This window comes from Nonomuraea sp. NPDC004354 (assembly GCF_053602555.1).
Genome location: NZ_JBSGDV010000008.1, coordinates 1 through 55,927 on the forward strand (window position 1 = coordinate 1; position 55,927 = coordinate 55,927).

Below are 55,927 nucleotides of genomic sequence, written 5' to 3' on the forward strand. Positions count from 1 at the left end.
CGCCACATCATCCCCGAGCCTCGTGATCAACGGGCCAACCGGCGCAGGCGCGGCTCGGCGGGAGGCCGCCCGGTCGGGTTCGACGCCGAGCGGTATAAGAAGCGCAACGTGGTGGAGCGGGCGATCAACCGGCTCAAGAACTTCCGCGCGGTGGCCACCCGCTACGACAAACGCGCCTACATCTTCCTGGGAACCGTCACGGTCGCAGCCTTGGTCATCTGGCTCCGCACGTGATCCAGGAAACAGCTCCTAGGGCATCGCCAAACTCACGGCATTCTCCGGGAAAGCCGACTTGCGAGCATCGCCCGCCCTTCCATGGTGGCGGTGTCGATGCCCTACTCGATGACGTGCAGTCCGATACCGCGCTCGCGCAGCTCGGCACCGAGCGTCACCAGGTGCAGCACGGAGCGGGAGAGCCGGTCGAGCCGGGTGACCTTCAAGGTGTCACCCTCGCGCAGCAGTCGAGCTTCGGGCGGGACGCCTTCGCGCCGCTGGCGACGTCGACATGGATGTTGTCGCGGTCCACGCCGTGGCGGAGAAGCGCGTCCATCTGATGATCGGGGTTCTGGTCGGCCGTCGAGGTGCGGCAGTAGCCGATGAGCATTGTCGGAAACTACCCGAAGGGCCGTTCTCCGACGTTGATGTCCGACGCGAGTTGCCGACAGTGCCCACCTGCGGGTTCACGATGGCCTGCCAGTAGGAGTGGAACGGCCAACCGGGTTTAGTGTCACATCTGTTGACAGTGCTCCATGATGGAGCCGACACCCTCGCTGGGCTCATGGCGTGGCAGGGGAAAGCTGATGTGCGAGGAGGCCATCCATGGCGGTACCGACGTTGACCCCTGAGCAGCGGGCTGTGGCGGTGGTTAAGGCCGCCGAGGCGCGGAGGGCGCGTAGCGAACTGTTGGCTGGGGTCCGGGCCGGGACGGTCACGGTGGCGCAAGTGTTCGCCCGGGCGGAGGAAGAGATCGTTGTCCAGAAGACGAGGGTCGTTCAGGTGCTGCGAGCGGTGCCTGGTTATGGGCCGGCGAAGGTCGCCGCGTTGATGGCGACGTGCGGGGTCGAGGCGAAGCGACGCGTCGGCGGACTTGAGGAGGCGCAGCGCGAGCGGCTGCTCACAGCGTTTGCGGGGTAGTTCCTGATCGTCCGCCTGGGTCGGCCCGATGGGCGGGCTGCAGGACCTGGTCCTGCAGACGCTGTCGAAGCTCGGCTTGTTCGGGCGTGAGCGGATCGTCTGGGCGTCGGATGCGGGTTCGGCGGGGGCGGGGGATGTCGTCGGCGTCCTGGAGGCTGGCGAAGTCGGCGTGCGCCTGGGCGACGGCCTCGGGGTATGCCTCCTGCTTCTCGTGCTCGGCGAGCGCTCGGTAGATGCTCGCGACGCTGGGGGCCAGGCCCTTGCGTTTGCCGGTGGGGATGATCAGGTCGGGCTGGATCTGCTCGACCGATTCCCCGTTCGCCCGGCGGCGGAGCACGGTGTGCAGCATGTCGTCGGTGATGACGGGCGGCCGGCCGCCGTGCTTGCCCTTGCGGGCCGCCGCGTCGAGTCCTTCGAGGGTCGACTCGCGGACGTTCTCCCGTTCGGTCTCGGCCATCGCCGCGAAGAACGCGAACAGCAGGCGGCCGGGCCCGCTGGGGTCGTACATCCCGGGCAGGGGCCCGGCGAGCATCTCCAGGACCAGGCCGTGCGCGGTGAGGTGATCGGCCAGGGCGGTGAGTTCGGCGGCGTCGCGGCCCAGGCGCTTCATCTCGTAGACGGTGAAGATGACCCGGCAGTGCGGGGCGTGGGCCTTGATCTGGCGGGCCAGCGCGAGCGCGGCCTCAAACTGTGGCCTTACGCGCACCCGGGTGCTGATCTTCTCGGAGAAGATCTTCTCGCGGCCGATGCCGTGCGCGGACAGCGCGTCCAGTTGCGATTGCAGCTCCTGAGTGAGCGAGCTGCACCGTGCGTACCCGATGCGGATGTCGGCGGTCGGAGCGTCCGGTGCGAGGGCGAGCGGAACCGGGGTGCCGGGGCGCCACGGCTGGCCGGGTCCGCGGTCGGCGGGGGTCGGCACACGCAGGAGCTTGGCGAGCCGGGGCACCTTGGTGAAGCGGCCGGTGTGGTAGGTGCCTGCGACCGCGCCGGAGCGCGCGCGGCACGGCGAGCCGGGCTCGGCCGTGCAGCGGGGGCAGGGGTGCCGCTCGACCTCGTCGGCATCGCGGTCGGCATCGCTGGGGGATGTCTCTTGAGGGGCCGTCATGCCCATGGATACTTTCACAAACATTTCTCAGAAGTACCCCGAACCCATCTTTGCGTGAGAACGAGTTCTGCGAACCGAACCGGGGCTTCGCGATTTCCGCGCAGCTCTTTTTGATCTTGCTCTGGGAATGGATCGTTTATGAGAACGCCGACAGCAGTCGTCGTCGCCCGCCGTTGCCGAAGGAGTGGCTACGCGCCGTGCCCTGGGCGATGCTCTCCGGTGCGGCACTCAGAGAGATTTGGAACGGAATCCGGCGTTAACACGGATCCCGCTGGTCAGCGGGGTCTCGCTCGCCCACCTGAACGTGGTGAATGCCGGATTCCGTTAGGGCCGGCCGGGTAACAGCCACCCCCGCTTGCGTCACAACGCCGGGCCCCGGCACGCCCGGACCAAAATGCTCACGAACCGCCATTGTCTTGAACAGATCACGGTTCCTTTGATTGGCGTTATGTGCGCCTTTGTCGACGACCGTACCCCGGACGACGATCGGGCACCGGTGGAGATTCGCCGGGACACCGTGAGGCTGGCCGAGGTCAGGGTGCGCCGGGGCAGCCCGCCGCTACAGGTATTGGCCCGCTTCGGCGCTGGCTGTCTTCGACACACGCACCGACACCACGTTGGCGAGGTTGATGACCACGCTGTTCACGTCGGTCTCACGGTCATATCTTGCCCGCATCAGCACGAGGCTGCGCCGCTCGTCCACGGCACGAGCGATCGCCGCTATCGCCTCTGCCTCCTCGCCGAAGTCTCCGCTCATCACGGAGACGTCTTCGCCGCCCATCAGGTGGAATCGTAGGATCAGCGCGATATTCTCAGGCACGGCCGGCTCCTTTCGCCAGGATCCGCAAAGGGATACCTGCCCAGCGTCGAACGCTGTAGGCAACCACCCTCCACCTCCGCCTGCCGTGTCCGGCGGACGCGACGCCCTCCAAGCTGGATACAGGCAGTGACAAACCCGTCATCCACCCCGAACCGGATTTGTGGTCAATGGTCGGCGATGAGGGCGTCCAAGGCGGCGGCCTTGTCTGCCTCGGTCGGCAGGGCGTAACGGCGGGTGGTGTCCAGCGAGCCGTGGCCGAGGAGTTCAGCGACCAGGATGGGGTCTTTGCCGTCGCGGATGAGCTGGGTGGCGAAGGTGTGGCGCAGGACGTGTGGGCTGAAGGGTTCGGTGGGGTCGTCACCCAGGCCGACGGCGTCGCCGAGGCCGGTGATGATGTCGCGGGCGGCGCGGTCGCTCAGGCGGCCGCCACGGTGGTTGAGGAACACCGCGGCGTGGGTGCCGGCCCCCTTCCAATCGGCGCGGGCCTCCAGCCAGTCGGTTAGGGCCTGGCGCAGGTCCGCATGGACGGGCAGCAGGCGGATCTTGCCGCCATCGCGGCCCTTGCCGCGGATGCGCAGTTCGCCCCTGCGGGCCGACAGGCGGACGTCGGCCAGGTCCAGGCCGACGACCTCGGAGATGCGCAGGCCGGCGTAGTAGGGCAGCAGGGCGATGGCCTTGTCGCGCGGGGATGCGGTGAGCTGGACGTGGCGGACGTAGCGGCGGGTGCGCCGGGCGTCCAGGGCGCGGGGGGCGGTGCGGCGCGCGTCGCGTTCGCGGCGGACCTGGGGCTTGCCGAGGCCGCGGCGAGCATAGAAGTCGTCGATGGCCGACAGGTAGGTGTCGATGGTGTTGGGGGCGCGGCGGCCGTTCTTCAGATGCCGGCGGAAGTCGCGTACGGCGCCGGTGGCGGCGATGGGGTCGGTGAGCGGGTCGCCGTCCAGGGCGTCGGCCTCGGCTTGGCCGGCGATCCAGGTCAGGTAGCCGCGCAGCCGGGAGGCGTACTTGGTCTTGGTGGAGTCGGCCAGCGGGGCGCGCGCGAGTGCGGCGGTGTAGCCGGCCAGGACGGCGGCGTGGGGGGCGGGGAGCGGCACGGCCCGCGACCGGCTGGTGTTTCCGGAAGCTGCTCCGGCCGATTGCGTGATCCCTGACAGCGTGTTTCCGGAAGTCACCCGCTCAGTCTACTTCCGGAATTGCGTGATTCCGGAAGTTATGGCGTACACTGAAGGTACCGAGGTCTTTTCGAGCGTTGGCATTCAGGTCTGCGTCGCCCCCGGCGAACCACCACCGGCCTCTTCGGGCCTGGACAGGTCAGGCGACCATGACGCCGACACTTCTTTCTCAACCCGCACCGCTCAGCTCCGCCTCGTCCGCGATCCCTCGGGCCGATTCCGCGCTACGGCTCAGTCTCCGCCCGGTGCCGAATAGGCGAGCGGTGGTGGACGGGGCCTGGTGGCCCTCCTCCCGTGACGCGGCCGCCGAACTGCCCGGCCTCATCGTCGCCGTGGACCGGCTGCTCGATCGGGTCACGCTCCGCGTGGGCCTGCACTGTGATGTGTGGCAGAACATCCCGCGCCGCATCCCGGCGCGCGGGCGTCAGGTGCGCATCGGCTGGTTCCGCCACACCGACCCGCGTGTGATCACTCTTAGCTTCGCCGCCGGCGAGCCGGTCGTCCTGCTGGTCGTCCCTTCGGGTACCGCCGCCGGCGCCGCCGGGGCCACGCTCAAGCTCACCGCCCAGGACATCGCCGGCTTGAGCATCGACGCCATCCTCACCCTCGCGCAGCTGCCACCAGACCCCGCTCCGGGGGCCACGGCCGACGGCTCGGCCCGCTGGGAGGACGAGGGCGGGTCGGTCGTCGGGCAGATGGCGCAGCCAGCCATGGGACGGCCGACAACGTCGCAATGACCCCGTGTGCCGCCTGCCGGCCGGATCGAGCGGTCCTGGCACCGCCCGTACTGGCGGCGGGCCGATCTTCGGCCGGCAGGCATCTCATCACCTTTCAGCTTCTCCCGTGAGGAGACATTCCATGACCGTCATCGACACCGCCCCGCTCGCCGGGGTGAGCGCCTCGGCGCCGACCCTGGTGCATCTGTCGGGGGACATCGACATCTTCACCACAGCCCGGCTGCGCCAGAGGCTGATCAACGCCCTCGACCACAGCACCGACCTGCTCATCGTGGATCTGTCCCAGGTCACCTTCTGCGGGGCAGGCGGGATCGGCGTGCTGGTCGGCGTGCAAGGCCGTGCTCGGACACGGGGCATCACGCTGGCCCTGACCGGCGTTCCCCCGCGCGTGGCCCGGCTGCTGCGCATCACCGGGCTGGACCACCGATTCCCGGTCATGGCGTGACCGGCATGCCGAGCACCACCCGCACCGCCGCCGAGGCGGGCTATGACGGCCATGCGCCGTTCCCCCGCCCCGCTGCGCCCGCGCGGGCCGGCATCGTCCCGGTGACGCTGACCGCGGCGATCGTCATCGCCCCGTTCCTGGCGCTGGGCGCCGGCATCTGGCTGGCGTGGGGAAGCGGGATCACCCTCACCGACCTGCTGCTGGCCGCCGTCTTCTACGTGGTGACCGGGCTGGGGGTGACGGTCGGCTTCCACCGGCTGCTGACCCACCGTTCCTTCACCGCCCGCCCGTGGCTGCGCGTTGTCCTGGCCGTGGCCGGGTCGATGAGCTTTCAGGGCAACCTCATCGACTGGGTGGCCGTCCATCGCCGCCACCACGCCTTCACCGACCGGCCCGGCGACCCGCATTCCCCCTACCGCTACGGCACCGGCCTCGGAGGGCAACTGCGCGGCCTGGCCCACGCCCACCTGGGCTGGCTGCTCTCCGCCGAACCCACCTCGGCCGGGCGGTATGCCCCCGACCTGCTGCGCAACGATCCGGCCATGCTGCGGATCTCGCGCGCCTTCCCCGCCTTGTGCGCCGCCTCCCTGCTGCTGCCGTTCGCGGCGGGCTGGGCGATCAGCGGCGGCCTGTACGGCGCCCTGACCGCGTTCATCTGGGCCGGCCTGGTCCGCATCGCCCTGCTGCAGCACGTCACCTGGAGCGTCAACTCCCTGTGCCACATGATCGGCGAGCGGCCGCACACCACCCGCCGCCACGACCGCTCCACCGACCTGTGGCCGCTGGCCCTGCTGTCCTTCGGCGAAAGCTGGCACAACGGCCACCACAGCCAGCCCAACTGCGCCCGGCACGGCCGCGGCCCTCGCCAGATCGACCCCTCCGCCGCGCTCATCAGCCTGTTCGAACGCCTGCACTGGGCCACCAACGTGCACTGGCAGCCCGCCGACGGCCTCGGCCACCATCGCACGGTGGCCGGCAAACACCCGCTGCGAGGCCTACCGGCTACCCGCCCGGCCGAGGGCCAGGGCGCCGCGGTCCGGCGCAAGCACCCCCGATGATGCCCGTCATCCGCCTCTGACAGGGCCGTTCATCTCCTGCTGGCCGTCAGTCCTCATCGTCGGCGTCGTCGGCGTCAGGTTCACGCAGCGCCCGCCGCCCGCCGCCCAGTTGCGGCCGCTGGAAGGAATACCGGCCGTGCACATTAATGTGTTTCCTGATGAACGGGCTGAGCCGGGCGATGTCGTCATCCAGCACCGGATAGCCCTGCGCGCACAGCTGACGTAAAGCGTCATCGATGTAGACGGTGTTCCACAGCACCAGGCAATTCAGAACAATGCCCAGCGCACCCAATTGGTCCTCCATTCCCTCGTAGTATCGCTGGAACACCTGGCTTTTGCGGCCATGGAAGACCTTCTGCGCCAGATCGTGGCGGCCCTCCTGGAGGTTGCGGATGCCCTTGATGCCGCGCCGCATGCCCTCATCGTCGATCAGCGCCAGCACATGCAAGCTTTTGTAGATGCGGCCGTAGATGTTGATCGCCTCGCCCATCGCGGTCGGCCGGCCGTCGCGTTGCAGCATCCGCACCACGTCGTAGGGGTTGACGGCGCTGGTGTAGATGGAGCCGACCAGACGCAGGATGTCCGGCCACCAGCGGGCGACCTTGCCCAGGTCCAACCGCCCGCGCGCCAGCGCGTTCAACGCCCCGTAGTCGGCGTCGGCCTGCACCCGCCACAGCTTCTGATCGGGCAGATCGGCCAGCGCGGGCCGGTACTCCTTGTCCAGCAGATGCGCGAGCCCGAATACCAGATCGCTGTAAGATCCGGTATCGGTGACAATCACATCGGCCCGGCGGCCCTCGCCCGAGCCGAAAATGACATCCAGCGCGTGCAGGCAATCCCGGTCACGATTTTCGACGCGATCCCGAACGCCTGATCGTTGATCATATTCAACCAGGTTATTCCGCGCTTCGGACCGAAATACTTCTTATTCGGCCGGGCGTACGCCGACGGCACCGGGACGACGAACCGCATGCCGTCAATGGCCGCGACCAGGCCGCCGCCCAGCGCCTGGGCGAAACCGATCCCGGTCTGCTTGGCGATCAGGTGCGGGTTGGCGGCGGCGTAGTTGTCGGCGCGCAGGTAGGTGTGGTCGACGTAGCCGAGCCGGTGCCGTTCCAGCGCGGGCACGCCCTTGACCGCGATCGGCCCGTAGGTGATGTTCAGCGCTTGGGCGGTCAGGCACGCGGCCACCGTGATGTCCAGGTCGTCCAGGTGCGGGCCGGTGCCGGCGATCGAGGTGAAGGCCTCCATGAACTTCGGGCACCAGCCCAGTACCTCCACGACCGCCTCGGAGATGTCCACCCGCGGCATCATCGCCTCCACCCGCTTGCGCAGGTCGATCAGCGACGGCGGCTCATCGATCGCTTTCACGCTGGCCACGTGGATCTTGCCGTCGTCGTCGATGGTGACAGCGGCATTCGCGGCCAGCCCGGCCCGCACCACCCGGTAGGCGCGATCCAGCCGCTCGGCGTGCTCGGCCAGCAGCCCGGTGGGGTCTTCGGGCAGCCCCAGGTCGGTCAGCACGCTGTCCTTGACCGCCGCCCACGCCGAGCCCTTGAGTAGCTGCGCGTCCGGGTCGCGCCATCGGCTGGAGGCGGGCGCGTAGATCTCGCGGCGTTTGAGATGGCGGTGGAACTGCTCGAGCGCGCAGAACACATACGCGTTACGGTCAACCAGCCCGTCCGTGCGGGCCGGATGGCCGAACACCAGCCGCTTCCACGCACCCGTCACCACCAGCGCATCGATCAGCCGCAGCGGCAGCACCGTGACCGGATGGTGGCGCGAGCGGTAGGCCAGCGCCTCCGGCAGGGCCTTCATTGCGGCCAGCACCCGCGCTCCCTCGGCGTTGGCCTCGAACGCGATCACCGCGGTCAGCAGCTTCACGAACCCCGACACGGTCGCGTACTTGCTCGCCATCTCCGCCCGCCAGCCGCCGTCGTCCTCGGCGTCCGGCGGCGGCACCAGCCCGGTCACGGTGGCCACCGCCGAGCGCAGCTGAGCGCGCGGCACCACCGCGTCGATCATCTCCCACACCTCGAACAGCCGCACGTCCTCGCTCCACCCCTCGGCCTCCAGCAGCACCTCCACCGCCTGGGCCAGCCAGGCCGAGGCCCTGGCCAGCCGGGGATGCTTGACGACCTTCTGCTTGTCGGCCTCCCGCTGCGCGCGCCCCAGCAGCTCCGTCACCATGAGCAGGTCCAGCAGCTCCAGCGTGTCGTCGATGGTCTTGGTCTCCAGCCGCTGCGCGGTGGCCAGCAGCGTGGCCAGCCGCCGCGAGGCGGGATGCTTCTTCAACTGGGAGGAGTGGGCGGTCAGGCCGTAGCGGGCCAGCTCGTCCAGCCGCCGCTGCGGCACCGCCGCATCCAGCTCCAGCCGGCCCAGCTCGGTGCCGCCGATCTCGACCACCAGATCCAGCGACTTGACGATCTGCGGCCCCGACGCCTTCGACGGGCCGCTCCGCCAGCGCTCCAGATCCGAGACCTTCTTGCCCGGCGGCACCTCCAGCAGCAGGTCCAGCACCGCCCGCTGCTGCGCGCTGAGCAGCGCGACCAGGGTGTCATGCAGCTCCCGCGTGGCGCGTTCCCGCTCGCGCGCCACCAGCCGGGTCAGCGTGCTGATCCCCGGCAGCAGCACATCGTTCTGCCGCAGCCAGCGCACCGCGTACTGGAACAACGCGGTCGGCCCGTCGCCGGTGTTCCACGCGTGCGCCCGCACCTTACCCGCCAGCTCAGCCTCGGCCGAGGCGAAGTCCTTCAGCCCGAACGCCTTGGCGATCTCCCAGGTGTGCTCCAGCCGCGTCTTGTCCCGCTCGGTGTAACGCTTCACGCAGGACGGATCCTCGATCCCCAACTGCGCGGCGACGACGTCCAGGACCTCGTTCGGCACCTCCAGCGGATCAGCCAGAAAGCACCCCAGATAGCGAACGGTCACGAGCTGAAGAGCGAAGCCGCACCGGATGTGCCGGCCACGATGCCCCTTGATCAGGGCCATGTCCTCATTGTCGAGGAAGAAGATCTTCTCCATCTCGGCCCGGGTGGGCGGGCCGTAGTAACGGCCGTACTTCGCCGCTTCTGAGTCGCTCAGGAAGTCGACAGGCATGTACGCAACGTATGACTCAACAGGCACAGGGTCATCAGGGCGACCCAACCGTTACCAACGGCTACCTACCGTCACGCAATGTAGATCAAAGTCGCGCTGTGAAACCGAACCGAATCCGGCGCTGGCCGCGTTCAGAGGCAGCGAAGGGCTCGACTCGCTGACCAGCGGGAACCTCGTTAACGCCGGATTCCGTTCCAAATCTCTCTGACCCCCGGTGCTTCGGCGGGAGCTCGGTGCACGGCAGGGGCGTGACGGTCGGGGCGGCGTCGTTCGCTTTTGGCTGGCCGTTCTTGCGGCTGCGCCGTGTTCTGGCTCCGGCCCCGGATCTTGCGCGATCTTCACGACGTCGAGCCCGGCGGCACGGGCCTGCGTGGACATCCGCGCCTGGATGGACCAGTGAACGAGGCCCCAAGCCGTTCGCGTGGACCAAGACAGCCGAGGAGATCCTCGAATCCCCCGCTCAATATTGCCGACGAATTTCAGGTGGATGACACTAGCCCCAGCTCAGGGCGGTATCCGACGGTAATCCTGCCAGTGCGGGACCCTGGAGGACCTCGCGGGCGCCGCCGTCTTCCTGGCCTCAGCGGAGTCGGTCTGGGTGACGGGCGGTGATCTGGTCGTGGACGGTGGCGACGCGGTGGTGTGAAAGCAACCGCACCGGCAGGCCGCGCTATCCGGTGGGCGGGTTCCCGGTTACCTGGCGGGCGGTGACCAGGCCTGATTCGTAGGCCGCGATGACCGCCTGGGCGCGGTCGCGCACGGAGAGCTTGTCGAAGATGCTGGTGATGTAGTTCTTGACGGTAGAGAGGCTGAGGCCGAGGGCGCGGGAGATCTCGGTGTTGTCGAGGCCCGTGGCCATCAGCCGCCATACCTCGACCTCGCGGGGTGTGAGTTCGTCCAGGCCCGTGGGTGTCGGCCGGGTGCCGTGAGGCGCCCGTACGTAGGTGGAGATCAGCCGGGTGAGCAGGCGTGGAGCGACGGCGGCGTCGCCGGCGTGGACGGTGCGGATCGCCGCGCTCAGGTCCTCAGGTGAGCTGTCCTTGGGCAGGAACCCGTAGGCTCCGGCGCGCAGGGCGCCCACGAGGTACTCGTCCATGTCGAAGGTGCTGAGGGCCAGGACCCGGCTGCCGGGCACGGTGGAGGCGAGTTCCCTGGTCGCGCCGACTCCGTCGAGGACGGGCATCCTGATGTCCATCACCACGACGTCGGGGCGTAGTTGGCGGGCAAGGGTGACGGCCTGCGCGCCGTTCTCGGCCTCTCCCACGACCTCGAAGGACGGGTCGGGGGAAAGGATCAGCGACAGGCCGCGCCGTACCAGCAACTGGTCGTCCACGATCAGCACTCTGATCGGCGGCGCGGTCATGGGTGCGCCCCTTCGTGCTGGACGGCCTCGTCCGTGGTCAGCGGCAGGTCGGCCACCACGGCGAACCCACCGTCGGCCTGCGGGCCCGCGGTGAGGGTGCCGCCGTGCAGGGCGACGCGTTCGCGCATGCCGATCAGGCCGTATCCGCCGGCGCGCGCCCCCTCCTGTGGCGGGCTGCCCCCGCCGTCGTCGCGTACTTCGATGGTGACTCGATCCTGACGGTAGGTCAGCTTCATGGACGCGCGGGCTGTCCCCGCGTGCTTGCGGGTATTGGTGAGGGCCTCCTGGGCGATCCTGAACACTGTGAGGCCGATGGTCGGCGGCAACGGGCGCCACTGTCCGTGGACGCTGAACTCGGTCGGCACTCCGGCGAGGCGGGATTCGGTCGCCAGGCGGTCGAGGTCGTCGGCGTCCGGCTGGGGCTGGGACGGCGCGGCCGGGGGTTCGTCGCCGTCCCGTAGGACGTCCAGGAGCTGGCGCATCTCGCGCAGCGCGAGCCGCCCGGAGGACTCGAGGGTGACCAGGGCGTCCTTGACCACCTCCGGTTCTGCGAGGTTGGCCCGCGCTCCGCCGGCCATCAGCTGCATGGTGGTGATGTGGTGGGCCACGATGTCGTGCAACTCCCGTGCGATGCGGCGGCGTTCGTCGGCCACCGCACGGTCGGCGAGGAGTCTGCGGTTGGCGTCCACTTCCCGCTGCCAGCGGTTCATCGCCATGGCGGCGCCGACGACGATCAGGGTGGTGAGGGGCGGGGTGATCGCGTCCTGCCAGGGCGGAATGCGGCCGTTGCTCTGGCTCAGCAGCGTCACCGCTACCGTGACGACGGCCGCGAGCGCCGTCACGCGGCCGGGGCAGGCCCTGGCGACCGAGTACAGGGCGACCATCAGCACGGCGCCGAAGTGCCAGGGCAGCGGCACGGTCAGGGTGGCAGTCGCGTCGAGTGCCAGGACGGCGGCGAGCGTCGCCACCGGGTAGCGACGCCGGGCCAGCAGCGGCAGGGCTGTCAGCGCGACGAAGAGGAACCCGGTCACGCTCACGGTGTGCCGGCCGTCGGAGGCGTTGAAGAACACGTAGCTGAGCAGGTTCATCACGCAGGCGCCGCCGATCACGAGCGCGTCGTTACGGCTCCACGGCAGCTCCCGGGCATCGCCGGACCCGACGTATCGGCTCCTGGACATGTCTGACTTCCCCCTGTACCAGGCCTCTTGGCCCCCGAACCAGGGTTGCACAGCAGTCGGAATGCTCTCACCGCGCGGACCCGGACTAGGACCAGGGTCCTGGTCGCGGCCGCGGGGGAGGACTCAGGGCCCCGGTCAGGATCATCCGCTGCCAGGAGGTTCGCTGCTCTTCTGACTGATGGTCTGGATACCGGCCGGGAACCCCGGCACCAGGTGAATCTGCCAGGAGGCAAAAATGAGTGTTGGCCAGCGCCGATTCCATGCGGTCGTGGCGACAGCGGCCGTGGCCGTGTCGGCCGGTGTGCTGGCGGTGAGCCCGGCGCACGCTTCTTCCCCCGGTTACGACCGGGGGGCCCTGCAAGCGGACCTGGACGCGATCCGCGACGCCGGCACGCTGGGAGTGCAGGCTCGGGTGCTCTCGCCCCGCGCCGATCTGGCCGCATCCAGTGGTACGGCGGTGCTGGGCCGTCAGGTGCCGGTCCCGAGCGGCGGGCATTTCCGGATGGGCAGCAACACCAAGACCTTTGTCGCCGCCGTGATCCTGCAGCTCGAGGCGGAAGGGCGGCTCTCCGTCAACGACAGCGTCGAGCGGTGGCTTCCCGGGCTGGTGCGCGGCAACGGCAACGACGGGCGCGCGATCACCGTCAAGCACCTGCTCCAGCACACCAGCGGCCTGCACGACTCCGTAGGCGACATTGAGAAGAAGATGCACACGGAGCGGGGTTACCGCACTTACCGGTTCCTGCGCATGAGCCCGCGGCGGCTGGTGGCGCTCAGCGTCGGCCATCGACCGCTGTTCGCCCCCGGCTCCCGCTGGAGCTATTCCAACATCAACTACACCTTGGCCGGGATGATCATCGAGAAGGCCGTCGGCAACTCCTGGCGCGAGGAGGTGACGCGCCGGATCATCAAGCCGCTGAAGCTGCGGAACACGACCCTGCCCGGCGACTCCCCGCTCCTGCCCAAGCCGCACATGCAGTCCTACACCGAGGACGCCAAAACCGCGCGCCCGTTCCGCTCCACCCTGCTCAGCCTCGGCTGGGCCGGCGCGGCGGGCGAGGCCGTCACCACCACAGAAGACCTGGCCAGGTTCTGGCGTGCACTGCTGGGCGGGCAGGTGCTGTCGCAGCAACAGCTGAAGAAGATGATGACCACGGTCCCCGTCGGCGTGCCCGGCAGGGAGTTCGGGCTGGGTATGGCCAAGCAGCGACTGAGCTGCGGAGTCACGGCCTGGACGCACCCCGGCGGCACCCCCGGGTTCATCACCGACAACGCCGTCACCCAGGACGGCCGTACCAGCGTGATCGTCTCCCGGACCACCTACCCCGGCACGCGAGAGCAGGGCCAGGCTACGGCCCGCCTGATCGACAACGCACTCTGCGCCGCCTCCGTCCGCAGGAGCACGTCGTGATCCGCGCCTTGACCGGATATTCCACCAGACACCCATGGAAGGTCATCGCCCTCTGGGCGGTGCTGGGCGTCGCGTTGAGCGCCCTGACCCCGACCCTGTTCGACCGGGTCACCCAGAACCAGACCGGGGACTTCCTGCCTCGCAGCTACGACTCGGCCGCCGCCCTGAACATCGCCAAGGAGCGGTTCGGGGTGAATCCCGACGCGACCACGGTGACGGTGCTGGTCGCCCGCTCCGACGGCAAGGCCCTCAACGCCGCTGACCAGGAGCGGGTCGAGGCCGAGGCGGCGAAGCTGGCCAAGCGCCGGGTGATCATGCCAAGGGAGGACGACGGTCCGCAGCAGTACCTGGTCCCCGACCGCTCCCAGACCCCCACGATCGCCCCGGCGATGACGGCGCCCGACCGGAGTTTCGAGCTGCTCTCCGTCGAGCTGATCGGCAATCGTGCGGATAGGGGCGTCCAGGGCGTCTACCGGACCTTCAGGGACGCCGCCCGGACGCAGTTCTCAGAGGCGGGGATGCGTACCGGTTTCACCGGGCCTCTCGCCGACGCCGTCGACACCGTCGATTCCCGCAAGATCGCCACGACGGTCGGGGGCGGGCTCATCACGGGGCTCATCATCCTGCTCAACGTGCTGGTGTTTCGCAGCGTGCTGGCGGCCCTGCTGCCGTTGCTCGCGGTCGCCCTGATCGGCTTCGTGGCCGCGGGTGCCGTCGCGGGCGCCGCGATGATCAGCGGGCTCAAGCTCGACGCGAGCACCCCCGGGCTGATCAACGTGGTCTTGTTCGGCATTGGCATCGACTACCTGTTGTTCCTGCTGTTCCGCTTCCGCGAGGCACTGCGGGCCAGGCCCGAGCAGTCAGCCCGCGAGGTGGCCGGGCAGGTCTCCGGCCGGGTGGGCACCGCGATCACCTCGGCGGCGCTGACCATCGTGGCCGCCTTCGCCACGCTGGGACTGGCGACCTTCGGGCAGTTCCGCTCGATGGGCCCCGCGATCGCCGTCGCGATCCTGGTGATGCTGCTCGGCAGCCTCACCCTGCTGCCGGCGCTGCTCGCGGCCACCGGCCGCAAGATGTTCTGGCCCTCCAGCACGGCCTTGCACCGCGAGACGCGCGAGGGCCGTGCCGCCCGCTTGGGTGAGCTGGTCACGCGACGCCCGCTGATGATGCTGACCGCCTCTGTCGCCCTGCTCGCCGCACTGGCCGCCGGGCTGATCGGCATCCGCATGGACTACGGCCAGGGCAGCCCCGGCACCCAGACCCCCGCTGCAGCCACCGCGGCCGAGATCTCCCATGCGCTGCCGGCCGGCGTGTCGGACCCGACGAGCGTCTTTGTTACCTCCAAGGACGACGGCGCCCTCACCGCCGACCGGCTGGACGGTCTATCCCGTGCGCTCACCCAGGTCAAGGGTGTGGGCCGAGTCGCGAAGACCGTCCTGAACAAGGACCACCGCGCCGCCAGGATCGACCTCTATCCGACCGCGGACCCGCAGAGCCAGCAGGCCCGCGACCTGGCCTCCGGACCGATCAGGGCCACGGTCGCCCAGCACACGCCCGCCGGGACGACGGCACACGTGGGCGGGACCCCGGCGATCATCGCCGACATCTCGACGGCCGTCGAGCACGACCTCACGATCGTGTTCCCGGTCGCGGCCGCGCTGATCGCGCTGATCCTCCTGCTGCTCCTGCGCAGCCTGCTCGCGCCGGTGATCCTGATGCTCTCCGTCGGGCTCGGCTTCGCCGCCACCCTCGGCGCCGCCACCCTGCTGTTCCAGCACATACTCGGCAAGCCGGGCGTCAGCTTCACCCTCCCGCTCGTGTTGTTCCTGTTCGTCGTCGCCCTGGGCACCGACTACAACATCCTGATCACCGACCGGATCCGGGAGGAGATGCAGCGACCAGGTCCGGCCCGCGCCGCCGTGGCCCGCGCCGTACGGCACACGACACCGGCCATCACGACGGCCGGCGTGGTGCTAGCCGCTTCCTTCGCCAGCCTCGCCACGTCCTCGGGCAACGAACAGATCGCCTTCGCGATGACGCTGGGCATCATGGTTTCCGCGCTTGTGGTGTCGCTAGTGCTGGTCCCCGCACTCGCCGCACTGCTCGGTCGGGCCGTCTGGTGGCCGGTCCGCCCTCGACCTACCACGAACCCGCAGGACCGTGCGCCCGAACCCGCCCCGGAACCCGACCGGGCCCCAGCCTCTTGGGGCTCGCCATAGCCGCCGCCCCTGACGGCATGGAAGGGGTACGGCCGGAGTACGCCAGAAACACACCGCTTGGTGCAGGTATCTCGCCTGGTGTCAGCAGCCGTGTCGTCGTGCTCGGAGGTGATGCGGGCAGAGGTCTCCCGCCGAGACTGTTCCGACCCGAGGGAAAGCGCGTACGGTACAAACGGTTCCGGTGCAGGTTCACCCCCGATTACCGCTGACCGGGGGTGCGCAGCGGCCGGAAGTTGCCCTCGCGCACAGCCTCGGGCAGGGAGAAGTTGTAGCGGCCCAGGAAGTTGAGCCACTCGAAGCCGAGCGGGGACAGGCGGGCGATATCGGCGGTGGCTATCTTCTTGCCCTCGGCGCGGATCTGTTCCAGCGCGCGGGCCGTATAGACGGTGTTCCACAGAATGCAGACGTTGGTTAGCAGGCCCAACGCCCCTAGTTGATCTTCCTGCCCTTCCTTGTACCTCTGGCGTAGCTCGCCTTTCTGCCCGTGGAAGATCTTGCGGGCCAGGGTGTGGCGGGCTTCTTGCCGGTTCAGCTGGGTGTTGACCCGCCGGCGCAGCAGTTCGTCGTTGAAGTAGGAGGCCAGGTAGACCGAGCGATCCAGCTTGCCCAGCTCCATCAGAGCGCGGCCGATCGGGGTGGGGGTGCCGCCGCCGGTCAGGTAGCGAAACAGCTCGGCCGGGCGGACCGCACCGGTCTGCAGGGAGCCGGCCACGCGCAGCAGGTCGTCCCAGTGGTCGTTGATGAGGCCGATGTTCACCCGGGTTTTGATCATGGTGTTGAGGCGGCCGTAGAAAGCAGCAGGGTCAGCCCGGTACAGGGTTGAGCTGCCGACGTCAGCCAGGCGCGGGGAGAACTGCCAGCCCAGCAGCCGGAAGACGCCGAAGGCCAGCTCCGAGGCGCCGGCGGTGTCGGAGACGATCTCGGTGGGCCGCAGCGAAGTCTCCTGTTCCAGCAGGCCTTCCAGGATGTAGTACCAGTCCTTGGGGGTGCCGGGGATGACGATGCCATGGAAGCCGGTGAACTGATCGGAGGTGAAGTTGTAGTAGGTGACGCCGCGCGCGCCTTTGCCCTTGCCGAAGTACTTCGTGTTCGGCCCAGCGTTGATGGTCTTGACCGGGACGACGAAGCGCAGCCCGTCGGCCGAGGCCAGTTCGCCGCCGCCCCAGGTCTGCACGATCTCCTGGGTGGCGTGGTAGTCGACCAGGGTGGCGTTGGCGGCGGTCAGCGTGGCGGCGCGGATGTAGTTCTGCTCGGCCCAAAACAGCCGGTCCAGAGCGAGCGCCGGTTCGTGGTCGCTGGCCATGGGCCGCATCCCGACATTCATGGCCTGGGCGACCAAGACGGCCGCGATCGACTTGACCATGTCCTCTCGCCGGGAGGGCGCCTCGCCGGACACGTGAGTGAAGGCGTCCAGGCAGCCGGTCCACGAGTGCACTTCCAGCAGCACTTCGGGCAGGTCGACGACGGGCATGCGGGCCTCGACGTCGGCGCGTAGCGCGGTCAGTGAGGCGGGTTCGTCCAGCGCTTCCAGCCCGGTCAGGACGAGGTGATCCTTGCCTTCGGGGGATTTTTCGATGCGCAGCCACTCGTTGCGCACCGCTTCCTCGCCCGACAGGCCCGCGGCCAGCTGCTTGTAGGCGAAGTCCAGGGTGCGCGCCCACCGCTGCGTGTCGGCGCCCGGCTCGGCCGACAGGCCCAGGTCGCGGCAGACCATGGCGCGGGCTTTGTCCCAGGCCGCTCCGGCCAGCAGCCCGGCGGTGGGGTCGCCCCATTTGGGCAGGCCGGGCACGAACACCTCGTGGCGGCGCAGGCACTCGCGTAGCCGCTCGACAGTGGCCACCGTGTAGGCCAGCGTGTTGACCTCGCCAGCCTTCTCCCCTCGCTGGGGAAGACCCGCCGGTGCCAGGCCGAACTCAGGTGCGCCGACGGCACCTCATCCGGGCGCACGGGGCTGCGGCGCCGTTCCAGGCCTTTGAGGAAGTCGATCGCCTCCAGCAGCTCAAAGCCGCGGCGCGCGCCCTGCCCGCCGCCGGAGCGACCGGCTTCGGCCGCGCCGGCGTGGAAGTCGATGACCTTCAGCAGCTTGGTCAAGAACCGGCGGATGGTGGCGTAGCGCTGCAGCAGCTGGTCGTGGAAGTCCTCATCGGGCTCTTGGGCGAGCTCGCCGATGACCTCGGCCGCGGCGTGGATGGCCAGCAGGTCCATGCCGTCCAGCGCGGCCCGCACATCACCGTCCGGGTCGGCGGCCACATCCCGGATCGCCAGCCACACCTCGCGCAACACGATCGCGGCGCTGTCCAGGTCCTTGAGCGTGCGCAGCCGCTCCTTGCCCGCCTTGAACGCCGACGTCCGCACCAGATCACCCATCGCCAAGTCGAACACCTCGATCGCCTCATCAGCTGAGACCGGCTCCATCACCGCGGCGAAGGCGACCAGGGTGGCCAGCTTGCGATCCCCAGCCAGGTCGGCGACCGCCTTGGCCCTGGCGGCCTTGGCGAAACGGGCCAGCGCGGCGACCTTCCCGGCCGGGACCGCCGATAGATCCCACGCTGAGGCGCCCAGGCCGCGTAACTCCACATGCCGCTCCAGCGCCTTGCCCACCCCGGCGCCGGACACGTCGGTCGGGCTCTTGCGCAGCCGGTCCAGGCCCGAGATCCGCCGTCCCTCGGCCACCGTGACCAGCTCTTCCAGCGCGTCCTTCTGGTTCGGGCTGGGCAGCGAGGCCAAGATCTTGTACTGGCGCAGCGCGACCCGCTCACGGATCTCCGACACCAGTCGTTCCACCGTGCTGATGCCGGGTAGCAGAATCTTCGCCTCGACCAGGCGGTGGGTGAGAAGGTCCAGCAGCACGATCGGGCGTTCGTTATTCGACCAGGCCCGCCGGTAGATCCAGCACGCCAGCGCAAACGCGTGCTCCTCGAACACCTCAAAGCCGTAGGCCTCACGGATCTGCTTCTGGTGATCCCAGCGCGCCTCCTTCTCCCCGTACCCCTTCAGCGCGGAGGCGTCCAAGCCGAGTTGCTCGGCGACGTAGTCGACCACCACGGCGGGCACGTCCTCGGGATCGGTCAGGAAGCAGTTCAAGAACCGAGCCGTCCCGAGCTGGACGGCATAGCCGAGCTGGTTGCGGGCCCCGTTGGCGGCCATCGCCCGCCGCCGGTCAGCGGCTTCCAGGTGGAAGAACCCGCCCAGCTGGGTGAAGTCGGGGACCTCGTTGAACCTGCCCCACCGGCCACGCTGGTCCTCGGTGAGGAAGTTGACCGGCATCACGCACTCCCGCTGCTCGTGGGCCAGGCCGGGTCACCGGCCCGCTATCAGCTGAAAGTGTGGCACCTAAATGATCTTCGAGATGTCCGGCCAGAGCTCGCCGAGATATTGATCATGAAATGTAATGTTCGCCGTTCCCCGATCTCGCCATCCCAGCGAGGTTCAGGAGGGCCCCGGAGCGGGCGACAGCTCGGCCAGCATGCGCCGTACCTGCTCGTGTGACATCCCCACCTGCCGGCCGATCCGCCGCAGTCCCCACCCCTCATCCCGCGCATCGGCCATCGCCTGCGCCGAGGCCGCCGCCACCACGCCTTCCAGCATCACCCGCAGCTCCGCCAGCCTGGCCAGCCTGATCGCCGGCGCCACCCCCACCAGCTCCGCGCAGAACCGCTCAACATCCGCCCGGACGAACGCCACGCCCTCAGACTCCGCCATCGGGCAAGACTTGCCTGCTCAAGCCCCACTGTCAACAAATATGACAGTAAGCCCGGTTCGCCGTACCGCTCCTACTCGGGGCCCACGATCACAGACAGAAGTGTCGGCAGACGATCGTTTGCCGACACTGAGGGTTCTCTAGGCCGGTCGTCGTTGCACGGCGTCGGCGATGACCGCTGTCACGAGCTTGTTGACGACTGACGTGGTAGGTGGGCCGGGATCGCGGTCTGCGAACAGGAGATGCCCACCGCCGACCAGGGAGAGGGTGAGTGAGTCGATATCGGCGTCGGCCGCGATGCGGCCCAGTTCACGCTCGTCGGCGAGATAAGCGGAGATCGCGGTCGTGGCCTGGGCGAGGATCGCGATGCCCCCTCCTGGTCTGGCTTGCCGCAGCCGTGTGCGCAGCTCGTCCCGGAAGGTGATGAGCGGGATGATTGCCACCGGAATCGGTCCGAACAGGGTGGTCAGTGCGCTGGTGAGGTTGTCGGCCACCGTGCCAGTTCCAGCGGACTCGCGCAGCGCCCTCGCCTGCGTCTCAAGCTGCGCGGCCCGGTCGAGCACGAGGTCGGTGAGGAAGGCGTCGAAGTCGGTGAAGTGCCGATGCAAGACGCCTTTGGCGCAGCCTGCCTCGTCGGTGACGGCCCGGCTGGTCAGCCCGTTCGGCCCGTCCCGCAGAAGCACACGTTCGGCAGCGTCGAACAGTTGCTGCCGCGCGTCGCGGAGGTGTACCCCAGTTGGCACTCGCAGATCCTCTCGTGCGGTCAGCCCGATGGCATCCGTTGCCTTAGTGGGCATGCGCCCACTAAGGTGGGCGCATGCCCACCTTACCGCGAGAACAACCAGAACCATCCCCAGCGGAGCCGTATAAGGCCCGGCGGACGGCCGAGTCGTTCGGCGTGGATGCTCAGCGCTACGACCAAGCCCGGCCTGGCTACCCCGATGCGCTAGTGGCGCGGATCGTCGCAGGCAGCCCCGGGCCTGACGTGCTCGACATCGGCTGCGGCACCGGCATCGCAGCCCGACAGTTCCAAGCCGTCGGGTGCGCCGTGCTCGGCGTCGAGCCCGATGCGCGGATGGCCGACTTCGCGCGAGCCCGTGGCCTGGAGGTCGAGGTGGCGGCCTTCGAAGCCTGGCAGCCAGCCGGCCGGACGTTCGACACGGTTATCGCCGCCCAGTCGTGGCACTGGGTGGACCCGGTCGCCGGCACCGTGAAGGTCGCACGTGTGCTGCGTCCAGGGGGACGGCTGGCGATCTTCGGGCACGTGTACGAGCCGCCTGCCGAGGTGGCCGAACCGTTCGCCGCTGCCTTCCGGCGGTTGGCGCCCGACTCCCCGCTTAGCAGTCAACCGGCCCGACGCCCGCTCGACCTCTACCAGGAGGGATACGCGAAGTTCGCCGACAAGATCCGGGAGACCGAACAGTTCAACGATCCCGAACAGTGGCGATTCGACTGGGAGCAGTCCTACACGCGCGACCAATGGCTGGACCTGCTACCCACCACCGGCGGCCTCACCCAACTCCGTCCCGATCAACTGGCCGAAATACTGGACGCGGTCGGGAACGCCATCGACTCCCTGGGCGGACGCTTCACGATGAACTACACCACCCTGGCCGCGACCGCCGTGCTCGTCGGCACCTCCTGAGTCCATTCGCCAAGTCGCGGCCGACCTAGGAGTCCGCGCGGCCGTTCGATGCTCCGCCGGGCGCAAGCAGAGTGCGGCCAGGAGTTGACGGCGGGCGGGTTGCCGGTGACGACCGGGATGCCGATGGGGCCGGGATGCTCTTTCGGTGCAGTGCGCGCAGGCGGTCGATAGGCGTGCCGAGGCCGCCTCACGGTGTTGAGCGCAACGACCGTGTCGGGGTGTCGGCCGCTCGGCGGGGTCCGGGCATGGCCAAGGGCAACAGGTCGAGCCGCTTGTCCATGTCGAGGCGAAAGGTGCCGTACGGGTTGACGTTGGACCAGAACAGCGCGGTCAGGCCGCGCCGGTCCTCGGCGGTGAGCTTCTTGGCCCACTTCGGCTCCGCCAGGACCTGCTGGAGCAGCAGCGTGTTGACGTGCACGAGCGCGGACTGGAGCAGGTGCAGCGCGAGCATCGACGTCTCGGCGTGCTCCTTGTCCGGGCCGGTCAGGGCGCCGTCCTTGCCGTAGTGCAGCACAGTGTTCGCGCTGTTCCAGTTCTCCACGACCTGGAGGCCGCCGTGGATCTCGCGGCGCAGGTCGGGGCTGGCGAGGTAGTCGCACGCGAAGATCGTGCGCACGGCGCGGCCTAGCTCTTCGAGGGCCTGGTAGGTGGGGTGTTTGGGGCCGCCGAGGGTGAAGCGCCGCAGCACCTGCTCGGCCTCAGCCGTCCCCAGCCGAAGGGCGGTGGCGTACTTGACCATCTGGTCGTACTGCTGCTCGATCAGGTCCCAGCGGATCGGCCGGGTCAGCGAGCCGCCGAGCGCCGGCCAGCCGGGCGGGGCGTCGTCCGGACGGTACAGGCGGATGCTGCCGATGTTCTTCAGCCGCGGCAGCAGGCGGAAGTTGAGCAGCTCGGTGAAGGCGAATCCGACGACGCTCGCGCCGTGGGTGTCGACGTAGTTGGACTCGATCTCGGCGTCCGTGCAGTGTCGCAGCAGGCCCTCGATCATCGCTGCGACCTCGGACGACGAACAGGACTTCAGCTGGGAGTAGATGCAGACCATTCTTCTTCTCGACGTGCCAGTAGATCATCACGCCGTTGCCGCCGTAGCGGGCGTGGTACTCGGTCATGAAGTTCGAGGACCAGGACCCGAACTTCTTCGAGTCCGACGCGCACGAGGTGCCTTGTCCCCACCAGGCGGCATCCCTGGCGGCGAAGGTGCCGTTCACCAGCCGGGTGACGGCCGAGCGGAGGTTGTCGACGGTGATGAAGTGCCGGCGGACGTGCCGCAGGGCGGCCTCGGTCTCGCCGTGCTCGCCGGTCGCCACGATTGCCCGGATTCCCATGTTCGTGCCCAGGGCGAACAGAGCTAGCAGCAGGCGCCGCTGGAGGGTGGCGCGGTCAATGCGCTCGTACGCGGCGACCGAAGAGAACTCGTCGGTGAAGCCGGTGAGGAAGTCGGCGTTCTTCAGCACGTCCAGCAGGTCGAGCACGCCCCACCGTCGTACGACCTCGTCCTTGAGGGCCTGGAGGCCGGTGGGCTCGTCCAGCGGCTCCAGCTTCGGCACGGTGATCCACGACTCGCCCTTGCGGGTAGTGACCTTCACTCCGCCCGCCGAGCCGTCCGCGAGCGCCGCCGACAGCCGATTTAGGCCGTCCGTCATCCGGCGCTTCAGGCCCGTGACGAACTTCTTGGGGTCCTCGGGCTGGCGGATCGCGGCGTAGTGCACGGTGCGGGCCGACTCGAAGTCACCGGGCAGGTCGTCCTCCGGATCGCCCCACCGCCTCCCGCCCTCGACGTAGATCTCCCGGCGCCGGATCGCGTCCCGCAGCGCCACCAACACGCACAGCTCGTACGGGATGCGCTCGATACGGCCCTTGTCGTCGACAACCGCCTCGCGCCAGTCCTTGCGTACGACGCCGTCCATCGGCACCGCGTCGCCGGCGTCGTAGAAACGGGCCTTGCCGTCGACGTCGGCGTACTTCGCCAGCAGCGCGAGCGCGTCCATCACCGGCCGGTAGGCGGTGTTGTTGCACTTGAAGCCCAGCGTGTTCAGCAGCGGCGGCAGCATCTGCCGGTAATACGAACTGTACGACGAGCGCAGTGTGGTGCGGACCTTGGCCTTGAACGCCTTCTCGTTCGCCTTCGCCTCCGCGACCAGGTCGCGCAGCGTCTTCTCACCCACCACCGGGTACAGCACCGCGCGTACGGTCCCCTCCGGCCGTCCCACCGCCGCATCCGCGAGGCGGAAGAGGATGCCCTCCTTACCCCTCACCTTCTTCAGCTCCGCCGTCAGCTGCCGTTCCACCCGCCGCTCGGCACGAGCGTTGATCTTGTTGACGAGGGCAACAAGCAGTTCCACCAGGGCATCGGTGATCTCCGCCTGACGGGACGCGCACAGCGCGGCCAGCAGCGTGATCCGTACGTCCTCGCCGGCATCCCGCAAGTCCGAGGGGTACATCTTGATCGCCCGTGCCCGCCACGCGGCCACCAGCTTCTCCGAACAGTCCGCGAACAGGCCCTCCGGCAACCCAAATCGCCGTACGGCGGTCAGCTTGGTGATCTCCGTCAGCAGCGAGTCCAGACCCACCGCACCGGGGTCCCGCTTCAGCGAGGCCAGTAGCGCGGTCCCGTCCTCGTTGCTCTCCGCCACCAGCTCCAGCAGGCGCCGGGCGCATACCTCCCCCAGGCGCGCGACGGTCTGCATGCAGAAGACCCGGTCCGCACGTGCCCGCGCGGCGGCCACGATCCGCTCGATACGGCCCGGGGGCTCGATGCGGTCACTGCGGCACTACACGAGCAGGGCCTCGCGCAACCGGTCCTCCACCAGCTCCACCCGGCAGACCTCATCGGCGAGCCAGCCGGTCAGCCGCTCCTCATCGGCCCGGGTCGCCGGGCGGAACCCCAGGGCCTCGCGGATCTGCGTACGGTGGCCCTTCGCCGAGCGGGACGACACGTCGTACTTCGCCAACTCCTCCGCCGGCACCTTGACCACGTCGGCCACGTAGTCGACCGCGGCCTGCGGGAACTCCTCCAGGAACTCGGGGAACCGGCCCTCCAGCTCGAAGAACTTCAGCATCAGCACGAACCCGAGCCGCGTCGGGCCGGACTTGTTCGCGACCAGGTTCCAGTCGCTGCCCACCGGCGTCCAACACGCCACCACATCCTCGGGCGACCACTCCCTGCGCATGAACGGCCCCGCCCCTCCGTCGACTACTCGTTCGGCCTAACGAACAGGCCGGGCACGAAGCAACGGGGCGGGAAGGAGGGCCGGTGGCCACTTTGCACCGTGGGTCAGAGATAGGAGACCGGGGCCGTTTCGTAGAGCATTCGCCACAGCGCCCGCTCACGCAGCGGGATGTCGCGGCGTGACAGCAGCCGGTGGATCGTGGTCTTGGCCACTGCGCGGGTCTCGTCGGCGCTCTCCTTGTGGCGTTCGGCCTCGGCCGGGACCGACGGCGCGGCCCAGTGCTTCTTGCTCTGGCACCAGGACAGCCAGGCGGTGACGGCGGCGCGGTTGCGGTTCCAGGTCGCCGGCGCGCATCGGCCCCACAGCTCGGCGAGCGCGGCGCCGATCTCGGCGTCGGCGACGTCGGCGAGTGGCCGGTCGCGGCCGAGCCGCGCGATGGTGCGGTCGATGGCCGAGGCGTAGGCGCGGTGGGTGTTGGGGTTGGCGGTGCGCGAGGTGGTCAGGAAGGCGTCGGCGGCCGCGGCGAGGCTGACGCCTCCACCGTGCAGGGCGGTGACCTTCGAGGCGGCGCTCATGCCGCCCGCCGGGCGACGTCCGGCGCGATGTACCGGATAACGTGCCAGAGTCGCGCAGCGGCCGCGCGAGTGGATCGCCTGGTCGGCGGACGGCTCTGATCGCTCATGTACGTGATAATGGATCATTATCTGGTACATGCTTCCGGCCTTGGCGTGCTCCTGGCGTACTCCGGCCACCTCCCCGCTCGATGAACGATCTCGTATTGCACCGACTGATGCAAAACAGGTAGCGTGCTCATATGGCGAGGCCGAGATCATTCGATGAGGACCGGGTCCTGGACACTGCGATGCGCACGTTCTGGGCGAAGGGCTATGAGTCGACCTCGACCAGGGACCTGTGCGAGGTGCTCGGTCTCGACCGCAGCAGCGTGTACAACGCCTTCACCAACAAGCGCGAGCTGTTCAAACGCGCGTTGACCCGCTACATGGACATCACCACCGCTGACCAGCTACGCATCCTTGACAATCACGAACTGCCGGCGATCGAACGGATCCGCGCGTTGTTCGCCAAGATCCTCCAGACGGAGGCGGAGAACCGGAGCGACGGCCACGGCCTCGGCTGCCTGACCGTCAACACCACGATGGAGCTCGCCGGCCGCGACCCGGAGATCGCCCTGATGCTCGCCCGCGACACTGAGCGCCGAGTCGCCAGCCTGAGTGCGGCCATCAGGGGCGGGCAGCGCGAGGGCGACATCGGCTCCACCCGCGATCCCGCCGAACTCGCCAGGTTCGTCAACGCCGTGATCGCCGGGATCCGGGTGGCCGCTCAGGGTGGCGCCGACGACGCCACCATCGCGGCCATCGCGGCCACGGCCATGGACGCCCTGGCTTGACCTCTGCTTTTTCGTGCCCGAATTCTACACCGATTGATGCAAAAAGGAGTCCCGTTGCCCAGAGCCGTCTACGTCCTGGCCATAGGCATCTTCGCCATGGTGACCAGCGAGTTCGCCGTCGGAGGCTTGATGCCCGAGATGGCAGGCGGACTCGGCGTGACCATCTCCCAAATCGGCTATCTGATCACCGCCTTCGCGGTGGCCATGTCGGCGGGCGGGCCGCTGATGTCCGTCGCGCTGGTACGGATACGCCCGAGACCCGCACTCATGCTGCTTTTCGCGATCTTCCTGGCGGGCAATGTGCTCGCGGCGGTTGCGCCCTCGTACCCGATCATGATGGTCGCGCGCGTCATCACCGGCGTCGCCTCCCAGGCGTTCTTCGGAGTCGCCATCTCGGTGGCGGTCCAGCTGAGCCGCCCAGAGGTACGTGGCCGGGCTCTTGCCATCGTCCTGAACGGATTGATGCTCGGCACCCTGCTCGGGCTGCCACTGTCCACACTGATCGGCGGGCAGCTCGGCTGGCGCGCCGCCTTCTGGGCCGTCGGTGCCCTGACCGTCACCGCCGCACTTGCCACGATGATGGGCGTTCCCAGGCTCGGGCGTACTGACGGTGCCAACGGCAACTTCCGGCAGGAGATGGCGGTCTTCAGGAACGGCAGGCTGTGGTTGGCGCTGTCGACCAGCACCCTCATCATCGGCGCGACCTTTGCCGCCTTCAGCTATCTCAGCCCGATCCTCACCCAGGTCACCGGGTTCGCCTCGAGGTCTGTACCCCTCCTGCTCGTCGCGTACGGCGCAGCCACCGTGATCGGGAACTACATCGTCGGACGCCTGGCCGACAAGCACACCATCAGCGTCCTGCTGTCCGGGCTGATCCTCAACGCTATCTTCCTGGCCGGTTTCGCGCTGTTCGCTCACCTCAGCGTCCCCGCAGTCATTGCCATGCTGGGCGTCGGGCTGGTCGGAGTGACCATGAACCCGGCGATGGCTGTACGCATCCAGCGCGTCGGCAACCCGGGGCCGCTGGTCAATACCGTCCACGCCTCCTTCATAACCCTCGGGGTGATCATCGGTTCCTCGATCGGCGGGCTGGTCATCGACGGCTTCGACCTGCGAGCCCCCCTCTGGCTGGGCGTTGGGCTGGCCGCACTCGGGATCGCGTCTCTCCTGCCCGAGCTCAGCCGCACCAGGGCCCAGTCATCGACGGAGAGCCTCACAAGGAGCGCGTCGAAGCCGCCACCACCTACTGACGCGCCACACAAACCGCATCCACCACCCACCGAAGCGACGCACGGGCCGAACCGCACAACGGGCGGCCCGTCCGCACGAGAGCGCGGCATGCTGGGGTCTACTTGCCTGACATGGACCCTTCCTCACCACCTCCCTGCTGGAGCAGGCCCGCACCCACCCACCTGCCCTGTCGATGACCTCGACCTGCGCCTGGTCCTGGCACTCAACCACCTCATCGACATCGTCCTGGGTCGCTACCTGTGCAAGGCGCCATCGCCGACCGAGTGCGACCTCGACACCCTCATCGCCCTCGTCGCCCCGCCGTCCAGAACTACCTCACCAGCCCGCTGCCCACCGCCTCCGCCAACCAGCCCGCCAAACGGCTGCGGCCGCGCATAACTCCGTTACCGCCGGCGACTTTCGCCAGCGGAGCGGGAACACTCGGTGCGGGGCCAGTGAACGAGGCCAGCGCAGTGGTGTCATGGCCGGTCTGAAGGGGGACGGGTGATGGAAGCAGCCGCATCAGATGGTGATCCCGCCCCGCTGACGGGCTTCAGCGACGCCCAACGCCGGACGGCGATCGAGCGCTGGCGGCTGCTGCGGCCCCATCTCGAAGAGGGTGTCCCCCTTTCCCAGCTCGCCTCCTCCTGCGGAGTACCCGAGCGGACGCTGCGCCGCTGGCGCGCGGCCTACCAAACCGGCGGCCTGGCCGCTCTGGTGCGCCGTCCGCGCTCGGACCGCGGCCGGACGAAGATGCCCGAACCGTTGCGGCTACTCATCGAGGGCCTGGCGCTGCGGCCGCCCCGCAGAAGTATCGCGGTGATCCACCGGCAGGCCGCCAGCGTCGCCACCGCGCAGGGGTGGCCGATCCCCGGCTACTCCACCGTGCACGAGATCGTCCGCAACCTCGACCCGGCGCTCGTCGCGCTCGGGGTGGAGGGCACCAAACGCTACCGGGAGGTGTATGAGCTGGTGCATCGCAGGGAGGCGTCCAAGCCGAACCAGATCTGGCAGGCCGACCACACCGAGCTGGACCTGTGGGTTGTAGACCCCAAAGGCCAACCGGCCCGGCCGTGGTCCTCCGGCCCCGCCACACGGCGGGGCCGTGCCTTTGCCGGTCAAGGGATCATGTCTGGCCACGTAGCGCCAGAGAATCTCGGCCATTTATCGCCGGAATTTACAGGCTAACGATGCCTCGCAACGATCAATTCATGGCTTTGCGCTTCAGCGGGCGATTCCCGTCAGCTGGAGCGCTAAGTCACATGCGGCGATGTCCGAAGCGCGTCGCCGCGACGCTATGACTTGACGTCGGGCTCTTTGGGCGTCAGCCCCAGCTGGCGAAGCTGTGCTGGCCGCAGGGGCAGCCATCCGCCGGCGTCGAATCCGTCCCGTCTGCCTCAGTCGCCACGCGAAGATCATGATGGACGAAGCGTCAAGCATGTGCGCGAACCGTCAAAGCTCCCTAGGAACCAACCTGTCAAGGATGTCCCGGAACCACACAGTGACAGGCGAAAAAGCGATGACAGCAACAGGGCATAAGCGCCGCTCGCTCCCCGCGCCGTTCACACCCCACTGGCCCGGCAGCTTTGGGCCGGCTCGTCTACCCGGAGGTGGAGCCCGTCGAGCATGACGGTTAGAAGCTGATCACGGTGTGCGGGGGTCCGCTCCGCCGCCCAGGCGACTGAAGCGATCAGGGAGAAAAGGGCGGAGGCGTCGATATCGGGTCGGATCGTCTCTGTGTGCTGAGCTCTGGCCAGTAGTTGCGCCCCAGCGGCCTTGACGGCTTGGCAGGTGGCGTGGAGTTCGGATGTGGGGTCGGCGAGGCTCTCGACGAGAGCGTCGACCAGGCCGCGATAGGTCATGGCGTGCTCGACCGCGGCCGTCAGCCAGGTGGCCAAGGCCTGGTGCGGGGACGGGGAGGTGAGCAGCTCATCTGAGCGGGCTTTCAGGCCGCGCAGGCTTTCGCCCAGCAAGGCCTCCAGCAGTGCCTGGCGGGTCGGGAAGTGCCGGTAGAGGGTCACGTTGCCGACGCCGGCGGTGCGCGCGATGTCGTTCAAGGAGGCGCCAACGCCGTGTTCGGCGAAAGCCGTCCGGGCGGTCGTCAAGAGCCGCTCGTAATTGCGTCGCGCATCTTTGCGCCCTACGGGCCGGGTCTGCGTTGATCGATCCGCCACGGGACCCTCCACACGTTTGCTAAAACGAGGAACCTCCTCATATGTTAGCTCACCGAAAGCGAGGAACTTCCTCGTTTCGTTGCGTACCATCCTGAGGAGTGCCATGACCGAACAGAGAACGCACGTGGCGACAGCGAGATCCGGGCCCGCCGGCGCCTCCCGCCCGCAGCGCCACCCCGGCCTGGTGCTCGCCATCGTGCTGATCTGTCAGACGATGTTCATCCTGGACACCAACGTGGTGAACATCGCCCTCCCCGACATCCAGCACGACCTCGGCTTCTCTGCCGCCGGCCTGTCCTGGGTGCTCAATGCCTACATGCTGGCCTTCGGCGGTCTGCTGCTGCTCGGCGGTCGCGCGGGCGACATCGTCGGCCAACGACGGGCTCTCATCGGCGGGGTGGTCATCTTCACCGTCGCTTCACTGGCCGGAGGGCTGGCCACATCGGCTGGGATGCTGCTGGCGGCCCGTGCCGGTCAGGGGATCGGCGCCGCCATCGCCGCACCGACCGTGCTCGCCCTCATCACCGTAGGCTTCCCGGAGCCTGCACGCAGGGCGCGGGCGCTGGGGGCCTACGCGGCAGTCTCCGGTTCCGGCGCCGCGATCGGCCTCATCGCCGGTGGCATGCTCACCGACTGGATCTCCTGGCGGTGGGTGCTGTTCATCAACGTGCCGATCGGCATCGTCCTGCTGATCCTGGCCCCGCTGTTCATCACCGAGACCGATCGCCACCCGGGCCGCTTCGATCTGGCGGGTTCGCTGACCTCGACGCTTGGTATGACCGCGCTCGTCTACGGCTTCATCCGCGCCGCTGAGCAGGGCTTTGGCGACGTGGTCACGCTCGGCGCACTCGGCGTGGCCGCCGTCCTGCTGGTCCTGTTCGTGGCCGTCGAGTCCCGTGCCCGGCAGCCGATCGTCCCGCTGCGGCTGTTCGCTGACCGCAACCGCGCCGGCGGCTACGTTGTACTGCTGTTTGTCCTGGCCGCGGGCAACGGCATGTTCTTCTTTCTCACCCAGTTCCTGCAGCAGGTCCGCGGGTACAGCCCTCTGCAGGCGGGATTCGCCTTCGTGCCGCTGGCCCTCGCGATCCTGGCGTCTTCCGGCATGGCGGCCCGGCTGCTGCCGCGCCTGGGCGCCAAGACGCTGATTGCCGTCGGCGCCGCGGCGATCAGCCTGGCCCTCCTGTGGATGACGCAGCTGACGCCCCAGGCCGGGTACGCCACGGCGCTGCTCGGCCCCATGATGATCGCCGGTCTCGGCATGGGCATCTTGCTGGTAGGAGCCACCACCGTGTTGTCCTCCGGGATCCGAGCCGAGGATGCCGGCGCCGCCTCGGGCCTGCTCAATGTCATGCAGCAGATCGGCGGTGCGCTGGGGCTGGCCATCCTCGTCACGGTGTTCGGCGCCGCCACACGCGCTTCACGCGGACCGGCCCACCAGGTCCTCACCGAGGGAGTCACCACGGCCTTTACCGTCGCAGCTGCGTTCACCGCCAGCGCAATCCTCCTGGCCCTGACCATGAAGAACAGGCCGGCTCACACAGCCGAATCCGCGGAGGAGCTCACCCGATGACGTAGGGACCAACCTCAATCTGTGTCCCGACTCTCCGGACCTGCCAGGTAGTTGATCTACAGGTCTTCGGGGCTCGCTCGCCCCCAAAGCGGGAGTGCACGCCCTTGCCGGTCAGGAGGTGTGGTTCAGCGGCACAGGGCCGCGTCGACGGCTTTCTCCAGGTGCTCGATGGCTTGTCCGGTTTTCGGTTCGAGGGCCATCGTGACGCTGGCGGCGCGGCTTCGCGTGCAGAGCCATGTACGAATAGACGAGCAGAGCTGATCATCGAGACCCCACTACCGTTCTGTCTCATTCAGCGGAACGGATTCGGGTCCGCTCAGGTAAGGAGTTTCGCTAGCTGGGCCATCTCAGTGGGTGGGTCGATCACCGGCTGGATGAGAAGTTCGTCGATGCCGGCTTGTTGCAGGGTGGCGATGCGGGCGCGGAGGTCGTCGCGGGTGCCGACCAAGGCCAGGGTGTTCATCAGCGAGGGCAGGATCAGGTCGCGGTCCTGCGGTGCGATGCGTCCGAGGTAGTTGGGGTAGAGCTTGGTGTGCCGGTCGGGTGCGGTGGCGCTGGTGCCGCGCCGGTCCAGCAGTCGCCGCACCGTCTCGCGTTCGGCGGGGCCGAGCTGCTCGGCGAAGGCGGGTGTGTCGGCGGCGGTGTCGGCGGCGAAGGCCAGCAGCGACAGGACGAGGTGGCCGGTCGCGTCCCGGGCCGCGTCGCCGTGGGGGTCCTCGTCCTCGTCGAGCATGTGCAGCGCGGTGACCACATAGGAGTCCGCCCGAGGGTCCGTGCGGGAATCGGGGTCCCGGGGTGTCCCGCGGGCGGCGTTACGGCGGGCGTCGTGCAGCGCGTGCCAGGCGGTGGGGTCCAGCAGGCCGAAGGAGATCAGGCCGGTGCCGCGGCGGCCGGCGACGGCGGCGGCCTTCGGCCCCAGCGCGGCCACGACGAACTCGATCGGGTCAGCCGTGTTCACCTGCCCTCCTGCGTGCAGGAAACGGACGTCGCGAACCCGGTCACCTTCGCGGTACTCGATGGTGCGTCCGGCGCACAGGCCCTGCAATGCGGCGGTGAAGGTCTCCACCGTGGCCGCCGTGGTCGGCCGCATGCCCAGCGTGCGCCGGGCGGTGTTTCCAGTCCCGACCCCGCAGATGATCCGGCCCGGTGCCAGCGCGTTGAGGCTGGTGAGTCCACCCGCGGCGGCCGGCGCCGAGCGCAGCGCCGGTGAGGTCACGCCGATGCCGAGCCTGATGTGGCTGGTGGCCTTCGCACACAGGCTCAAGGCGACGAAGGCGTCGCCGTGGACCATCGGGGTGTCGTTGACCCAGAAACTGTGCAGGCCCAACTCCTCGGCCTGTACGGCGAGGTCCTCCACGCCTGGCTGTGCGGTGACCACGACGCCTGCACGCATCGAAACCTCCAGGGACGAGGATCCCAACGTACTCAGCTTGACAGCTCACCGGCTCTGCACTTCCAGGAGTACGCCGACAGCTGGCGCACTGTCGGGGCGATCGCCACGGGCGCGCCGGGACCTGGCCTCACCCCGGCCGCGGCCTGCCCGCCGGTCCGGAGCCGGAGACGGCACATGGATGAGCAGGCGCTCGGCAGCGGCCTCGAGCCCGCCTCCCGCCGCTGGTCCGTAGCTGCCGACGCAGCGCGAGGCCGAGGTGTACGCGCAGATCCCGGCTGTAGCGTGCCTTGGCCTGTGCGGGCCGATCGACTGCACCGGCGACATCGGTATGAGAGCACGGGGGCCGGCGTGCCCGTTCGGCTGTCAGGTCATCGAAGCGCGCCCGCTCCCCCGCGCCGAGGCCTTCGCCTTGGCCGACGCGCACCGACTGCCAACGGCTGGAGAGCGCACAAGGCCTCGGCTTCGGCTACCCGCTGCGCATCGCGGGCGAGTGGGGACTCCGGCACCCGGACCGGGCCGTGACCTGGCTGAACTCCGCCATCGCGGGCGACAAGGTGATGGACCTCGAACCCCGATGGCAGGCGGACGTGCTCGACGCGCGCCCCGACGTGGTGTCGATCCTCGTCGGCGTCAATGACGTCGGCTGGCACACGTACGCCCCGGACGGCTACGTGATCCCCGCGGAGGACTACGCGGCAGGTTACGACCGCCTGCTCGCGCCCCTCGCCGAGGCCGGCGCCGACCTGATCCTCATCGAGCCGTTCCTCCTGCCGATTCGCGGCCGTGTCGAGGTCGGCGACGCGCACCTCGGCGTAGAGGACCGGAAGAAGTGGCGCGCCGACCTGGACCCGAAGATCCAGGTCGTGCGCGAGCTCGCCCTCAAGTACGGCGCGCACCTGCTCGCCGCCGACGGCATGTTCGCCGAGCTCGCCGCGACGACCGGACCGGAGTACTGGGCTGCGGACGGCGTGCACCCGACGCCGGCCGGTCACGTCGCACTCGCGGAAGCCTGGTTGCGCCTGGTCGCGTGACCAGCCCTCGCGATCCCAGGCGGGCCCGCCGCTCGACGGCCCGCGGCCGGCGCCTGGGACGCTCGCCGGCGATGACCGCCGAGCAGGTCCGGCACGCCCGCGACCTGCTCGCCCGGCCGGAGGACACCGTCTCCTCCATCGCCCGCCTACTCGGCGTCGGCCGCTCGACCATCCACATGTACGGACGTCGGCGAGGTCGACGTGACAATGGTCTGCCGGCGTGTTGGCAGAGCAGGACCCTGCTCCCAGGGCGAATTCCTCCCTCCGTCGGAAGATCCGCCGGATTTCGCGAGCGAGAGTCGGCGCTCGCTTGAACCCCGGTCCACAGGATGGACGCTCAGTGCCCGCGAGCCGCCGCGCCGCTTTCCTGCCGGTGAACGCGAGCGCCTCGGGACAGACGGCCAGCGTGGTAGGCGGCGGGCCAGCTCGCCGACCCCTCTCTCCCATCCGGCCGGCGGCTCGGTCTCGGCGGCCTGATCGACGTCGCCAGCAAGGACTGGGCGAGCGTAGCGGCCAGCCGGCGGCCAGGCGGCCGCGCACCTGTCGACGAGGCTCGACGCCACCCGCATAGCGATGACCTGCACGAACACGGCTAAGCGCAGGATCCGGCTCGGATGTTCCTCAGCCCAGGGCCACGCGGCGGCTCGAGGGCAGGGATACGGTGCGAGGATGGCGCGCCTTCCCGTTGCCAGCCGATGATCGCCCAGGCCGGCACCACTCCGCCGGGCGACGGGGATCGGTGGGCGGTGGAGATGAAATGGGACGGCATCCGCGCGCTGCTGTACGTCGAGGACGGCCGGGTGCGGATCCGCAGAGTGCCCTTGCGCTTTTCGACACGTCGGGACTGCATACCGATCTTGTCCAGCGCGTCGATCAGGTCGGGAGTGAGCTTGCCCGCCTTCCGCGGGCTGCGCTGCCGGCTGATCCAGTCCTTGAGATAGTCGTTGTCGGGCTCGAGTCTGCCGGTGCTGGCGTGTAGCGCCTTGGCCTGCTCGTAGGCCTCTTGCCATTTCGCTTCGGCGGGCTCCCAGATGATGTGGAGGCGGTCCAGCATCGCGACGCGTTCGGCGGACAGGGCGCCCGCGGCGGCGTTCGCTGCGGCGGTGCGGATCAGCAGCGCTTCGGCGAAGCCGGGGTTGACGGCGCTGCCCATCACCTCGCAAGTCCTCCCGATCCTGAGCGGAAACGCTTTTCGTCGCTCGGTCCAAGTACGGGTGTAAGGCGAACGACGAAAGGGATTGCAGGCGATGCGCCTCAACGAAGACCCTGCGGCCTATGAGGCCTTTTATCGCCGCCACGTGGATGCCGTACTGAAATTCGTGGCCCGGCGGGTGAGGGACCCTCATCTCGCCGCGGACCTCACGGCGGACATCTTCCTGGCGGTCTTGGACTCGGCTCATACCTACGTCCCCGGCCGGGGCAGCGAAATCGCATGGCTGTACGGCGTCGCGCGCAACGTCGTGTCGGCCCAGCATCGCCAGGCGGCCAGGGAGGCGCGGGCCAACGGCCGCGTCGCGGGTCGCCGGCTGATGGACGACGACGATCTCGTCAGGATGGAGGAACGGATCGACGCCGAGCGCCACATGCGCTGTGCCCTCGAGGCCATGGCCAGGCTTTCCGAGGGCGAGCGCGCCGTGCTGGAGCTCGTGGCGATCGACCAGCTCTCCGTCGCCGAAGCCGCCGCGGCCCTGGGCATCAGGCAGGTGACCGCGCGGGTCAGACTGCACCGGGCCAGAAAGACCCTTGAAAACGTCGCTTCGCCAGCACCTGTGTACGTGGAAGGACAGGCATGAGCAATTTCGAAGAGCGCCTTCTCAGTGCACTCAAGGACGAAATCACGACGAGAACGGCGGAGGACAAGATGACCACTGTTACACCGGTTCAGCGCGGCTCGCGGCGGCGCTTCGTAGGGCTGTCCGCCGCGGTGGCGGGGGTCGCGGCGGCCGCCACCGCGGTGGTGCTCATGACCGGTATCGCGGGCGCCCCGGCATACGCGGTCACCAAGGGCGCGGACGGCGCGGTCAGCGTGCGGATCAACTCGTTCACCGACCCCGAAGGGCTGGAGGCCGAGCTGGCCGCCAACGGCGTCAAGGCGGTCGTCGACTACCTGCCTGCGGGGCAGACCTGCCAGGAGCCGCGCGGCCAGCGCAGCAGCATGACCGGGAAGTTCGCGACGAGCATCGGCTCGGAGGGCAACGGGATGTCCTTCAAGATCGTGACCGGGCAGGTCCCGGAGGGCGAGACGCTCGTGCTGGCCGTGTCCAGGAGCAAGGACGGCGACGACAAGCCGCCGTTCGCGACCTCGCTGCAGGTCGTCAAGGGCGCGGTCGCGCCGTGCGAGGCCACCTCGGCGTCGGAGCCGACGGCCGACGGCTCCGGTGGCACCAACGAGAGCAAGGGCGACGATTCCGGTCTGAGCTCCAAGAACGACGGCGAGGACAACGGTCCCAGCCTGAACGAGGAGACCAAGTAGCCCCTCTACTCACCAGGGCCGGCGGTCCTTCCCCACATCACGCATCGCCGGCCCACCCGGATCAGCGGCGGTTCTTGGCCGGCCACCGGAACGAGGCAGGGCGGCCAAGCGGGTAGGGGGCATCGCCGTCGGGCGTGGCGATCACCCCGATCGGCTCGTTCACCAGACGAGCCAGGTCATTCACGTCGTACCAGTCGGCTCGGTCCATAGTCGAGCAGCCTACGCCTGTCCATAAAAGAGGACGAGGAGGCGTCGATCTCCACGCATGGCGGATACTCCCTTGCTCGATTCGGTCGGTTCTGGTCTCGGGGGACCTGCGGCCCCAGGCCGTCCAAGGTCGGGTGGCCGGGGATCTCAGGTGAGGTGGTCGGTGGGAGGGCTGGTGTATTCGGCGTCGGTGACGTGGTCGAGCCAGGTGACCTCATCGCCTTCCCACAGGGCGATGTGGGTCATGAACTGGTCGGGGGCGGCGCCGTGCCAGTGCTCTTCACCGGGCGGAGTCCAGATGACCTGCCCGGGGTGGGCTCGGAGGATCGGGCCGCCCCGGGACTGGATCAGGGCGATCCCCTCCACGATGTACAGGGCCTGGCCCCTGCCGTGGGAGTGCCAGGCAGTGCGGGCGCCGGGCGTGAAGTGCACAGCGTTCGCCCGCATCGCGGAGGCGTCGTGGCCTCGGTAGATGACGTCGGCGAAGGCGTCGCCGGTGAACCACTCGGCCGGCAGCTTGCCGGTGGCGGGACGCTTCAGCAGCTCCATGATGTTTGTTCCTTTCGCAGGACGGGCCGGTCGGGCGCGAAAGAGATCTTTGGCGACCGTCATGGCGGACATGGCGCGGGGCCAGCCGGGGTAGAAGGCCAGGTGGGTGATCGCTTCGATCAGCTCGGCCTCGGTGACGCCGTTGTCGGTGGCCGGGCCCAGGTGGAAACGCACTGCTCGGTGCTGCCGCTGGTGACCGGGCTCGCGACCGTGACCAGGGACCGGTCACGGGCCGACAGGGCGGGACGCTCCCACACCTGTCCGAACAGGACCTCGTCGGTGAAGTGCACCAGCTGCGGAGCGAAGTCACCGAACATGCGGGCGGCACCCGAAGGCCGCTCGTCGCCGGACATGGTCATTCCCCCCTGTGAGGTTGAGAGTTGTGGTGGATTGCCGCCCGGCCGGGTGGTCGGGAATCTCGACAGGCAATGTCCTCCCTCGACATGCTCGTCTGTGCAGGTCAGGACGGCTGTGAGGCACGCCGGGCCGTCATGCGGGTGAATGGACTATGACCGTCTACCGCAAGGCGGCGCCGCGCGTTGTGCATGCGTCGTTCGGCGCTTGGCGCCTACCAGGCGGCGGCCCGGAGAAGGCGGCAACTCTCAGGACGACGCTCCGTAGCGGGTGGCGATCGCGGCGGCGCGGTCGCGCAGGGAGTTGCGCAACCACTGCGGGGCCAGGGCTTCCGCGTTCGTGGCCAGCTGCCACAGCGCCCATTCGGCGTGTCTCGGATCTTGGAAGGTCACCTCCAGCCGCAGCCGGCCGTCCGAGTCGAGTTCCTCGGCGAGGACGGCCAGCGCGGTGCCCACCAGGTCCTCCCGCCGCGCCGGGTCCACCCGTACCAGCACGGTGACCTGGTCGCCGCCGGTCCGAAACTGCGTGCTGCGTTGCCGCCAGACCCGGTCCAGATCGACCCGGTCCGGCCGCTGTGCCGGTTCGGGAAGTTCCTCGGCGGCCAGGACCCGGGACAGCCGGTAGGTGCGGTCCGCGCCGGACCTCGTGGCCAGCAAGTAGCCCTGGTCGCGTACGGTGACCAGGCCGATCGGGTCCACCGTGCGCCACTTCGGGGTCTGGTCCACAGCCGCGTAGTGGATGCGCAGTCTGTGTCCGGCGAGCACCGCGCGCCGGACCTCGGCCACTACGGCGTCAGGCACCTCCTCAGCGACCAGCCGACGCGAGAGGAGGTCGGTCTCCGGGTCGATGAGCAATCGCTCGGCCGCGCCGGCCGCGGTGTCCCGATAGCTTTCGGGTAGCGCGTCAACCACCTTGAGCATCGCCGAAGCGAGCGCCGAGCCGAGGCCGAATGCCTGCGCGCCGCGCCGCGATCCGGCGATCAGCAGGGCAAGGGCCTCGTCGTGGTTCAGTCCGGTGAGCTCGGTCCGGAAGCCGGGCAACAACGCGAAACCGCCGTGCCGGCCGCGTTCGGCGTAGACCGGGACGCCGGCTGCGGACAGCGCCTCGATGTCGCGCAGCACGGTGCGGGTGGATACCTCCAGCTCGCGGGCCAGCGTGGCCGCGGACAGCCGGCCGTGCTGCCGCAGCAGCAGCACCAGCGAGACCAACCGGTCAGCGCGCATCCAAAAACCCTACAGGGATACACGACACAGGATGTCGTGATTTGCCGGGAGGCTTGGCAACACGACGTCAAAGGCGGTGGCTACCGAGCCGACGGACGTCCGTAATGTCGACGAATCCGATGGAGCTGATATGGCAGTGGAGCGAACGGCGGTCAACCCGTGGCCGTGGTCGGTGGAGCTGGGCTACAACCAGGGTGAGGTCGTCTCCGGGCACACCCGGACCCTGTACTGCGCCGGGCAGACCGCGATGAGCGGCGACGGCAAGCCCCAGCATGCCGATGACATGGCGGCGCAGTTGGCGCTGAGCATCGACAACCTGGAGGCCGTGCTCGGCGAGGCCGGCATGTCCCTCGCGAACCTCGTCCGGCTCACCGTCTACACCACCGACGTCGATCGGCTCTTCGAGCACTACGGCGTGCTGGCGTCGCGGTTGGGCGCCGCCGGGGTGGCACCGGCCACCACGATGCTCGGGGTGACACGGCTGGCGATCCCCGACCTGATGGTCGAGCTCGAGGGGACCGCCGTCGAGTGATGCGACCTCGCCGCCTCCGGCAGGGCTGCCCGAGGCGGCGAGCCCGGTTCGCCTACGAGCACCACCCCGAGCTACGCCGGCTCCAGTACGCCGAGGACGACCGCCAGGGGGTCGGCAAGCGCTCCCGCCGTAACGTCCGATCCCGCGGGAAATGTGAACTTGCTCTTCGGGCTGGACAGGGGCACTCGTTACCATGATTTGGTGCACGGCCTCCTTCGCTCCGTGTGGAACGAGCCACGTCCCCCCGACCCGCCGCCGCGGGTGTGGCGGGACTGGGCGCTCGTGGGTGTCCTCGTGCCGATCGCGGTTCTCGAAGGAGTCCTGCGGCCGGACCTTCCGTGGCGGGCCGTCTCGGTGCTGGTCACCCTCGGGCTGGTGCCCACGTTGTTGTGGCGCAGGACCAGACCGCTGCCGATGCTCGCGATCGCCTTCGGAACCACGAGCCTGGCCCCGCTGTTGACGGGCGGCGAGTCTCCGGAGACGTACACGATGGTGTACCTGCTGTTCCTGGTGTACGCGTTGTTCCGGTGGGGGTCGGGACGCGAGGCCGCGGCCGGGTTGGCGATCATGCTCGTCGCTGTCCTCCTCTCGATCGTTTTCGACCGCATCGTCCTCGCCGACGCGGTGGCGGCGTTCGCGGTCATGTCGTCGGCCATCGCACTGGGCGTGGCGTTCCGGTACCGGGCCAGGGCGAGGATGCGCGAGCTCGACCAGGTCAAGCTGCTCGAACGCGAACAGCTGGCCCGCGACCTGCACGACACCGTCGCTCATCACGTCTCGGCGATGGCGATCCGCGCGCAGGCGGGCATCGCCACGTCGGCGTCGCGGCCGAACGCCGCGACCGAGGCACTCCACGTGATCGAGGCGGAGGCGGCGCGCGCCCTCGCCGAGATGCGCACCATGGTCCGGGTCCTTCGCCAGGACCAGCAGGCGGACCTGGCGCCCGGACGGGGCGTCGCCGATCTCGAACGGCTCGCGAGCCAGGGCCCCTCCGTCCCGGCCGTCGACGTGGAGATCTCGGGCGACCTCGACGACCTTCCCCCGCTGGTCGGGGCCGCGCTGTACCGCCTGGCCCAGGAGTCGGTCACCAACGCCAGGCGGCATGCGCGCCATGCCACCCGCATCGTGGTCCGCGTCGCCGCCGACGACACGTCGGTGCGCCTGCGCGTGAGCGACGACGGCGACAGCAGCCTCCTGCGCCAGACCGGGTCGCCGGGGTACGGGCTCATCGGCATGATCGAACGCGCCGACCTGCTCGGCGGCACCTGCGTCGCCGGCCCCGACCCCGACCGGGGATGGACGGTGACCGCGGTGCTGCCTCGAACCAGGTCGGCGACATGAGCATCCGGGTGATCGTCGCCGACGACCAGGAGATCGTCCGTACCGGGCTCTCGATGATCCTCGACGCCCAGCCGGACATCGAGGTCATCGGCGAGGCGGCCGACGGGCGGCGAGCCGTCGAGCTCGCGCGGCGCCTGCGCCCGGACGTGTGCCTGTTCGACATCCGCATGCCAGGCCTCGACGGCATCGAGGCGACCCGTTCCCTCGCCGGGCCGTCCGTCGAGGACCCCCTCGCCGTGGTCGTCATCACCACGTTCGATCTCGACGAGTACGTCTACGCCGCCCTGAGGGCCGGCGCCCGCGGGTTTCTGCTCAAGAACGCCGGCGCCCACCTGCTCTCGCAGGCCGTCCACGCCGCCGCCAACGGCGACGCGCTCATCGCCCCGAGCATCACCGCCCGGCTGCTCGGCGCCTTCGCCCGCACCGGGCCCGCCTCTCCCCCGGCGCACCCCGTCGAGGTGCTCACGGACCGTGAAGAACAGATCCTGGCCACCGTGGCACGCGGGCGAACCAACAACGAGATCGCCGACGAGCTGCGCATCTCACTCAGCACCGTCAAGTCCCACATCGCCAGCCTCATGGCCAAGCTCGGCGCTCGCAACCGCGTCGAGATCGTCATGTGGGCCTACGAGACCAACCGTGTCCAGCGGTCCTGAGAAGGGCGGGTCCCGCCGCGGATGATCCGTTCGGCCACGGCGAGATTGATCACCCAGCTGCCGCCCAGGAGCAGCGCCCTGGAGATCTCACCGGGCGTGCCGATGAGCAGGAACCAGAGCGCCAGCACCACCGCCTGCGTGCCCGCGCCCAGGCCGATCGCGTAACCACGGACCATCCAGGCGCGGTGCCCGGCGACGTCCCGCCGCCGGATCGCGGCCAGGCCCAGGGCAAGGGACAGGACCATGGCCGCGCCGAACACGAGCCGGAAGCCCGCGAGGAGTGCGCCGTCACCCTCGGGGCGAGGATAGAACAGGGACATCCACAGCCCCGCCAGCGCCGCGAGGAGTCCACACGGAACCAGCAGCCGCCCGGCGACACGGTGCCAGCCCGGCCTCCGGCGGCGGAACCCCGCCGCGAACTGGAAGGCGCCCAGCACGCTGTACACACAGGCGCCGATGATGTGGAGCACCACGGGCAGGGGCGCCGCGAAGAACCGTCCGTTCTCCGGCGTGATCGCCGCGCCGCCGGCAAGCTCGGTCAGGCGCACGGCACCGGCGACCACGGGAACGGCGCCGAGCACGATCAGCGCGGTCGGCACGAGCCACCCCGCCCTCGAGGACGGGGCTGTGGCCTCGCTCCGGCCGTCCTTCAACCGGCCGGCTCGCGACGGCTGCGGCAACGGCTGGCGTCCCGCCGGGCTCTCGTCGGTCATGCCCTCGATCGTGACGGCTGAGGCGACGGCGGGTCATCGGCAGAACGGCCCTGCCTGACCTGGCCGATCGTCCGCCAAACGGGCGTACTTTCGGCTGATGAGCCCCCTGACCACGCCTTCTACGCTGATTTTCACGACACGCCGTCGATGCGGGAGCGTGACGGCCCCCGATGGAAGTCCGCACTCGCCGTGGATGAGGAGAATGTGATGAAGGCGTTCGTCCTGCGCTCGTACGGCTCGCCCGACGTCCTGGATCTCACCGAGATCGAGACGCCCGTGCCAGGCGACGACGAGGTGCTGGTCCGGGTACGCGCCACCTCCGTCCAGCCGTACGACTGGCACTTCATGAGAGGCGAGCCGTACATCGCGCGCCTGATGGGCGGCGGCCCCGGACTGCGCAGGCCGAAAATCAGCGTCCTGGGCGCCGACGTGGCGGGGCAGGTCGAGGCGGTCGGCAAGGACGTGACAGAGTTCCGCCCCGGCGACGAGGTGTTCGCGATGCCCAAGCAGGGCGGCTTCGCCGAGTACGTTTGCGTCCGGGAAGGCGAACTGGCATCTCGACCGACGAACCTGTCGTTCGAGCAGGCGGCCGCGGTACCGATGGCCGCCGGCACCGCCCTGATCGGACTGCGCGACCAGGGACGCGTTCAGCCGGGGCAGCGTGTGCTCGTCAACGGAGCCTCAGGAGGCGTGGGCACGTTCGCCGTGCAGATCGCCAAGGCGTTCGGCGCGAAGGTCACCGGCGTCTGCAGCACGCGGAACGTGGACCTGGTCCGGTCGCTCGGCGCGGACGAGGTCATCGACTACACCCGAGAGGACTTCACCCGGAACGGGCAGCGCTACGACCTGCTGCTGGACGTCGCGGGCGGCCATCCGGGAGCGGCATGCCGGCGGGCGTTGACCCCCGAGGGCACCTACGTCGTCGTCGGCGGGCCCGCCGGCCGGTGGGTGCGACCCGCCGGCCGCATGTTCTCGACGCTCGCGGTGTCGCCGTTCGTGTCCCAGAGGATGGCCTTGGCGGACGTGGTCCGCTGCACGCAGAACAAGCGGAACCTGCTGACGCTGACCGAGCTCATCGAAGACGGCAAGGTCACCCCGGTCATCGACCGGGTCTACCCGTTCGAGGAGATCCCTGAGGCCATCAGATATCAGGAAGAGGGGCACGCTCCGGGCAAGGTCGTCGTCGCGTCCTGAGACCAGGCCCGACGGGTGTCGATCCCCCATCAAGCGCCTGCCCTGCTGCGTTGGTTCACCAAGCACGCCGCCAGGGCTCGCTACCATCATGAGTCGGCGCCCGCGGGAACCCGTGGGCGCCGACTCACACCTTTCTCTCACCGCGAGCACGTAGAACGATGTCGTGAACGAACAACCTTCCGCGAAAGTGCTGGTCGTCGATGACGAGCCGAACATTCGCGAGCTGCTGTCGGAGGCTCTGGAACTGAACGGCTTCGCCGTACGGACCGTCGCGGACGGCCGCCAGGCGCTGGAAGCGGTGGCCAGGGAGCGGCCCGACATCGTCGTACTGGACGTGATGATGCCCGGCCTGGACGGGTTCGCGGTCGCGCGCAGGCTGCGCCAGGCCGGTGACAGCCCCATGGTGCTCTTCCTGACCGCCAAGGACGCGGTGTCCGACCGGATCGCGGGACTGACCGCCGGTGGCGACGACTATGTGACCAAGCCCTTCAACCTGGAGGAGGTGGTGCTGCGGCTGCGCGCGATCATGCGCAGAACGCGTCCGGCGGAGGAGCAGAGCGACGACGGCGTGCTGCGCTACGCGGACCTGGAGCTCGACGAGCAGGCCCACACCGTGCGGCGGGCCGGGCGGGCGATCCACCTGTCGCCAACCGAGTTCAGCCTGCTGAGATACCTGATGATCAACGCCGAACGGGTGGTCAGCAAGGGGCAGATCCTCGACCGCGTGTGGGACTACGACTTCGACGGCGAGAGCAGGATCGTCGAGTCCTACATCAGCTATCTGCGGCGAAAGATCGACGCCGTGGGCCCGCCGCTCATCCACACGCTGCGCGGTGTGGGTTACCGGCTGCAGGGGCCTTCGTGAGACCGGCCTGGCCCCTGCGGCATCGGTTGCTGGCCGCGCTGCTCGGCCTGTGCGCGGCCGGCCTGGCGGCCTTCGCCACGGCGAGCCTGCTGCTCCTCGGTCACTCGCTGCAGGCCAAGATGGACGCTCAGCTGACCGAGGTGGCCGCCACCTTCGGCAGGCGCCCGGTACCTCCTCCGCCGCCGGTCGACGTGAGCCGGGGCGCCGAGCTCCCGACGCAGTTCAGGATCGCGTTCTACACCCCCTCCGGCAACCTGCTGCGCAGCCTGCCCCTCGAAACAGCCGACGGGCCGGCCATTCCCGCCTCGGTGATCTCCGCGGTCCCCCGAGGTCCCGTCGACGTGTCCGCCAGGACGGGGCCGGACCAGTGGCGCGTGCTGGTGAAGATCCTGCCTGACGGCGCCCGGGTGGCGGTGTCGATGTCGCTGGAGCCCAACCGGGCGACCGTGCACCAGATCCTGATCATCGAGGTCGCGGTGGGCGGCCTGGTGCTGCTGCTGCTCGGTGCCCTCGCTCTCGCCGTGGTACGGCTGGGGCTGCGCCCGCTCACCCGCATGGAGCGCACCGCCGAGGCCATCGCGGGCGGCGACATCGACCGCCGGGTCAACGACACCGACCCGAACACCGAGACGGGACGGCTCGGCAGGGCGCTCAACATCATGCTGGAGCGCCTGGCGACCGCGCTGCGCGAGTTCGAACGCTCCGAACGGCGCTTGCGTCATTTCGTCGCCGATGCCTCCCACGAACTACGCACGCCGCTCACCTCCATCCGGGGCTTCGCCGAGCTCTACCAGCACGGCCAAGGTTCCAGGGACCCGGCGGCCGAGCGGCTGCTGCGCAGGATCGAGGCCGAGGCCGCACGCATGGGTGTGCTGGTGGAGGACATGCTGCTGCTGGCCAGGATGGACCAGGAGCCCGCGCTGGAACCCACCATCGTCGACCTGCACGTGCTGGCCGGGGACGTGGTGCACGCCGCCCGGGCCCGCGACCGCGAGCGGCCGATCCGGCTGATCGTCTCCGACGAGCCGGTGTTCGTGCTCGGCGACGAACACCGGCTGCACCAGGTCATCGCCAACCTGGTCGGCAACGCCATCCAGCACACCCCTTCAGGTGCGGAGATACAGGTCAGAATCGGCCCGCGCGCGGTCGCCGGGGTTCCCGCGTCCGGGGTCGTGCACGCCGGAACCGGACCCGTCCCCCATGTCAAAGCCGCGCTGATCGAGGTATGCGACGAAGGGCAGGGCATCGACCCCGAGCACCTGCCGCACCTGTTCGACCGCTTCTACCGGGCCGACGCGGGCCGCTCCCGCGACAGCGGCGGAACGGGCCTGGGCCTGGCCATCGCCGCGGCGCTCGTGCAGGCGCACGGCGGCCGGATCGAGGTGACGAGCACTCCAGGCCGCGGCACCACCTTCCGCGTCGTTCTACCGCTTGAGGAGCCTCAGGACGCCTGAGAACACCGGCCGTTCGCCTTCACGTCGGACGCGATTCACACATTATTCCCAGCTTCGTGCTGTCAGATGTGTGCCGACGAAAGGAGGGACATGCTGAAAAGGTTCCGTCAACCAGCCGTCTCCCCAGCTGGCAGCGGCGATCAGCCAGTGTCCGGCGCGGAGATGGACGGTGACCAAGGTCACCGGCTGCGGGCCCCGAGCAAGCTGCACGCCTTCAACCGATACGAGATCAAATACCTCGTGGACGTGTCCGAGGCGGCCGCGCTCCGGGAGGAGATCGAGCAGCGCCTCGATCGCGACCGTCACAGCGGCGACACGGGCTACGGCGTCTGGAGCGTCTACTACGACACCCGGCAACTGCGCTTCTACTGGGAAAAGATCGAAGGTTTGAAATTCCGCAGGAAGCTGCGGGTGCGCCACTACGGCGACCGGTTCACCGTGAAGGACGACACGCCGGTGTTCATCGAGATCAAGCAGCGGGTCAACCGGGTCACGCAGAAGCGCCGGGTACGCCTGCCGTACCGGGACGCGCTGCGCCTGTGCGACGGACGGCAGATGGTCGAGCACGGCCCTTCCCAGCGGGCCTTCCTGGAAGAGGTGCTCGACCTCGTGCTCCGCCTGGACCTGCGGCCCGTCGCGATGACCGGCTACCAGCGGCACGCCTACATGGGCCGCGACGCCGACGTCGGCCTGCGCGTCACCTTCGACCACCGCATCCGCGGCCGGGACCGGGACTTCCACCTCGGCGCCGACACCGACAACCGGCTCATCGTCCCCGCCCGCAAGTCGATCGTGGAGGTCAAGGCCAACGACCGCGTGCCGTACTGGCTGACCGACCTGACCGCCAAGCGGAACCTGCAGGTGGTACGGGTCTCCAAGTACTGCCAGAGCGTGGAGGCCCACGGGCTGGTCCCGCGTTCGATCTTCCATGTTCCTGACCACGATCTCGATCTCGGCCGCGACAGGTCGACCATCCTCTCGGAGGCCTGACCCCCATGGACTTCTCCTTCCAGGACCTGTCCGGCACGTTCAGCGTGGCCGACATCGCGATCGCGATGGCCCTGTCGTTCGTGCTCAGCGCGATGATCGGCTGGGTCTACCGGGCGACGCACCGCAACGTCTCCTACAGCCAGTCGTACGTGCAGACACTGGTCATCCTCGGCATGCTGATCTCGCTCATCATGCTGGTCGTCGGCTCGAACATCGCCCGTGCCTTCGCCCTCGTCGGCGCCCTGTCGGTGGTGCGCTTCCGTAACGCCATCAAGGAGACCCGCGACGTCGGGTTCATCTTCCTGGTGATGGGCGTCGGCATGGCCGTCGGCACCCGCTTCTACCTGCTCGCGATCGTGGCCGCCGTGGCGATCTCGCTGATCATCGTGGCCATGCACCGGTTCAACTGGTTCGCGCTGAACGTGCGGCGCCAGGTCGTCAAGGTCCAGGTTCCGTCGGACGAGGACTTCACCGCCCCGATCCAGGACGTGCTCATCCGGCACACCGACGAGTTCCAGCTGGTCAGCATGGAGTCGATCAGGGCGGGCGCGCTCACGGAGCTCATGTACACGGTCAAGATCAAGGAGGGCAGCGAGCCCGCCGACGTCATCGCCGCCCTGCGCGAGCGCAACCACGGCCAGTCGGTCACCGTCCTGACCGGATACGACCAGACCGACCTGTAGGCCCGGCACATGACGCAGTCCAAGCAACTCAAGCACCGCATCCCGGTCAAACTCCGGCACAACTGGAAGCTGGTCGCGCTGTGCGTGGCGTTCCCGGCGGCCTGCTGGGGCGTGTTCGGCAGCGGGACGATCCGCCCGTACGTCACCACCTCCCAGGCCGCCCAGGCCGACACCGTCACCACGAACCTGACCGGCACCAAGGACCTGTTCGACGCCTCCGTGGCGCACGAGGTGACGCTCACCTTCACCGACCAGGCGTACGAGGACATGCTGACCGAGTACTTCAAGGAAGGCGAGAAGAAGTACGTCGAGGCGGACCTGACCGTCGACGGCACCCGCATCCCCAGCGTGGGTGTCCGGCTCAAGGGCAACTCCACCCTGGGGGGACTGACCTGGAAGGGTCAGTCCAAGCAGCGCGCCATGCCCGGCGGCGGTCGGCGGCCGGAAGGCGCGCCCGAGGGCTTCCAGCCGCCCGAAGGCTTCGAGCCGCCCGAGGGCTTTCAACCGCCCGGCGATGGGCAGCAGGGCAACGGCGGGCCTCCCGGAGGCGGCATGATGCGGTCAACCCTGAAGGCTGAGGAGCCGGAGAACCTGCCGTGGCTGATCAGCCTCGACGAGTTCGTGGACGGCCGCCGCTACCAGGGCCACAGCCAGGTGGCCGTACGGCCCGCCGCGATGGGCTCGACGACGATGCTGAACGAAGCACTGGGCATCGCGCTGGTAGGCGCCGCCGGCGAGCCGACCCAGCGCTCCGCCTACAGTTCCTTCACCGTCAACGGCCGCTCCTCGACCCCGCGCCTGGTGGTGGAGTACCTGGACGAGGGCTACGCGGAGAATCTCGGCGACGGCGTGCTGTACAAGTCGCTGGCCAGCGGCTCCTTCACCTACAAAGGCGAGGACCAGACGGAGTACACCACCGATTTCAAGCAGATCAACAAGGTCGGCGGCAAGGACCTGCAGCCGGTCATCAACCTGGTCAAATGGGTGAACGAAGCCTCCGACACCGAGTTCGCCAAGGGCCTCGCCGACCGCCTGGACGTGGAGTCGTTCGCCCGCTACCTGGCCCTGCAGCACATCATGGTCAACTTCGACGACATGGCCGGGCCCGGCAAGAACTACTACCTGTGGTACGACTCCGGCACCAAGAAGTTCAAGGTCATCACATGGGACCTCAACCTCGCGTTCAACGGCGACGCCACGAGCGGCGTGAACGACACGATCGGGATGGGGGGCTTCGGCCGGGGCCGTCCCCAGCAGAACCAGCAGCAGGGCCGGGCGCCTCAGGGCTTCAACCCACCCGAAGGCGGCGAGCAGGGGCGTCCAGGCGGCGGTGGCATGATGCGCATGAGCCATCCCTTGAAGGAGAAGTTCCTCAAGAACGCCGCCTTCAAGAAGCTCTACGAGGAGCAGTACCGCGCTCTGTACGCCCAGTTCCTGGGCAACGGCGCTGCCTCCGGCCTGCTCGACGACCTCGTCGCCTCCTACAAGCTGAACGAGAGGGCCGACACCGCCAAGGTCGACGTCGAGGCGCGGACCCTGCGCACGTTCCTGCAGAGCCGGACCGAGACATTGCGCTCCGACAAGGCGATCAGCGGCGCCTGACACTTACGCGGTGATGGGTTCCAGACGAACCCATCACCGCTGGTGGAGAAGCAACATGGGACTCCCCATGGACCACGGTCTGGACGGCGTAGGGTGTGGCGCTCTTCAGGTTGGCGGCCCCGTCGGCGCCGCGAAGAAATCGGCGCATCAGCGAATTCACCGACGCGGATTTTCGGGGTATCGATGGCGACCGATCGAGTACCCGCCCGCCATCGCGTCAATCATCCCATTTTCATGAAGTATGGCCGTTTAGCGAACCGTTCAGTCAATCACCTGGTGACCTTTCCGTGAACAGGAGCTTAATTGTCAACGCGTTATACGTGAGTCGCCGCCAACAACCCTGGTATCTCACATAATCCGATAGGGAGCGCCGGTATGCGGCGATACGGGGTGAGTTATTGGGGAACCAAATGAAGCGATGGATCGGCGTCGGGCTGGCGCTGCTCCTCGGTGCCGCCGTGGTGGTGGCGATCGTGGTGGGCGACCGCGGCGGAGGCGGCGCCGAGAAGGAAGACCTCACCCTTGTCCGCGGGGTGATCGGGTCGGAGAAGAAGCCCTTCTTCGACGACCGGCGAGTACAGGCCGTCTTCGCCGGGCACGGCCTGCGGGTCGAGGTCGACACCGCCGGATCGCGCCAGATCGCGGCCTCGGTGGACCCGAAGAAGTACGGCTTCGCGTTCCCGTCGAGCGTGCCGGCCGCCGAGAAGATCAAACGCGACCACGGCGCCGCCCGCACGTTCGCGCCGTTCTCCTCCCCGATGGCGGTCGCCACCTTCGAGCCGATCGTGGACGTCCTCGCCAAGGCGGGAGTCGTCCGGGATTCCGGTCAGGGATACCAGCTCCTCGATATCAAGAAATATCTGGACCTGGTGGCGGAGGGGACCCGGTGGGACAGGCTCCCTGGCAACACCGCCTACCCCGCGCGCAAGAGGGTGCTGCTCACCACCACCGACATCCGCACGTCGAACTCCGCGGCGATGTATCTCTCCATAGCCGGCTACGTGGCCAACGGCGACGACGTGGTGAGCTCCAACGCGCAGGTCTCCGAGGTGGCCGAGGAAGTCGCGCCGCTCTTCCTCGACCAGGGCTACTCCGAGACCTCCAGCGAGGCGCCGTTCGAGGACTACCTGTCCCAGGGCATCGGCAAGACGCCCATGGTCATGATCTACGAAGCGCAGTACGCCTCCCGTCTCTTCGCCGGCGACGGTTCGATCCGCCCTGACATGCGGCTGCTGTACCCCTCGCCGACGGTCCTGAGCAAGCACACTCTCGTACCGCTCAGCGCCCAGGGCACCGAGGTGGGCCGCCTGCTGCAGGAGGACCCGGAACTCGGGCGCCTCGCCGCGGCCTACGGCTTCCGCACCGCCGCCCCCAAGGCGTTCGGCGACATGGTGGCGAAGACCAGGGCACCGCTGCCGTCCAGCTTGATCGACGTGGTCGAGCCTCCCGCCTACGAGCGACTGGAGAGCATGATCACCGAGGTCGAGAAGCTGTACCGGTCCGGCGCGGCCCCCTCCCCCACCCCGTGACCCCGCCTTCACTACTGCCCGCAGGAGACACCACGTGAGCGATCTCGTCCTCAGCCCGCCCGAACCCGTGGCCAAGGTGCCTGTGGAGAAGGCGGCTACCATGCTGCCCATATCCGAGGGGCGCAGCGACGAGCTGGCCGAGAAGGCCAAGGGCTTCGCTGAGGAGCTCAGCGAGCTGGACCCCCGCTCCCCCGAGTTCACCCGCAAGGTGCACGACATCACCTCGATGGGCGACTCGGAGATCCGGGCGTCGTCCCAGGTCGCCAACCGCATGCTGCGGCGTCCCGTGGCGGCGCTCGCGTCAGCCAGGGGTGAGGGCAAGGACGCGCAGGTGGCGGTGGCGGGCCAGCTGCTCGCGCTGCGCCGCACGATCGTCGACCTCGACCCCAAGCAGGCGTCGGGCCCCGGCAGGAAGCTGCTGGGCATGATCCCGTTCGGCGACAGGCTGCGCGACTATTTCGCGAAGTATCAGTCGGCTCAACAGCACATCGACGACATCATCCGTGCCCTGAAGTCCGGGCAGGACGAGCTTCTGAAGGACAACGCGGCCATCGAGGGCGAGAAGGCCAACCTCTGGGAGTCGATGACCAAGCTCCAGGAGTACGCCCTGCTCGCCGCCGCCCTCGACTCCGCGGTCGAAGCACAGATCATGCGGATGGAGACTGCCGACTCGGAGAAGGCGACCGCGCTGCGCTCGGACGCGCTCTTCGGCATCCGGCAGAAGCACCAGGACCTGCTGACCCAGCTCGCGGTCTCCGCTCAGGGCTACCTCGCCCTCGACCTGATCCGCAAGAACAACCACGAGCTGATCAAGGGTGTGGACCGCGCGACCACGACGACGATCGCCGCGCTGCGCACCGCGGTGACCGTCGCGCAGGCGCTGGCCAACCAGAAGCTGGTGCTCGACCAGATCGCCGCCCTCAACACGACCACGTCGGATCTGATCGTGGCGACCAGCGAAATGCTGCGCACCCAGGCCGCGGACATCCAGACGCAGGCGGCCTCCACCACGGTCGGCATGGACGCGCTGCGCAAGGCGTTCGACAACATCTACGCCACCATGGACACGATCGACACGTTCAAGGCTCAGGCCGTGGAGAACATGGCGATCACGGTCGACAACCTGACCGTCGAACTCGACCACGCCCGTACATACCTGGAGCGCTCCCAGTGCGGCGACGAACAGGCCCTCCCCCGATGAGAAAGCAGACCCCCGGCGCAGGTTCAGGGGCTCCCCGGGTGAGAAGGCCGGACTACGCCGCCACGCGTGCCACCGCCTCCCGAGTGCTCACGCTGCGACCGGCCGGGCGGGCGCTTGCCGTGATCGCCCTGCTCGTCGTGTCGGCGGCCTGCGGCGGTTCGGGCTCCCCCTCCGAGCCCGTGAACGGCCCCGACGTGCTCCGCGTCCTCGCAGGCAGCGAGATCAAGGACCTCGAGCCGCTGCTCGAACGGGCGCAGGAGGCCGTCGGCGTGCGGGTCGCGCTGTCGTACTCCGGGACCGTCGACGGAGCGGAGCAGGTGGGGAGCGGCGGCGCGGACGGCACGTACGACGCGACCTGGTTCTCCTCCAACCGCTACCTGTCGCTCATCGAAGGGGCGACCGCGCGGCTGTCGACCCAGACCAAGGTCATGGCCTCGCCGGTCCTGCTCGGCCTGAAGCAGTCGAAGGCCCGCGAGCTCGGCTGGGACACCGAACCCGTGACCTGGAACGACATCGCCGCCGCCGCTCGCGCCCACAAGTTCACCTTCGGCATGACCAGCCCGGCCGCCTCCAACTCCGGATTCTCCGCGCTGGTCGGCGTGACCGCCGCACTCTCGGATGCCGGGGAGGCCCTGGACCAGGCCCAGATCGACGCGGCGACGCCGAAGCTGACGGAGTTCTTCTCAGCGCAGACGCTCACCGCGGGCTCCTCCGGCTGGCTCGCCGACGCGTACATCAAACAGGGCACGGTGGACGGTCTGGTGAACTACGAGTCCGTGCTTCTCGGTCTCAACGCCTCGGGCAAGCTCAAGGAGCCGCTCACGCTGATCTACCCGACCGACGGCGTCGTGACGGCCGACTACCCGCTCACGCTGCTGAACTCGGCCGGAGCGGAGAAGAAGGCGCTGTACGGGAAGCTCGCCGCCTGGCTGCGCGAGCCCGAGATCCAGCGCGAGATCATGACGACGACCTACCGGCGGCCGTTCGTGCCGGAGGTGCGGCCCGACCAGCGCTTCGGATCGGCGTCCCTGGTGGAGCTGCCGTTCCCCAACCGGCGCAGCGCCGCCGACGAGCTCATCGGCGTCTACCTCAACCAGGTGCGCAGGCCCTCAAGGACCCTCTTCGTGCTGGACACCTCCGGATCGATGGAGGGTGATCGCCTCGATGCGCTGAAGCAGGCGCTGACCGCGCTGGCCGGAGCCGACACCTCCGTGAGCGGGACGTTCTCACGTTTCCGCAACCGCGAGACGGTCACGATGATCCCGTTCAACTCGACGCCCGGGGAGCCGCGCACGTTCACGCTGCCCGAGCGGAACGCCGACCCCGTGCTCCGGCAGATCCGCTCGTACGGCGAGGCGCTGCGGACCACGGGCGGTACGGCGATCTTCGACAGTTTGCGCGCCGCCTACGAGCAGGCGAGGTCGTCGCCGTCCGCGGACTTCACCTCGATCGTGCTGATGACAGACGGCGAGAACACGGACGGCAGCTCCTACGACGACTTCGCCTCGTACTACCGCTCTCTGCAGGTGAAGTTCCCGGCCTTCGTCGTGCTCTTCGGTGACAGCGACGTGGCGGAAATGAATCAGGTCGCGCAGCTCACGGGTGGTGCGACATTCGACGCCCGCTCGGGATCGCTGACGGCGGCCTTCAAGGAGATCCGTGGCTACCAGTAGCCCGGCCGCCCGGGTCCTCGCCTATGCCGGATCCACGAAGAACATCGCCGGATGCGCTCTGGCGCTGATCGGCGTGGTGCTGGTGTTCCTCGGGGTGGCCGGGGCGTACTGGCCGGTGGTGGTGGCCGGGCTGTACGGCGTCGGGGCGTTGCTCGCCCCGGCGGACCGGGTGAAGCTGACGATCTCGCACGCGGAGGTGGAGAGCCGGCAGCTGTTCGCCGACCTGGACACGCTGCTGGCCAAGGTCGGCCGGAACCGTTTCCCCGACGACGTGGCGACCGAGGTCGCCGAGCTCGCCGAGGTACTGCGCGACATCCTGCGCCGCGCGGACGCGCTCACCTCCTCCCCCGACCACCTGCACATCGTGTCGCAGACGATCAGGGACTACCTGCCGTCAAGCCTGGAGGCCTACGCCAACCTGCCCCGCTCGTACGCGCTCACGCGGCGCGGCGAGCGGCAGCGCAGCGCCCACGAGGAGTTGCTGGCCCAACTCGACCTGCTGGACGCCCAGCTCCGCAAGGTCGCCGAGTCGGTGTACCGGGGTGACGAGCAGGCTCTGCGCGACCAGGGCAGGTTCCTCGAAGACCGCTTCGGCGGCTCCGACCTGGATCTCTGACCGCCCCGTCAGCGTGGGCGGCTGAGGGCGGCCTCGGCCAGATCCGTCCATTTCTCGGCCGAGGAGTGGGGCACGACGACCCAGTCCTTCACCACCCTGCCCCGGCCCGAGGGGTCGAACAGGGACGCCCCGGCCAGCTGGAGTGCGGCTGCGTGTTCGGGGGTGTCCCTGACCAGCCGGAACACCATCGCGCCGTCGCGCTGCAGGCTCGCGAACACCTTCCCCGCCTGATCTTTGAGCGCGGGACTCCCCATCATCCTGGAGATCCGTACACCCAGGTCGGCCAGCTCGGCGCCGACCTGCTGGAAATCCTCTTCCGCGCTCATCGTCAGTCAGTCCCCAACTCCATGGCGGCGTGGTCGGGGTCCTTTCCGCGGGACGCGATCGCCTCGGCCGCGCCTTCCGGCAGCACGGCGATCAGGCTAGTCGTCCCGGCGGGGCCGATCAAGGCCGCTTGCCGGGTGCCGACCATGCCGAGTCCCGCCGCCGGTCCTTGACCATGCGGGACAGCTGGTCTACGTCTCATCTCCGGCCGGCGACCGAGCCGGAGATCCCTGGAGACGTGAGGCTGTCGGGTGTTCCGCGGCTGGGCCATGCGATGTCGTCAACGGCGAGAAACGGCTCACCGGCCACGGTCGCGGGGGTCGCCCCGGTGAACGCCATGACGTCCCGATGCAGGTGGGACTGGTCGGCGTAGCCGGTGTCGGCCGCGACTTGGGCCGCGGCTTCACCCGCGACCAGGCGGTGGGCGGCATGGTCGAAGCGGACCAGCTTCACGGCGCGCTTGGGCGGCAGGCCGAGCTGCGACCGGAACCGGGACCACAGCCGCTTACGGCTCCACCCGACCTCGGCCGCGAGTCCGTCGACCCGGGCCAGGCCACGGCTGCCGACGATCCGGTGCCAGGCCCAGGCCGCCTCCGGGTCCACCGGCGGCCCCGCCTCATGCCGGCGGGCGAGCAGCGCGTCCATCAACGCGAAGCGATCCTGCCACGACGAGACATCACCCAGTCGCTCACGGATCCGGGACACCTCCCGGCCCCACAGGTCATCGAGGGCCACCACGGTGCCGTCGAGCTCGGCGGGGGAGACGCCCAGCACCGCGCGTGCGATCACCGGGGACAGGCGCACCTGCACGCACTCGACGTTCTCACCCCGCGCCCAGACCGCGCCTCCGGACCCGACCCCGGGCCCGGCCACGACACTTCCCCGCTGCTGCCGCCCGGCCGTATCGTCCACGACGGGCGAACCGGCGCCGAACTCCACCAGCAGCGTCACGGCCGGGTGCGGGACCAGCCGGAGCGCGTCCAGGTCACGGACACGGAACCCGGCCATGCTGACACCTGCCACCCGGCTGGGCCGCCGCGGGCACGCGACGCCCCACACAGCCGCATCGTGTACGAACGTCCGCACCGTCCCATGCTAGCGAGCCGACGGAGGGGAACATTTGTCCAATCCTCCGGCGCGTACCGGCGGCGACAGTGGACTCATGACTGCTTCTGACGGCGGACCGTACGTGACCGGCGGCGCCGAGGCCACCCAGATTTCGACCCTGCCGATGGACGACGGCGACATCCACGTGTGCCAGGACGGCCCCCGCGACGCCCCCGCACTCCTGCTCATCCACGGGTCCGCCTCCTCGACCCGATCGTGGGACCCGATGGTTCAGCTGCTGACCGGATCTCACCGCGTCATCCGGATCGACCTGCTCGGGCACGGCCGGTCGGCCAAACCGGCCGACCGCAGCTACGCCCTCCCGGACCAGGCACGCAGGGTCGGCGCGGCCCTGGACCTGCTCGGCGTCGAGCACACCGTGGTCGTCGGCCATTCCAGCGGCGGCGCGGTCGCCACCGCCCTCGCCGAACAGCGGCCCGACCTGGTGACCGCGCTCGCGCTCATCAACACCGGCCCCAGCCTGGACGCCTTCATCGCACCGGAGTCCGCCGCATTCGCAGCCTCGCAGTGGCCGCCGACCGACGAGCAGCTCCGCCAGTTCGCGAGCACCGGTTTCAGCCGTGCGGGCTACCAGATCCCACAAGAGCTCCTGGACGACGCGCGCGCCATGACCTACCACACGCTCACCACGACGATGCAGGCCACCCGCCATTACATGGAGCAGCGGGCGCTCCCGGATCGGCTGGCGGTCCTGGGCAAGCCGCTCCTGGTGATCTTCGGTGAGGACGACCGCAGATGGCGATCCTCATCCGCCTCCGACTACCGCGCCGTTCCGGGCGCGAAGGTCGAGTTGCTGCCCGGTCTCGGGCACTCGCCCCTGCTTGAGGATCCGTTGCGGACCGCCACTCCCCTGCTGGCCTTCACCGCGATCCACGCCGTACGGGTGGACTGAATGACAAGGAAAGGTGCCATGCGGATTCTCGTCTCCGGTGCCAGCGTCGCCGGTCCGGTGCTGGCCTACTGGCTCACGAGATACGGCTTCGAGGTCACCGTCGTGGAACGGGCCCCCGTGCTGCGCAAGACGGGCGGGCACGCGGTCGACCTGTTCCGGCCCGCGACGAACATCTCGGAGAAGATGGGCGTGCTCCCGCGCGTCGAGGAGCGGGCCACCGGCACCAACCGGATGACCGTCCACCCGGAGGGCGCACGGCGTCCCGTCCGGGTGGACCTCTCCAAGATCTTCAGCGCTACCTCCGACCGGCACGTCGAGATCATGCGCGACGACCTGAGCGAGATCTACTACGACGCCACGCGCGACGACGTCGAGTACGTCTTCGGCGACTCGATCAGCGCGATCTCGCCCGGCGGAGAGGTGCGGTTCGAGAACGCCGCGCCCCGCCGTTTCGACCTCGTCGTCGGCGCGGACGGGCTGCACTCCAACGTGCGCCGCCTTGTCTTCGGCGAGGAGTCCCGCTTCAGCGACTTCATCGGGGCCTACCTCGGGGTGCTGACCCTGCCCAACGTCTCCGGCCTCGACGGCGAGCTCCACATGCACGTCGGCGTCGGCCGCACTGCCGGCATGTACGGCGCGCGGCACCTCGGCGACGCGCGGGCGTTGTTC

The 55,927-nt window shown here is 69.0% G+C and carries 50 protein-coding genes and 5 pseudogenes (1 of these 55 cut by a window edge); 31 read left to right on the forward strand and 24 right to left on the reverse strand.

What is annotated here, in order from left to right; genetic code table 11:
• A pseudogene (locus ACWENQ_RS22605) lies at positions 1 to 234 on the forward strand (IS5/IS1182 family transposase); the annotation flags it as partial.
• 101 nt (positions 235 to 335) lie between these two features.
• On the opposite strand, the pseudogene ACWENQ_RS22610 reads toward ACWENQ_RS22605, so the two are convergent.
• Positions 336 to 604 (reverse strand): annotated as a pseudogene (locus tag ACWENQ_RS22610) (recombinase family protein).
• Between the two features lie 215 nt (positions 605 to 819).
• On the opposite strand from ACWENQ_RS22610, the gene mihF reads away from it, so the two are divergent.
• The gene (gene mihF, locus ACWENQ_RS22615; RefSeq protein ID WP_354908654.1) at positions 820 to 1,134 is read left to right on the forward strand and encodes an integration host factor, actinobacterial type; all 315 of its coding nucleotides are present in this window, start codon (positions 820 to 822) and stop codon (positions 1,132 to 1,134) included.
• On the opposite strand, the gene ACWENQ_RS22620 is transcribed toward mihF, so the two are convergent.
• From ACWENQ_RS22620 to ACWENQ_RS22630, 3 genes are all read right to left on the reverse strand, one after another.
• A complete protein-coding gene (locus ACWENQ_RS22620) occupies positions 1,115 to 2,239 on the reverse strand; it encodes a recombinase family protein (RefSeq protein WP_452415934.1) in 1,125 nt (374 codons plus the stop codon). The two genes, mihF and ACWENQ_RS22620, sit on opposite strands and share 20 nt — an antisense overlap.
• A 559-nt stretch (positions 2,240 to 2,798) precedes the next feature.
• Positions 2,799 to 3,059, reverse strand: coding sequence for a hypothetical protein (locus ACWENQ_RS22625; RefSeq protein ID WP_449923040.1), 261 nt, complete (start codon positions 3,057 to 3,059; stop codon positions 2,799 to 2,801).
• A 164-nt stretch (positions 3,060 to 3,223) separates the two neighbouring features.
• Entirely contained in the window at positions 3,224 to 4,228 is a 1,005-nt protein-coding gene (locus tag ACWENQ_RS22630) for a tyrosine-type recombinase/integrase (protein ID WP_452415935.1), read from the reverse strand.
• A gap of 149 nt (positions 4,229 to 4,377) precedes the next feature.
• Between ACWENQ_RS22630 and ACWENQ_RS22635 the strand changes: the two genes are divergently transcribed.
• The 3 genes from ACWENQ_RS22635 to ACWENQ_RS22645 all read left to right on the forward strand — a co-directional run bounded on the left by ACWENQ_RS22635 (position 4,378) and on the right by ACWENQ_RS22645 (position 6,468).
• A complete protein-coding gene (locus tag ACWENQ_RS22635; protein ID WP_452415937.1) occupies positions 4,378 to 4,965 on the forward strand; it encodes a DUF5994 family protein in 588 nt (195 codons plus the stop codon).
• A 121-nt stretch (positions 4,966 to 5,086) separates the two neighbouring features.
• Positions 5,087 to 5,410 (forward strand): STAS domain-containing protein, encoded by a 324-nt coding sequence (locus ACWENQ_RS22640; protein WP_449923049.1) that lies wholly within the window; start codon positions 5,087 to 5,089, stop codon positions 5,408 to 5,410.
• 5 nt (positions 5,411 to 5,415) lie between these two features.
• Positions 5,416 to 6,468: an acyl-CoA desaturase gene (locus ACWENQ_RS22645; RefSeq protein WP_452415938.1), complete on the forward strand. Its 1,053-nt coding sequence runs from the start codon at positions 5,416 to 5,418 to the stop codon at positions 6,466 to 6,468.
• A 46-nt stretch (positions 6,469 to 6,514) separates the two neighbouring features.
• On the opposite strand, the pseudogene ACWENQ_RS22650 reads toward ACWENQ_RS22645, so the two are convergent.
• Positions 6,515 to 9,567 (reverse strand): annotated as a pseudogene (locus tag ACWENQ_RS22650) (Tn3 family transposase).
• A 544-nt stretch (positions 9,568 to 10,111) separates the two neighbouring features.
• Between ACWENQ_RS22650 and ACWENQ_RS22655 the strand changes: the two are divergent.
• Positions 10,112 to 10,213 carry a hypothetical protein gene (locus ACWENQ_RS22655; protein WP_354908887.1) on the forward strand — a complete coding sequence of 34 codons (102 nt, stop codon included), beginning with the start codon at positions 10,112 to 10,114 and terminating at the stop codon, positions 10,211 to 10,213.
• Positions 10,214 to 10,237: 24 nt separating this feature from the next.
• Here ACWENQ_RS22655 and ACWENQ_RS22660 read toward each other — a convergent pair whose 3' ends face one another.
• Positions 10,238 to 10,930, reverse strand: a complete 693-nt coding sequence (locus ACWENQ_RS22660; RefSeq protein ID WP_306861057.1) for a response regulator — start codon at positions 10,928 to 10,930, stop codon at positions 10,238 to 10,240.
• Positions 10,927 to 12,108, reverse strand: a complete 1,182-nt coding sequence (locus ACWENQ_RS22665) for a sensor histidine kinase (RefSeq protein ID WP_452415939.1) — start codon at positions 12,106 to 12,108, stop codon at positions 10,927 to 10,929. Before ACWENQ_RS22665 ends, ACWENQ_RS22660 begins: the two co-directional genes overlap by 4 nt.
• A gap of 268 nt (positions 12,109 to 12,376) precedes the next feature.
• Between ACWENQ_RS22665 and ACWENQ_RS22670 the strand changes: the two genes are divergently transcribed.
• On the forward strand, positions 12,377 to 13,519 hold the full coding sequence (locus tag ACWENQ_RS22670; RefSeq protein WP_452415940.1) for a serine hydrolase domain-containing protein: 1,143 nt from the start codon (positions 12,377 to 12,379) through the stop codon (positions 13,517 to 13,519).
• Complete coding sequence (locus ACWENQ_RS22675; protein WP_452415942.1) at positions 13,516 to 15,738, forward strand: MMPL family transporter; 2,223 nt, start codon at positions 13,516 to 13,518, stop codon at positions 15,736 to 15,738. Before ACWENQ_RS22670 ends, ACWENQ_RS22675 begins: the two co-directional genes overlap by 4 nt.
• 199 nt (positions 15,739 to 15,937) lie before the next feature.
• Here ACWENQ_RS22675 and ACWENQ_RS22680 read toward each other — a convergent pair whose 3' ends face one another.
• The 4 genes and pseudogenes from ACWENQ_RS22680 to ACWENQ_RS22695 form a co-directional block, all read right to left on the reverse strand.
• Positions 15,938 to 17,578, reverse strand: a complete 1,641-nt coding sequence (locus ACWENQ_RS22680) for a Tn3 family transposase (RefSeq protein WP_452415944.1) — start codon at positions 17,576 to 17,578, stop codon at positions 15,938 to 15,940.
• Positions 17,579 to 18,513: 935 nt separating this feature from the next.
• Positions 18,514 to 19,005, reverse strand: a pseudogene (locus ACWENQ_RS22685) (DUF4158 domain-containing protein); the annotation flags it as partial.
• A 162-nt stretch (positions 19,006 to 19,167) separates the two neighbouring features.
• On the reverse strand, positions 19,168 to 19,440 hold the full coding sequence (locus ACWENQ_RS22690; protein ID WP_389946704.1) for a hypothetical protein: 273 nt from the start codon (positions 19,438 to 19,440) through the stop codon (positions 19,168 to 19,170).
• A 138-nt stretch (positions 19,441 to 19,578) separates the two neighbouring features.
• Positions 19,579 to 20,235 carry a TetR/AcrR family transcriptional regulator gene (locus ACWENQ_RS22695; protein ID WP_449923162.1) on the reverse strand — a complete coding sequence of 219 codons (657 nt, stop codon included), beginning with the start codon at positions 20,233 to 20,235 and terminating at the stop codon, positions 19,579 to 19,581.
• Between the two features lie 20 nt (positions 20,236 to 20,255).
• Here ACWENQ_RS22695 and ACWENQ_RS22700 point away from each other — a divergent pair, with 20 nt between their 5' ends.
• The gene (locus ACWENQ_RS22700) at positions 20,256 to 21,083 is read left to right on the forward strand and encodes a class I SAM-dependent methyltransferase (RefSeq protein ID WP_452415945.1); all 828 of its coding nucleotides are present in this window, start codon (positions 20,256 to 20,258) and stop codon (positions 21,081 to 21,083) included.
• 259 nt (positions 21,084 to 21,342) lie between these two features.
• Here the strand turns inward: ACWENQ_RS22700 and ACWENQ_RS22705 are convergent.
• The 3 genes and pseudogenes from ACWENQ_RS22705 to ACWENQ_RS22715 all read right to left on the reverse strand — a co-directional run.
• Positions 21,343 to 23,770, reverse strand: a pseudogene (locus ACWENQ_RS22705) (Tn3 family transposase); the annotation flags it as partial.
• A gap of 84 nt (positions 23,771 to 23,854) precedes the next feature.
• Complete coding sequence (locus tag ACWENQ_RS22710; protein ID WP_452415947.1) at positions 23,855 to 24,253, reverse strand: DUF4158 domain-containing protein; 399 nt, start codon at positions 24,251 to 24,253, stop codon at positions 23,855 to 23,857.
• A 104-nt stretch (positions 24,254 to 24,357) separates the two neighbouring features.
• Positions 24,358 to 24,828 carry a hypothetical protein gene (locus tag ACWENQ_RS22715; RefSeq protein WP_452415948.1) on the reverse strand — a complete coding sequence of 157 codons (471 nt, stop codon included), beginning with the start codon at positions 24,826 to 24,828 and terminating at the stop codon, positions 24,358 to 24,360.
• Between the two features lie 287 nt (positions 24,829 to 25,115).
• Here ACWENQ_RS22715 and ACWENQ_RS22720 point away from each other — a divergent pair, with 287 nt between their 5' ends.
• The 3 genes from ACWENQ_RS22720 to ACWENQ_RS22730 all read left to right on the forward strand — a co-directional run bounded on the left by ACWENQ_RS22720 (position 25,116) and on the right by ACWENQ_RS22730 (position 28,079).
• On the forward strand, positions 25,116 to 25,661 hold the full coding sequence (locus ACWENQ_RS22720; protein ID WP_452415949.1) for a TetR/AcrR family transcriptional regulator: 546 nt from the start codon (positions 25,116 to 25,118) through the stop codon (positions 25,659 to 25,661).
• Between the two features lie 54 nt (positions 25,662 to 25,715).
• Entirely contained in the window at positions 25,716 to 27,290 is a 1,575-nt protein-coding gene (locus tag ACWENQ_RS22725; RefSeq protein WP_452415951.1) for an MFS transporter, read from the forward strand.
• A 108-nt stretch (positions 27,291 to 27,398) separates the two neighbouring features.
• Positions 27,399 to 28,079 carry a helix-turn-helix domain-containing protein gene (locus tag ACWENQ_RS22730; RefSeq protein WP_452415952.1) on the forward strand — a complete coding sequence of 227 codons (681 nt, stop codon included), beginning with the start codon at positions 27,399 to 27,401 and terminating at the stop codon, positions 28,077 to 28,079.
• 374 nt (positions 28,080 to 28,453) lie between these two features.
• Here ACWENQ_RS22730 and ACWENQ_RS22735 read toward each other — a convergent pair whose 3' ends face one another.
• Complete coding sequence (locus ACWENQ_RS22735) at positions 28,454 to 29,065, reverse strand: TetR/AcrR family transcriptional regulator (RefSeq protein WP_452415954.1); 612 nt, start codon at positions 29,063 to 29,065, stop codon at positions 28,454 to 28,456.
• Positions 29,066 to 29,249: 184 nt separating this feature from the next.
• On the opposite strand from ACWENQ_RS22735, the gene ACWENQ_RS22740 reads away from it, so the two are divergent.
• The gene (locus ACWENQ_RS22740) at positions 29,250 to 30,635 is read left to right on the forward strand and encodes an MFS transporter (RefSeq protein WP_452415955.1); all 1,386 of its coding nucleotides are present in this window, start codon (positions 29,250 to 29,252) and stop codon (positions 30,633 to 30,635) included.
• 316 nt (positions 30,636 to 30,951) lie between these two features.
• On the opposite strand, the gene ACWENQ_RS22745 is transcribed toward ACWENQ_RS22740, so the two are convergent.
• The gene (locus ACWENQ_RS22745; RefSeq protein WP_452415957.1) at positions 30,952 to 32,028 is read right to left on the reverse strand and encodes an LLM class flavin-dependent oxidoreductase; all 1,077 of its coding nucleotides are present in this window, start codon (positions 32,026 to 32,028) and stop codon (positions 30,952 to 30,954) included.
• 518 nt (positions 32,029 to 32,546) lie between these two features.
• On the opposite strand from ACWENQ_RS22745, the gene ACWENQ_RS22750 reads away from it, so the two are divergent.
• Complete coding sequence (locus ACWENQ_RS22750; protein ID WP_452415958.1) at positions 32,547 to 33,059, forward strand: GDSL-type esterase/lipase family protein; 513 nt, start codon at positions 32,547 to 32,549, stop codon at positions 33,057 to 33,059.
• A 592-nt stretch (positions 33,060 to 33,651) separates the two neighbouring features.
• Here the strand turns inward: ACWENQ_RS22750 and ACWENQ_RS22755 are convergent.
• The gene (locus ACWENQ_RS22755; protein WP_452415959.1) at positions 33,652 to 34,212 is read right to left on the reverse strand and encodes a helicase associated domain-containing protein; all 561 of its coding nucleotides are present in this window, start codon (positions 34,210 to 34,212) and stop codon (positions 33,652 to 33,654) included.
• 94 nt (positions 34,213 to 34,306) lie between these two features.
• On the opposite strand from ACWENQ_RS22755, the gene ACWENQ_RS22760 reads away from it, so the two are divergent.
• Together ACWENQ_RS22760 and ACWENQ_RS22765 are read left to right on the forward strand one after the other, a co-directional pair.
• Positions 34,307 to 34,852 carry an RNA polymerase sigma factor gene (locus tag ACWENQ_RS22760; protein WP_449923188.1) on the forward strand — a complete coding sequence of 182 codons (546 nt, stop codon included), beginning with the start codon at positions 34,307 to 34,309 and terminating at the stop codon, positions 34,850 to 34,852.
• A gap of 68 nt (positions 34,853 to 34,920) precedes the next feature.
• Positions 34,921 to 35,532, forward strand: a complete 612-nt coding sequence (locus ACWENQ_RS22765; protein WP_452415960.1) for a hypothetical protein — start codon at positions 34,921 to 34,923, stop codon at positions 35,530 to 35,532.
• A 61-nt stretch (positions 35,533 to 35,593) separates the two neighbouring features.
• On the opposite strand, the gene ACWENQ_RS22770 is transcribed toward ACWENQ_RS22765, so the two are convergent.
• The 4 genes from ACWENQ_RS22770 to ACWENQ_RS22785 all read right to left on the reverse strand — a co-directional run bounded on the left by ACWENQ_RS22770 (position 35,594) and on the right by ACWENQ_RS22785 (position 37,865).
• On the reverse strand, positions 35,594 to 35,740 hold the full coding sequence (locus ACWENQ_RS22770; protein WP_449923193.1) for a hypothetical protein: 147 nt from the start codon (positions 35,738 to 35,740) through the stop codon (positions 35,594 to 35,596).
• 146 nt (positions 35,741 to 35,886) lie between these two features.
• Entirely contained in the window at positions 35,887 to 36,462 is a 576-nt protein-coding gene (locus ACWENQ_RS22775) for a (R)-mandelonitrile lyase (RefSeq protein ID WP_452415962.1), read from the reverse strand.
• Positions 36,408 to 36,641, reverse strand: a complete 234-nt coding sequence (locus ACWENQ_RS22780) for a carboxymuconolactone decarboxylase family protein (RefSeq protein WP_452415963.1) — start codon at positions 36,639 to 36,641, stop codon at positions 36,408 to 36,410. Before ACWENQ_RS22780 ends, ACWENQ_RS22775 begins: the two co-directional genes overlap by 55 nt.
• A gap of 249 nt (positions 36,642 to 36,890) precedes the next feature.
• A complete protein-coding gene (locus tag ACWENQ_RS22785) occupies positions 36,891 to 37,865 on the reverse strand; it encodes a helix-turn-helix transcriptional regulator (protein ID WP_449923199.1) in 975 nt (324 codons plus the stop codon).
• 136 nt (positions 37,866 to 38,001) lie between these two features.
• On the opposite strand from ACWENQ_RS22785, the gene ACWENQ_RS22790 reads away from it, so the two are divergent.
• From ACWENQ_RS22790 to ACWENQ_RS22800, 3 genes are all read left to right on the forward strand, one after another.
• Entirely contained in the window at positions 38,002 to 38,397 is a 396-nt protein-coding gene (locus ACWENQ_RS22790; RefSeq protein ID WP_452416267.1) for a RidA family protein, read from the forward strand.
• Between the two features lie 201 nt (positions 38,398 to 38,598).
• On the forward strand, positions 38,599 to 39,738 hold the full coding sequence (locus ACWENQ_RS22795; protein WP_449923202.1) for a sensor histidine kinase: 1,140 nt from the start codon (positions 38,599 to 38,601) through the stop codon (positions 39,736 to 39,738).
• Complete coding sequence (locus ACWENQ_RS22800) at positions 39,735 to 40,394, forward strand: response regulator (RefSeq protein ID WP_452415965.1); 660 nt, start codon at positions 39,735 to 39,737, stop codon at positions 40,392 to 40,394. Before ACWENQ_RS22795 ends, ACWENQ_RS22800 begins: the two co-directional genes overlap by 4 nt.
• Here the strand turns inward: ACWENQ_RS22800 and ACWENQ_RS22805 are convergent.
• Positions 40,364 to 41,107, reverse strand: a complete 744-nt coding sequence (locus ACWENQ_RS22805; protein ID WP_452415967.1) for a DUF2306 domain-containing protein — start codon at positions 41,105 to 41,107, stop codon at positions 40,364 to 40,366. The genes ACWENQ_RS22800 and ACWENQ_RS22805 overlap by 31 nt on opposite strands.
• 207 nt (positions 41,108 to 41,314) lie before the next feature.
• Here ACWENQ_RS22805 and ACWENQ_RS22810 point away from each other — a divergent pair, with 207 nt between their 5' ends.
• The 10 genes from ACWENQ_RS22810 to ACWENQ_RS22855 all read left to right on the forward strand — a co-directional run bounded on the left by ACWENQ_RS22810 (position 41,315) and on the right by ACWENQ_RS22855 (position 52,914).
• A complete protein-coding gene (locus tag ACWENQ_RS22810; protein WP_452415968.1) occupies positions 41,315 to 42,301 on the forward strand; it encodes an NAD(P)-dependent alcohol dehydrogenase in 987 nt (328 codons plus the stop codon).
• 163 nt (positions 42,302 to 42,464) lie between these two features.
• Entirely contained in the window at positions 42,465 to 43,166 is a 702-nt protein-coding gene (locus ACWENQ_RS22815; RefSeq protein WP_452415969.1) for a response regulator transcription factor, read from the forward strand.
• Positions 43,163 to 44,620 carry a sensor histidine kinase gene (locus tag ACWENQ_RS22820; protein WP_452415971.1) on the forward strand — a complete coding sequence of 486 codons (1,458 nt, stop codon included), beginning with the start codon at positions 43,163 to 43,165 and terminating at the stop codon, positions 44,618 to 44,620. The genes ACWENQ_RS22815 and ACWENQ_RS22820 overlap by 4 nt, the downstream gene beginning before the upstream one ends.
• 162 nt (positions 44,621 to 44,782) lie before the next feature.
• Positions 44,783 to 45,610 carry a VTC domain-containing protein gene (locus ACWENQ_RS22825; RefSeq protein WP_452415973.1) on the forward strand — a complete coding sequence of 276 codons (828 nt, stop codon included), beginning with the start codon at positions 44,783 to 44,785 and terminating at the stop codon, positions 45,608 to 45,610.
• 5 nt (positions 45,611 to 45,615) lie between these two features.
• Positions 45,616 to 46,293 (forward strand): DUF4956 domain-containing protein, encoded by a 678-nt coding sequence (locus tag ACWENQ_RS22830; RefSeq protein ID WP_452415974.1) that lies wholly within the window; start codon positions 45,616 to 45,618, stop codon positions 46,291 to 46,293.
• A 9-nt stretch (positions 46,294 to 46,302) separates the two neighbouring features.
• Complete coding sequence (locus ACWENQ_RS22835) at positions 46,303 to 47,895, forward strand: CotH kinase family protein (protein WP_452415976.1); 1,593 nt, start codon at positions 46,303 to 46,305, stop codon at positions 47,893 to 47,895.
• Positions 47,896 to 48,305: 410 nt separating this feature from the next.
• Positions 48,306 to 49,424 (forward strand): hypothetical protein, encoded by a 1,119-nt coding sequence (locus ACWENQ_RS22840; protein ID WP_452415978.1) that lies wholly within the window; start codon positions 48,306 to 48,308, stop codon positions 49,422 to 49,424.
• Positions 49,425 to 49,458: 34 nt separating this feature from the next.
• Complete coding sequence (locus tag ACWENQ_RS22845) at positions 49,459 to 50,625, forward strand: toxic anion resistance protein (protein WP_452415979.1); 1,167 nt, start codon at positions 49,459 to 49,461, stop codon at positions 50,623 to 50,625.
• Between the two features lie 38 nt (positions 50,626 to 50,663).
• A complete protein-coding gene (locus tag ACWENQ_RS22850) occupies positions 50,664 to 52,298 on the forward strand; it encodes an extracellular solute-binding protein (RefSeq protein WP_452415981.1) in 1,635 nt (544 codons plus the stop codon).
• Positions 52,285 to 52,914: a hypothetical protein gene (locus ACWENQ_RS22855; protein ID WP_452415983.1), complete on the forward strand. Its 630-nt coding sequence runs from the start codon at positions 52,285 to 52,287 to the stop codon at positions 52,912 to 52,914. Before ACWENQ_RS22850 ends, ACWENQ_RS22855 begins: the two co-directional genes overlap by 14 nt.
• Positions 52,915 to 52,922: 8 nt before the next feature.
• Here the strand turns inward: ACWENQ_RS22855 and ACWENQ_RS22860 are convergent, their stop codons facing one another.
• Together ACWENQ_RS22860 and ACWENQ_RS22865 are read right to left on the reverse strand one after the other, a co-directional pair.
• Positions 52,923 to 53,240 carry a hypothetical protein gene (locus tag ACWENQ_RS22860; RefSeq protein ID WP_449923228.1) on the reverse strand — a complete coding sequence of 106 codons (318 nt, stop codon included), beginning with the start codon at positions 53,238 to 53,240 and terminating at the stop codon, positions 52,923 to 52,925.
• Between the two features lie 196 nt (positions 53,241 to 53,436).
• Positions 53,437 to 54,246 (reverse strand): helix-turn-helix domain-containing protein, encoded by an 810-nt coding sequence (locus tag ACWENQ_RS22865; RefSeq protein ID WP_452415985.1) that lies wholly within the window; start codon positions 54,244 to 54,246, stop codon positions 53,437 to 53,439.
• A 154-nt stretch (positions 54,247 to 54,400) separates the two neighbouring features.
• Here ACWENQ_RS22865 and ACWENQ_RS22870 point away from each other — a divergent pair, with 154 nt between their 5' ends.
• Both ACWENQ_RS22870 and ACWENQ_RS22875 read left to right on the forward strand, forming a co-directional pair.
• On the forward strand, positions 54,401 to 55,258 hold the full coding sequence (locus ACWENQ_RS22870) for an alpha/beta fold hydrolase (RefSeq protein ID WP_452415986.1): 858 nt from the start codon (positions 54,401 to 54,403) through the stop codon (positions 55,256 to 55,258).
• An 18-nt stretch (positions 55,259 to 55,276) separates the two neighbouring features.
• Positions 55,277 to 55,927, forward strand: the 5' portion of a protein-coding gene (locus ACWENQ_RS22875) for an FAD-dependent monooxygenase (RefSeq protein ID WP_452415987.1). The gene runs 603 nt beyond the window's last position; 651 of the gene's 1,254 nt are visible here — the first part of the coding sequence; it begins with the start codon at positions 55,277 to 55,279; its stop codon lies off the right edge, out of view.

What these genes read in the sequence shown, in the direction of transcription:
- ACWENQ_RS22825 (WP_452415973.1), top strand. Translation starts at nt 44,783, where the DNA reads ATGGACGGTGACCAAGGTCACCGGCTGCGGGCCCCGAGCAAGCTGCAC.
- ACWENQ_RS22635 (WP_452415937.1), top strand. Translation starts at nt 4,378, where the DNA reads ATGACGCCGACACTTCTTTCTCAACCCGCACCGCTCAGCTCCGCCTCG.
- ACWENQ_RS22730 (WP_452415952.1), top strand. Translation starts at nt 27,399, where the DNA reads ATGGAAGCAGCCGCATCAGATGGTGATCCCGCCCCGCTGACGGGCTTC.
- ACWENQ_RS22690 (WP_389946704.1), bottom strand. Translation starts at nt 19,440, where the DNA reads ATGGCGGAGTCTGAGGGCGTGGCGTTCGTCCGGGCGGATGTTGAGCGG.
- mihF (WP_354908654.1), top strand. Translation starts at nt 820, where the DNA reads ATGGCGGTACCGACGTTGACCCCTGAGCAGCGGGCTGTGGCGGTGGTT.
- ACWENQ_RS22865 (WP_452415985.1), bottom strand. Translation starts at nt 54,246, where the DNA reads ATGGCCGGGTTCCGTGTCCGTGACCTGGACGCGCTCCGGCTGGTCCCG.
- ACWENQ_RS22660 (WP_306861057.1), bottom strand. Translation starts at nt 10,930, where the DNA reads ATGACCGCGCCGCCGATCAGAGTGCTGATCGTGGACGACCAGTTGCTG.
- ACWENQ_RS22665 (WP_452415939.1), bottom strand. Translation starts at nt 12,108, where the DNA reads ATGTCCAGGAGCCGATACGTCGGGTCCGGCGATGCCCGGGAGCTGCCG.
- ACWENQ_RS22835 (WP_452415976.1), top strand. Translation starts at nt 46,303, where the DNA reads ATGACGCAGTCCAAGCAACTCAAGCACCGCATCCCGGTCAAACTCCGG.
- ACWENQ_RS22765 (WP_452415960.1), top strand. Translation starts at nt 34,921, where the DNA reads ATGACCACTGTTACACCGGTTCAGCGCGGCTCGCGGCGGCGCTTCGTA.
- ACWENQ_RS22640 (WP_449923049.1), top strand. Translation starts at nt 5,087, where the DNA reads ATGACCGTCATCGACACCGCCCCGCTCGCCGGGGTGAGCGCCTCGGCG.
- ACWENQ_RS22700 (WP_452415945.1), top strand. Translation starts at nt 20,256, where the DNA reads ATGCCCACCTTACCGCGAGAACAACCAGAACCATCCCCAGCGGAGCCG.
- ACWENQ_RS22870 (WP_452415986.1), top strand. Translation starts at nt 54,401, where the DNA reads ATGACTGCTTCTGACGGCGGACCGTACGTGACCGGCGGCGCCGAGGCC.
- ACWENQ_RS22805 (WP_452415967.1), bottom strand. Translation starts at nt 41,107, where the DNA reads ATGACCGACGAGAGCCCGGCGGGACGCCAGCCGTTGCCGCAGCCGTCG.
- ACWENQ_RS22710 (WP_452415947.1), bottom strand. Translation starts at nt 24,253, where the DNA reads ATGCGCAGGGAGTGGTCGCCCGAGGATGTGGTGGCGTGTTGGACGCCG.
- ACWENQ_RS22695 (WP_449923162.1), bottom strand. Translation starts at nt 20,235, where the DNA reads ATGCCCACTAAGGCAACGGATGCCATCGGGCTGACCGCACGAGAGGAT.
- ACWENQ_RS22770 (WP_449923193.1), bottom strand. Translation starts at nt 35,740, where the DNA reads ATGGACCGAGCCGACTGGTACGACGTGAATGACCTGGCTCGTCTGGTG.
- ACWENQ_RS22745 (WP_452415957.1), bottom strand. Translation starts at nt 32,028, where the DNA reads ATGCGTGCAGGCGTCGTGGTCACCGCACAGCCAGGCGTGGAGGACCTC.
- ACWENQ_RS22840 (WP_452415978.1), top strand. Translation starts at nt 48,306, where the DNA reads ATGAAGCGATGGATCGGCGTCGGGCTGGCGCTGCTCCTCGGTGCCGCC.
- ACWENQ_RS22715 (WP_452415948.1), bottom strand. Translation starts at nt 24,828, where the DNA reads ATGAGCGCCGCCTCGAAGGTCACCGCCCTGCACGGTGGAGGCGTCAGC.
- ACWENQ_RS22645 (WP_452415938.1), top strand. Translation starts at nt 5,416, where the DNA reads ATGCCGAGCACCACCCGCACCGCCGCCGAGGCGGGCTATGACGGCCAT.
- ACWENQ_RS22860 (WP_449923228.1), bottom strand. Translation starts at nt 53,240, where the DNA reads ATGAGCGCGGAAGAGGATTTCCAGCAGGTCGGCGCCGAGCTGGCCGAC.
- ACWENQ_RS22780 (WP_452415963.1), bottom strand. Translation starts at nt 36,641, where the DNA reads ATGTCCGGCGACGAGCGGCCTTCGGGTGCCGCCCGCATGTTCGGTGAC.
- ACWENQ_RS22620 (WP_452415934.1), bottom strand. Translation starts at nt 2,239, where the DNA reads ATGACGGCCCCTCAAGAGACATCCCCCAGCGATGCCGACCGCGATGCC.
- ACWENQ_RS22760 (WP_449923188.1), top strand. Translation starts at nt 34,307, where the DNA reads ATGCGCCTCAACGAAGACCCTGCGGCCTATGAGGCCTTTTATCGCCGC.
- ACWENQ_RS22810 (WP_452415968.1), top strand. Translation starts at nt 41,315, where the DNA reads ATGAAGGCGTTCGTCCTGCGCTCGTACGGCTCGCCCGACGTCCTGGAT.
- ACWENQ_RS22785 (WP_449923199.1), bottom strand. Translation starts at nt 37,865, where the DNA reads ATGCGCGCTGACCGGTTGGTCTCGCTGGTGCTGCTGCTGCGGCAGCAC.
- ACWENQ_RS22800 (WP_452415965.1), top strand. Translation starts at nt 39,735, where the DNA reads ATGAGCATCCGGGTGATCGTCGCCGACGACCAGGAGATCGTCCGTACC.
- ACWENQ_RS22720 (WP_452415949.1), top strand. Translation starts at nt 25,116, where the DNA reads ATGCGCACGTTCTGGGCGAAGGGCTATGAGTCGACCTCGACCAGGGAC.
- ACWENQ_RS22755 (WP_452415959.1), bottom strand. Translation starts at nt 34,212, where the DNA reads ATGGGCAGCGCCGTCAACCCCGGCTTCGCCGAAGCGCTGCTGATCCGC.
- ACWENQ_RS22830 (WP_452415974.1), top strand. Translation starts at nt 45,616, where the DNA reads ATGGACTTCTCCTTCCAGGACCTGTCCGGCACGTTCAGCGTGGCCGAC.